This window comes from Phyllobacterium sp. 22552, from assembly GCF_052044585.1.
Taxonomy (GTDB): Bacteria; Pseudomonadota; Alphaproteobacteria; order Rhizobiales; family Rhizobiaceae; genus Phyllobacterium; species Phyllobacterium ifriqiyense.
This window is the reverse complement of record NZ_JBQENG010000010.1, coordinates 1-55,021: the sequence shown is the minus strand read 5'-3', so window position 1 is coordinate 55,021 and position 55,021 is coordinate 1. Positions and strand designations below refer to the sequence as shown.

61 protein-coding genes and 6 pseudogenes (1 of these 67 cut by a window edge) are annotated in these 55,021 nt (G+C 53.2%); 37 read left to right on the top strand and 30 right to left on the bottom strand.

The annotated features are described in order from the left end of the window. The 5 genes from ACTJI9_RS20770 to ACTJI9_RS20750 form a co-directional block, all read left to right on the top strand. Positions 1-1,017: the 3' portion of a sugar ABC transporter ATP-binding protein gene (locus tag ACTJI9_RS20770; RefSeq protein WP_440810643.1), read on the top strand. Its footprint begins 501 nt before the window's first position; only the last 1,017 of its 1,518 coding nucleotides appear in the window; the start codon falls outside the window, past its left edge; the stop codon is at positions 1,015-1,017. After that, positions 1,014-2,030 carry an ABC transporter permease subunit gene (locus ACTJI9_RS20765; RefSeq protein ID WP_115054004.1) on the top strand — a complete coding sequence of 339 codons (1,017 nt, stop codon included), beginning with the start codon at positions 1,014-1,016 and terminating at the stop codon, positions 2,028-2,030. Before ACTJI9_RS20770 ends, ACTJI9_RS20765 begins: the two co-directional genes overlap by 4 nt. After that, positions 2,027-3,004 (top strand): galactofuranose ABC transporter, permease protein YjfF, encoded by a 978-nt coding sequence (gene yjfF / locus ACTJI9_RS20760; RefSeq protein WP_440810640.1) that lies wholly within the window; start codon positions 2,027-2,029, stop codon positions 3,002-3,004. Before ACTJI9_RS20765 ends, yjfF begins: the two co-directional genes overlap by 4 nt. 146 nt (positions 3,005-3,150) lie before the next feature. Then, entirely contained in the window at positions 3,151-4,467 is a 1,317-nt protein-coding gene (locus ACTJI9_RS20755; protein ID WP_307277829.1) for an NAD(P)H-dependent oxidoreductase, read from the top strand. A gap of 191 nt (positions 4,468-4,658) precedes the next feature. Next, positions 4,659-5,018: a hypothetical protein gene (locus ACTJI9_RS20750; protein WP_162802565.1), complete on the top strand. Its 360-nt coding sequence runs from the start codon at positions 4,659-4,661 to the stop codon at positions 5,016-5,018. On the opposite strand, the gene kynA is transcribed toward ACTJI9_RS20750, so the two are convergent. From kynA to ACTJI9_RS20735, 3 genes are read right to left on the bottom strand one after another with little or no spacing between them, the layout of a single operon-like run. Continuing rightward, complete coding sequence (gene kynA / locus ACTJI9_RS20745; RefSeq protein ID WP_336441253.1) at positions 5,019-5,858, bottom strand: tryptophan 2,3-dioxygenase; 840 nt, start codon at positions 5,856-5,858, stop codon at positions 5,019-5,021. Then, on the bottom strand, positions 5,855-7,090 hold the full coding sequence (gene kynU, locus ACTJI9_RS20740; RefSeq protein ID WP_440810637.1) for a kynureninase: 1,236 nt from the start codon (positions 7,088-7,090) through the stop codon (positions 5,855-5,857). Before kynU ends, kynA begins: the two co-directional genes overlap by 4 nt. A gap of 16 nt (positions 7,091-7,106) precedes the next feature. Continuing rightward, the gene (locus ACTJI9_RS20735; RefSeq protein WP_336441252.1) at positions 7,107-7,844 is read right to left on the bottom strand and encodes a GntR family transcriptional regulator; all 738 of its coding nucleotides are present in this window, start codon (positions 7,842-7,844) and stop codon (positions 7,107-7,109) included. Between the two features lie 113 nt (positions 7,845-7,957). Between ACTJI9_RS20735 and ACTJI9_RS20730 the strand changes: the two genes are divergently transcribed. The 4 genes from ACTJI9_RS20730 to ACTJI9_RS20715 all read left to right on the top strand — a co-directional run bounded on the left by ACTJI9_RS20730 (position 7,958) and on the right by ACTJI9_RS20715 (position 11,573). Next, positions 7,958-8,932 (top strand): ABC transporter substrate-binding protein, encoded by a 975-nt coding sequence (locus ACTJI9_RS20730; RefSeq protein WP_440810635.1) that lies wholly within the window; start codon positions 7,958-7,960, stop codon positions 8,930-8,932. A gap of 95 nt (positions 8,933-9,027) precedes the next feature. Beyond that, on the top strand, positions 9,028-9,810 hold the full coding sequence (locus tag ACTJI9_RS20725; protein ID WP_307278977.1) for an ABC transporter ATP-binding protein: 783 nt from the start codon (positions 9,028-9,030) through the stop codon (positions 9,808-9,810). 1 nt (position 9,811) lies between these two features. Continuing rightward, the gene (locus ACTJI9_RS20720; protein ID WP_440810633.1) at positions 9,812-10,726 is read left to right on the top strand and encodes an ABC transporter permease; all 915 of its coding nucleotides are present in this window, start codon (positions 9,812-9,814) and stop codon (positions 10,724-10,726) included. Positions 10,727-10,745: 19 nt separating this feature from the next. Then, positions 10,746-11,573: an alpha/beta hydrolase gene (locus ACTJI9_RS20715; protein WP_440810631.1), complete on the top strand. Its 828-nt coding sequence runs from the start codon at positions 10,746-10,748 to the stop codon at positions 11,571-11,573. A 67-nt stretch (positions 11,574-11,640) separates the two neighbouring features. Here ACTJI9_RS20715 and ACTJI9_RS20710 read toward each other — a convergent pair whose 3' ends face one another. From ACTJI9_RS20710 to ACTJI9_RS20700, 3 genes are all read right to left on the bottom strand, one after another. After that, positions 11,641-11,907 carry a helix-turn-helix domain-containing protein gene (locus tag ACTJI9_RS20710; protein WP_115053994.1) on the bottom strand — a complete coding sequence of 89 codons (267 nt, stop codon included), beginning with the start codon at positions 11,905-11,907 and terminating at the stop codon, positions 11,641-11,643. A gap of 462 nt (positions 11,908-12,369) precedes the next feature. Next, positions 12,370-13,011 (bottom strand): 3-oxoacid CoA-transferase subunit B, encoded by a 642-nt coding sequence (locus ACTJI9_RS20705; RefSeq protein WP_115053993.1) that lies wholly within the window; start codon positions 13,009-13,011, stop codon positions 12,370-12,372. Position 13,012: 1 nt separating this feature from the next. Continuing rightward, positions 13,013-13,678 carry a CoA transferase subunit A gene (locus ACTJI9_RS20700; RefSeq protein ID WP_307278980.1) on the bottom strand — a complete coding sequence of 222 codons (666 nt, stop codon included), beginning with the start codon at positions 13,676-13,678 and terminating at the stop codon, positions 13,013-13,015. Between the two features lie 137 nt (positions 13,679-13,815). On the opposite strand from ACTJI9_RS20700, the gene ACTJI9_RS20695 reads away from it, so the two are divergent. Beyond that, entirely contained in the window at positions 13,816-14,403 is a 588-nt protein-coding gene (locus ACTJI9_RS20695) for a PAS and helix-turn-helix domain-containing protein (protein ID WP_307277856.1), read from the top strand. Here the strand turns inward: ACTJI9_RS20695 and ACTJI9_RS20690 are convergent, their stop codons facing one another. From ACTJI9_RS20690 to ACTJI9_RS20675, 4 genes are all read right to left on the bottom strand, one after another. Next, on the bottom strand, positions 14,404-15,189 hold the full coding sequence (locus ACTJI9_RS20690) for an ABC transporter permease (RefSeq protein ID WP_115053990.1): 786 nt from the start codon (positions 15,187-15,189) through the stop codon (positions 14,404-14,406). Continuing rightward, positions 15,189-16,019: an ABC transporter ATP-binding protein gene (locus ACTJI9_RS20685; protein WP_307277859.1), complete on the bottom strand. Its 831-nt coding sequence runs from the start codon at positions 16,017-16,019 to the stop codon at positions 15,189-15,191. The genes ACTJI9_RS20690 and ACTJI9_RS20685 overlap by 1 nt, the downstream gene beginning before the upstream one ends. Positions 16,020-16,028: 9 nt before the next feature. Next, positions 16,029-17,048 carry an ABC transporter substrate-binding protein gene (locus ACTJI9_RS20680; protein ID WP_307277862.1) on the bottom strand — a complete coding sequence of 340 codons (1,020 nt, stop codon included), beginning with the start codon at positions 17,046-17,048 and terminating at the stop codon, positions 16,029-16,031. 457 nt (positions 17,049-17,505) lie between these two features. After that, positions 17,506-17,784, bottom strand: coding sequence for a hypothetical protein (locus ACTJI9_RS20675; protein WP_307277865.1), 279 nt, complete (start codon positions 17,782-17,784; stop codon positions 17,506-17,508). Positions 17,785-17,967: 183 nt separating this feature from the next. Here ACTJI9_RS20675 and ACTJI9_RS20670 point away from each other — a divergent pair, with 183 nt between their 5' ends. The 3 genes and pseudogenes from ACTJI9_RS20670 to ACTJI9_RS20660 form a co-directional block, all read left to right on the top strand. Further along, positions 17,968-18,216: a type II toxin-antitoxin system VapB family antitoxin gene (locus ACTJI9_RS20670; RefSeq protein WP_307277867.1), complete on the top strand. Its 249-nt coding sequence runs from the start codon at positions 17,968-17,970 to the stop codon at positions 18,214-18,216. Then, a complete protein-coding gene (locus tag ACTJI9_RS20665) occupies positions 18,213-18,599 on the top strand; it encodes a type II toxin-antitoxin system VapC family toxin (RefSeq protein WP_440810627.1) in 387 nt (128 codons plus the stop codon). The genes ACTJI9_RS20670 and ACTJI9_RS20665 overlap by 4 nt, the downstream gene beginning before the upstream one ends. Then, a pseudogene (locus tag ACTJI9_RS20660) lies at positions 18,599-18,863 on the top strand (integrase); the annotation flags it as partial. The gene ACTJI9_RS20665 and the pseudogene ACTJI9_RS20660, both read left to right, overlap by 1 nt. A 43-nt stretch (positions 18,864-18,906) precedes the next feature. Here the strand turns inward: ACTJI9_RS20660 and ACTJI9_RS20655 are convergent. Both ACTJI9_RS20655 and ACTJI9_RS20650 read right to left on the bottom strand, forming a co-directional pair. Continuing rightward, the gene (locus ACTJI9_RS20655) at positions 18,907-19,149 is read right to left on the bottom strand and encodes an SDR family oxidoreductase (RefSeq protein ID WP_337352855.1); all 243 of its coding nucleotides are present in this window, start codon (positions 19,147-19,149) and stop codon (positions 18,907-18,909) included. 170 nt (positions 19,150-19,319) lie between these two features. After that, positions 19,320-19,496, bottom strand: a pseudogene (locus ACTJI9_RS20650) (mandelate racemase/muconate lactonizing enzyme family protein); the annotation flags it as partial. Positions 19,497-19,521: 25 nt separating this feature from the next. Here ACTJI9_RS20650 and ACTJI9_RS20645 point away from each other — a divergent pair. The 3 genes and pseudogenes from ACTJI9_RS20645 to ACTJI9_RS20635 form a co-directional block, all read left to right on the top strand. Then, a pseudogene (locus tag ACTJI9_RS20645) lies at positions 19,522-19,949 on the top strand (NnrS family protein); the annotation flags it as partial. Beyond that, a pseudogene (locus ACTJI9_RS20640) lies at positions 19,933-20,465 on the top strand (NnrS family protein); the annotation flags it as partial. The pseudogenes ACTJI9_RS20645 and ACTJI9_RS20640, both read left to right, overlap by 17 nt. A gap of 94 nt (positions 20,466-20,559) precedes the next feature. Then, positions 20,560-20,733: a hypothetical protein gene (locus ACTJI9_RS20635; protein ID WP_440810697.1), complete on the top strand. Its 174-nt coding sequence runs from the start codon at positions 20,560-20,562 to the stop codon at positions 20,731-20,733. 225 nt (positions 20,734-20,958) lie between these two features. On the opposite strand, the gene ACTJI9_RS20630 is transcribed toward ACTJI9_RS20635, so the two are convergent. After that, positions 20,959-22,173 carry an ROK family protein gene (locus tag ACTJI9_RS20630; protein ID WP_440810625.1) on the bottom strand — a complete coding sequence of 405 codons (1,215 nt, stop codon included), beginning with the start codon at positions 22,171-22,173 and terminating at the stop codon, positions 20,959-20,961. A 196-nt stretch (positions 22,174-22,369) separates the two neighbouring features. Between ACTJI9_RS20630 and ACTJI9_RS20625 the strand changes: the two genes are divergently transcribed. The 6 genes from ACTJI9_RS20625 (at position 22,370) to ACTJI9_RS20600 (ending at position 28,452) form a co-directional block, all read left to right on the top strand. Next, entirely contained in the window at positions 22,370-23,608 is a 1,239-nt protein-coding gene (locus tag ACTJI9_RS20625) for an extracellular solute-binding protein (protein WP_440810623.1), read from the top strand. Positions 23,609-23,690: 82 nt separating this feature from the next. Next, a complete protein-coding gene (locus ACTJI9_RS20620) occupies positions 23,691-24,572 on the top strand; it encodes a carbohydrate ABC transporter permease (protein WP_440810621.1) in 882 nt (293 codons plus the stop codon). Continuing rightward, entirely contained in the window at positions 24,572-25,417 is an 846-nt protein-coding gene (locus ACTJI9_RS20615; RefSeq protein WP_336441322.1) for a carbohydrate ABC transporter permease, read from the top strand. Before ACTJI9_RS20620 ends, ACTJI9_RS20615 begins: the two co-directional genes overlap by 1 nt. Beyond that, positions 25,414-26,436, top strand: coding sequence for an SIS domain-containing protein (locus ACTJI9_RS20610; protein WP_440810619.1), 1,023 nt, complete (start codon positions 25,414-25,416; stop codon positions 26,434-26,436). Before ACTJI9_RS20615 ends, ACTJI9_RS20610 begins: the two co-directional genes overlap by 4 nt. Before the next feature lies 1 nt (position 26,437). After that, entirely contained in the window at positions 26,438-27,379 is a 942-nt protein-coding gene (locus tag ACTJI9_RS20605) for a carbohydrate kinase family protein (protein WP_336441240.1), read from the top strand. Then, on the top strand, positions 27,376-28,452 hold the full coding sequence (locus ACTJI9_RS20600) for an ABC transporter ATP-binding protein (protein WP_440810617.1): 1,077 nt from the start codon (positions 27,376-27,378) through the stop codon (positions 28,450-28,452). Before ACTJI9_RS20605 ends, ACTJI9_RS20600 begins: the two co-directional genes overlap by 4 nt. Here the strand turns inward: ACTJI9_RS20600 and ACTJI9_RS20595 are convergent. The 4 genes from ACTJI9_RS20595 to ACTJI9_RS20580 form a co-directional block, all read right to left on the bottom strand. Further along, positions 28,449-28,817, bottom strand: coding sequence for a YbaN family protein (locus tag ACTJI9_RS20595; RefSeq protein ID WP_336441238.1), 369 nt, complete (start codon positions 28,815-28,817; stop codon positions 28,449-28,451). The genes ACTJI9_RS20600 and ACTJI9_RS20595 overlap by 4 nt on opposite strands. Positions 28,818-28,904: 87 nt before the next feature. Then, the gene (locus tag ACTJI9_RS20590; RefSeq protein WP_336441237.1) at positions 28,905-29,525 is read right to left on the bottom strand and encodes an ATP-dependent Clp protease proteolytic subunit; all 621 of its coding nucleotides are present in this window, start codon (positions 29,523-29,525) and stop codon (positions 28,905-28,907) included. Between the two features lie 39 nt (positions 29,526-29,564). Then, entirely contained in the window at positions 29,565-29,912 is a 348-nt protein-coding gene (locus tag ACTJI9_RS20585; RefSeq protein WP_336441236.1) for an SRPBCC family protein, read from the bottom strand. Continuing rightward, complete coding sequence (locus ACTJI9_RS20580) at positions 29,909-30,382, bottom strand: ArsR/SmtB family transcription factor (protein WP_440810614.1); 474 nt, start codon at positions 30,380-30,382, stop codon at positions 29,909-29,911. Before ACTJI9_RS20580 ends, ACTJI9_RS20585 begins: the two co-directional genes overlap by 4 nt. Before the next feature lie 50 nt (positions 30,383-30,432). On the opposite strand from ACTJI9_RS20580, the gene ACTJI9_RS20575 reads away from it, so the two are divergent. Continuing rightward, positions 30,433-30,846 carry a DUF2147 domain-containing protein gene (locus tag ACTJI9_RS20575; protein WP_307277901.1) on the top strand — a complete coding sequence of 138 codons (414 nt, stop codon included), beginning with the start codon at positions 30,433-30,435 and terminating at the stop codon, positions 30,844-30,846. A 336-nt stretch (positions 30,847-31,182) separates the two neighbouring features. Here the strand turns inward: ACTJI9_RS20575 and ACTJI9_RS20570 are convergent, their stop codons facing one another. The 3 genes and pseudogenes from ACTJI9_RS20570 to ACTJI9_RS20560 all read right to left on the bottom strand — a co-directional run. After that, a complete protein-coding gene (locus ACTJI9_RS20570; protein ID WP_440810612.1) occupies positions 31,183-31,989 on the bottom strand; it encodes a hypothetical protein in 807 nt (268 codons plus the stop codon). 1,031 nt (positions 31,990-33,020) lie between these two features. Then, positions 33,021-33,293, bottom strand: coding sequence for a hypothetical protein (locus ACTJI9_RS20565; RefSeq protein ID WP_440810610.1), 273 nt, complete (start codon positions 33,291-33,293; stop codon positions 33,021-33,023). Positions 33,294-35,399: 2,106 nt separating this feature from the next. After that, positions 35,400-35,510, bottom strand: a pseudogene (locus ACTJI9_RS20560) (TetR/AcrR family transcriptional regulator); the annotation flags it as partial. Here ACTJI9_RS20560 and ACTJI9_RS20555 point away from each other — a divergent pair. From ACTJI9_RS20555 to ACTJI9_RS20530, 6 genes are all read left to right on the top strand, one after another. Then, positions 35,511-36,599 (top strand): conjugal transfer protein TraB, encoded by a 1,089-nt coding sequence (locus ACTJI9_RS20555; RefSeq protein ID WP_440810608.1) that lies wholly within the window; start codon positions 35,511-35,513, stop codon positions 36,597-36,599. It abuts the pseudogene before it with no gap. A 14-nt stretch (positions 36,600-36,613) separates the two neighbouring features. Continuing rightward, a complete protein-coding gene (locus ACTJI9_RS20550) occupies positions 36,614-37,222 on the top strand; it encodes a TraH family protein (protein ID WP_440810606.1) in 609 nt (202 codons plus the stop codon). A 190-nt stretch (positions 37,223-37,412) separates the two neighbouring features. Next, the gene (locus tag ACTJI9_RS20545; protein WP_440810604.1) at positions 37,413-38,078 is read left to right on the top strand and encodes a helix-turn-helix transcriptional regulator; all 666 of its coding nucleotides are present in this window, start codon (positions 37,413-37,415) and stop codon (positions 38,076-38,078) included. A gap of 217 nt (positions 38,079-38,295) precedes the next feature. Further along, positions 38,296-39,345 carry a class I SAM-dependent methyltransferase gene (locus tag ACTJI9_RS20540; protein ID WP_336441207.1) on the top strand — a complete coding sequence of 350 codons (1,050 nt, stop codon included), beginning with the start codon at positions 38,296-38,298 and terminating at the stop codon, positions 39,343-39,345. 31 nt (positions 39,346-39,376) lie between these two features. Continuing rightward, positions 39,377-40,777 (top strand): hypothetical protein, encoded by a 1,401-nt coding sequence (locus ACTJI9_RS20535; RefSeq protein ID WP_440810694.1) that lies wholly within the window; start codon positions 39,377-39,379, stop codon positions 40,775-40,777. Between the two features lie 93 nt (positions 40,778-40,870). Next, positions 40,871-41,404, top strand: a complete 534-nt coding sequence (locus tag ACTJI9_RS20530; protein ID WP_440810602.1) for an N-acetyltransferase family protein — start codon at positions 40,871-40,873, stop codon at positions 41,402-41,404. Between the two features lie 173 nt (positions 41,405-41,577). Here the strand turns inward: ACTJI9_RS20530 and ACTJI9_RS20525 are convergent, their stop codons facing one another. Further along, entirely contained in the window at positions 41,578-41,808 is a 231-nt protein-coding gene (locus ACTJI9_RS20525) for a hypothetical protein (RefSeq protein WP_440810600.1), read from the bottom strand. 631 nt (positions 41,809-42,439) lie between these two features. Between ACTJI9_RS20525 and ACTJI9_RS20520 the strand changes: the two genes are divergently transcribed. After that, the gene (locus ACTJI9_RS20520) at positions 42,440-42,940 is read left to right on the top strand and encodes a lysozyme (protein WP_440810598.1); all 501 of its coding nucleotides are present in this window, start codon (positions 42,440-42,442) and stop codon (positions 42,938-42,940) included. Positions 42,941-43,167: 227 nt separating this feature from the next. On the opposite strand, the gene ACTJI9_RS20515 is transcribed toward ACTJI9_RS20520, so the two are convergent. From ACTJI9_RS20515 to ACTJI9_RS20505, 3 genes are all read right to left on the bottom strand, one after another. Beyond that, complete coding sequence (locus ACTJI9_RS20515) at positions 43,168-43,443, bottom strand: hypothetical protein (RefSeq protein WP_307277970.1); 276 nt, start codon at positions 43,441-43,443, stop codon at positions 43,168-43,170. Between the two features lie 167 nt (positions 43,444-43,610). After that, positions 43,611-43,820 (bottom strand): cold-shock protein, encoded by a 210-nt coding sequence (locus tag ACTJI9_RS20510; protein WP_307277973.1) that lies wholly within the window; start codon positions 43,818-43,820, stop codon positions 43,611-43,613. A 502-nt stretch (positions 43,821-44,322) separates the two neighbouring features. Further along, entirely contained in the window at positions 44,323-44,883 is a 561-nt protein-coding gene (locus ACTJI9_RS20505) for a hypothetical protein (RefSeq protein ID WP_336441203.1), read from the bottom strand. Positions 44,884-46,616: 1,733 nt separating this feature from the next. Between ACTJI9_RS20505 and ACTJI9_RS20500 the strand changes: the two genes are divergently transcribed. The 6 genes and pseudogenes from ACTJI9_RS20500 to ACTJI9_RS20475 form a co-directional block, all read left to right on the top strand. Beyond that, positions 46,617-47,093 (top strand): Hsp20 family protein, encoded by a 477-nt coding sequence (locus ACTJI9_RS20500; protein WP_336441201.1) that lies wholly within the window; start codon positions 46,617-46,619, stop codon positions 47,091-47,093. A 58-nt stretch (positions 47,094-47,151) separates the two neighbouring features. Then, the gene (locus ACTJI9_RS20495; RefSeq protein ID WP_440810595.1) at positions 47,152-47,448 is read left to right on the top strand and encodes a DUF982 domain-containing protein; all 297 of its coding nucleotides are present in this window, start codon (positions 47,152-47,154) and stop codon (positions 47,446-47,448) included. A 704-nt stretch (positions 47,449-48,152) separates the two neighbouring features. Beyond that, positions 48,153-48,602, top strand: a complete 450-nt coding sequence (locus ACTJI9_RS20490; protein ID WP_440810593.1) for a hypothetical protein — start codon at positions 48,153-48,155, stop codon at positions 48,600-48,602. A gap of 270 nt (positions 48,603-48,872) precedes the next feature. Next, positions 48,873-49,109, top strand: coding sequence for a hypothetical protein (locus ACTJI9_RS20485; RefSeq protein ID WP_440810591.1), 237 nt, complete (start codon positions 48,873-48,875; stop codon positions 49,107-49,109). A gap of 55 nt (positions 49,110-49,164) precedes the next feature. Beyond that, entirely contained in the window at positions 49,165-49,458 is a 294-nt protein-coding gene (locus tag ACTJI9_RS20480; protein ID WP_440810589.1) for a hypothetical protein, read from the top strand. Between the two features lie 150 nt (positions 49,459-49,608). Beyond that, positions 49,609-49,971: pseudogene (locus tag ACTJI9_RS20475) on the top strand (DNA adenine methylase); the annotation flags it as partial. 59 nt (positions 49,972-50,030) lie between these two features. Here the strand turns inward: ACTJI9_RS20475 and ACTJI9_RS20470 are convergent. Beyond that, positions 50,031-51,035: an NADP-dependent oxidoreductase gene (locus ACTJI9_RS20470; protein WP_440810587.1), complete on the bottom strand. Its 1,005-nt coding sequence runs from the start codon at positions 51,033-51,035 to the stop codon at positions 50,031-50,033. A 106-nt stretch (positions 51,036-51,141) separates the two neighbouring features. Between ACTJI9_RS20470 and ACTJI9_RS20465 the strand changes: the two genes are divergently transcribed. Further along, a complete protein-coding gene (locus ACTJI9_RS20465) occupies positions 51,142-52,038 on the top strand; it encodes a LysR family transcriptional regulator (RefSeq protein ID WP_440810585.1) in 897 nt (298 codons plus the stop codon). Between the two features lie 272 nt (positions 52,039-52,310). Here the strand turns inward: ACTJI9_RS20465 and ACTJI9_RS20460 are convergent, their stop codons facing one another. From ACTJI9_RS20460 to ACTJI9_RS20440, 5 genes are all read right to left on the bottom strand, one after another. Beyond that, positions 52,311-52,589: a DUF982 domain-containing protein gene (locus ACTJI9_RS20460; RefSeq protein WP_440810583.1), complete on the bottom strand. Its 279-nt coding sequence runs from the start codon at positions 52,587-52,589 to the stop codon at positions 52,311-52,313. 172 nt (positions 52,590-52,761) lie between these two features. Then, the gene (locus tag ACTJI9_RS20455) at positions 52,762-53,622 is read right to left on the bottom strand and encodes an FkbM family methyltransferase (RefSeq protein WP_307278022.1); all 861 of its coding nucleotides are present in this window, start codon (positions 53,620-53,622) and stop codon (positions 52,762-52,764) included. 130 nt (positions 53,623-53,752) lie between these two features. Further along, on the bottom strand, positions 53,753-53,929 hold the full coding sequence (locus tag ACTJI9_RS20450; protein ID WP_440808003.1) for a hypothetical protein: 177 nt from the start codon (positions 53,927-53,929) through the stop codon (positions 53,753-53,755). A 53-nt stretch (positions 53,930-53,982) separates the two neighbouring features. Beyond that, a complete protein-coding gene (locus tag ACTJI9_RS20445) occupies positions 53,983-54,435 on the bottom strand; it encodes a DUF7832 domain-containing protein (protein WP_440810581.1) in 453 nt (150 codons plus the stop codon). A gap of 60 nt (positions 54,436-54,495) precedes the next feature. Beyond that, positions 54,496-54,849 carry a hypothetical protein gene (locus ACTJI9_RS20440; RefSeq protein WP_440810579.1) on the bottom strand — a complete coding sequence of 118 codons (354 nt, stop codon included), beginning with the start codon at positions 54,847-54,849 and terminating at the stop codon, positions 54,496-54,498. Positions 54,850-55,021: the final 172 nt, after the last annotated feature.

The window sequence follows — 55,021 nt, the reverse complement described above, 5'->3', positions numbered from 1 at the left end:
GACGAGCCGACAGCCAGTCTCGACCGCCATGAGACCGAAATCCTGTTCGCAATTCTTCGTAAGTTGCGAAGCCGTGGCCTGGGGATTGTCTTCATTACCCATTTTCTCGATCAGGTTTATGAAATCTGCGACCGGGTGACGGTCCTGCGTAATGGCAAACTGGCCGGAAGCGCATTAACAACAGAGCTTCCAAAAATTGAGCTTGTTTCGCTTATGCTCGGGCGAACATTGGCTGTTGCCACACATAATACGCGCCGTGACCGGCCCGCTCCCGAAATCAGACAATTTTCTTTCAAAGGGCTCGGACGCAGTCGCAGCATCGCTCCATTTGATCTGGATATTGGCGAGGGCGAAGTTGTTGGCATGGCGGGACTATTGGGTTCTGGACGCACGGAAACCGCTAAAGTTCTGTTTGGTATTGATGCCGCAGACACAGGGCAGATTCACATTGATGGCGATCCGGTGCTTATCCGGACTCCACAGGACGCAGTGGCCTGTGGCTTTGGCTTATGTCCGGAAGATCGCAAGTCCGACGGTATAATCGGTGATCTTTCCGTGCGGGAGAATATCTGTCTTGCGCTGCAAGCGCATAGGGGCTGGTTCAATCGGCTCTCAACTCAGGAGCAGACTGTACTAGCTGATAAATTCGTCAAGGCTTTCGATATTCGAACGACCGACATCGAAAAGCCGGTGAAATTTCTCTCTGGCGGTAATCAGCAGAAAGTCATTCTTGCACGCTGGCTTGCCACCAATCCACGGCTTCTCATTTTGGACGAACCAACCCGCGGCATTGATGTGGGTGCTCATGCGGAGATTATTGCCTTGATTCATCAATTGTGTGATGACGGCATGGCCTTGCTTGTTATCTCATCGGAAATCGATGAGATCGTTGCCTATAGCAGCCGCGTTGTCGTTTTGCGTGACCGTGCCCATCGCGGTGAAATTTCCGGTGATGATATTGTTCCAGCTAATATCATGCAGATGATTGCTGCTGAACCCGAAAGGGCTTCGGCATGAGCGGTCCGCGTGTCACAGCACTGACGAAGGCCATGCCGCAGCTGCTTACGCTCGTGCTGATATTATTTCTCAACTATCTGGCTTTCCCCGGATTTTTCGACATACGCCTTCAAGACGGGCGGTTGTTCGGTAGCCTGATCGACGTGCTAAACCGGGGAGCGCCGGTGATTATCCTTGCAGTTGGCATGACTGCTGTCATCGCGAGTCGTGGTGTTGACCTTTCCGTTGGTGCAGTGATGGCGGTGTCCGGTGCGATAGCGGCAACGATGACCGTTGCCGGATATCCCCTGCCGATCGTCATTCTTGCCACGCTTGGGGTAGGTTTGTTGTGCGGATTGTGGAACGGTATTCTTGTCGCCTATTTCGACCTGCAACCCATCGTGGCAACGTTGATTTTGATGGTTGCCGGGCGGGGTATCGCGCAGCTGATTACGGAAGGTTCCATCGTCACCTTCAATGAACCTGGCCTGATATTTTTCGGAACCGGATCATTTGCCGGAGTTCCGATGCCTATCCTGATTGCGTTGCTGCTTCTCATCGTGGCGATTGCGGTTGTCCGGCGCACAGCACTTGGGCTGCTGATCGAATCCATTGGTATCAATCGCAGCGCCAGCAATTATGCAGGCCTGAACAGCAAGCTGCTGTTGCTTGTAATTTACGCTTTCTGCGGGTTCTGTGCGGCATTGGCGGGGATCATTATTGCAGCCGATATACGTGGAGCTGACGCCAACAATGCTGGTCTTTGGCTGGAACTGGACGCTATCCTTGCCGTCGTTGTGGGTGGCACGTCGCTCTTCGGGGGTCGGTTCTCCATTCTCATGTCGGCGCTGGGAGCGGTCATCATTCAGGCAATGAACACAGGAATACTGCTGTCCGGTTTTCCGCCAGAATATAATCTCATTTTGAAAGCGCTGGTCATAATCGTGATCTTGCTTGCGCAGTCATTTTCATCGGCTGGCGGCTGGGCATTCGTTAAGGCAGAATTCGGTACCAAAGGGCGGAAGAGCCAGTGAACACACGCCTTTTACCTCTTTATGCAACATTGCTGATCTGTATCATTGCTTATGCTGTCTGCGTCTTTCAGTTCCCCATGATGTTTTCAACGCGGGTCGCTGGAAATTTGCTGACTGACAACGCGTTTCTTGGAATTGCTGCCGTGGGTATGACCTTTGTCATTCTCTCAGGTGGCATCGACCTATCGGTCGGATCGGTGATTGCCTTCACCGGCGTATTGCTTGCGGTGCTGATCACGCATTACGGAATTCATCCCCTCATCGCTTTCGCCATTGCGCTCGTCATTACCACTGCTTTCGGGGCAAGCATGGGTACTGTCATACATTATCTGGAAGTCCCCGCCTTCATTGTTACGCTGGCAGGAATGTTTCTGGCGCGAGGCATGTGCTTTGTCATGACGACGGATTCAATACCGGTCAATCATCAATTCTATACATATCTGCAGGGATTATATTATCTGCTGCCGGGTGGCGGAAGACTGACTTTCATTGGCTGCCTGATGCTGCTGATCTTTGCAGTTGGCATTGTAATGGCCCATTTCAGCAAATTTGGCTCATATATTTATGCCGTCGGAGGAAATCGTACTTCTGCCGAGCTTATGGGAGTGCCCGTTGCCAAAACAACTATCGGCATCTATGCGATGTCGGGCTTTCTGTCAGGGCTCGCGGGTATCGTCTTCTCTCTTTATACTTCGGCCGGATATTCTCTTGCAGCAGTTGGCGTCGAACTTGATACAATTGCGGCCGTTGTTATTGGCGGAACCCTGCTGACCGGTGGCGTTGGCTATGTTGCGGGCACTTTCATCGGCGTAATTATTCAGGGCATTATCCAGACATACATCGTTTTCGATGGAACTTTGTCGAGCTGGTGGACAAAGATCGTTGTGGGAATACTTCTCTTCTCATTCATTGCCTTGCAACGTCTGCTGGTGTTGCTGTCATCGAAAAGAACGGCGACCCTTACCAATCCATAACTGCCGAATAGGTTTTTCGACCCTTTAGCGCCAGCGTTTCGCAGGCCAAGGTCATAACAAATCCTGGATTTTCGCTACAAAGCGGCATAGTCAGTTGCCAATCACGCGTTCTCGTCCTATTCCAGTTATAGAACATTGGAGGAATTATGAATACAAATGTTGCATTGACAGGCTTGGCGCGGGATATGCAGGCGCGCGCTGATACGGGACGCCCAATCCGCATTGGCCTGATCGGCTCCGGGGAGATGGGAACCGACATCGTTACACGCGTAGCGCACATGCCGGGTATCGAAATCGGCGCTATTTCAGAGCTCAATACGCCCAATGCGCTTAAGGCGGTGGATATCGCCTATCGCGAGGAGGGGCATTCGCGTGAAGTATCGAATGCTTCCGCTCTTACACAAGCCATGGAAGCCGGTAAGATTGCTGTCACCAATGATGCGAATCTCATTCTGGAAAACGGACTGATAGATGTCGTCATCGATGCGACAGGCGTGCCGGCGGTTGGAGCCGAGATCGGTCTGCGGGCCATGGAGCACGGCAAACATCTGGTCATGATGAATGTTGAAGCTGACGTCACTATTGGTGCCTATCTCAAAAGCGAGGCTGATCGGCTCGGCGTCACCTATTCCCTTGGTGCGGGTGATGAACCTTCCTCTTGCATGGAGTTGATCGAGTTTGTCTCTGCCATGGGCCACCCGATCGTTGCTGCGGGCAAGGGCAAGAACAATCCTCTCAATATTGATGCCATTCCTGACGATTACGAGGAAGAAGCAGCGCGCCGGCACATGAATGTCCGCATGCTCGTCGAGTTTGTGGACGGTTCCAAGACCATGGTGGAAATGGCGGCAATTGCAAATGCCACAGGGCTTGTCCCGGACAAGCCAGGCATGCACGGTCCTGCCGCAACTCTTGATCAGCTTTCCAAGGTACTGGTACCGGAAAAAGATGGTGGTGTACTGTCGAGAGTTGGCGTCGTTGACTATTCCATTGGCAAGGGAGTGGCTCCCGGCGTGTTCGTTATTGCCGATATGTCGCATCCTCGCATATCAGAGCGGATGGAAGATCTGAAAATGGGCAAAGGTCCCTATTTCACATTTCATCGTCCCTATCATCTCACCTCTCTTGAAGTGCCGCTAACATGCGCGCGCGTCGTTCTGTACGGTAAGGCGGATATGGTTCCTTTGGCCACGCCGGTTGCAGAAGTGTGCGCTGTTGCCAAAAAAGATATGAAACCGGGCGACAAGCTCGATGCTATCGGGGAATATTGCTATCGGGCTTGGATCATGACTGCGCCTGAAGCGCGGTCAGCTGGTGCAATTCCTTGCGGACTTTTGCAAGGCGGCTTGGTTACGGCCCCGATAAAAAAAGGCGAGCTCATCACCCATGCCAACGCCGCCACAGCTCCGGGATCCAAAATTGTCGAGCTTCGCGCACGGCAAGACAAGTTGGTCTACGGTTGATTGATCAAACTATATTTCGTTGTCGTAACGAACGAAAATTGTGAATATTTAACAGCAAGTTAGACAGAGCTCACGCTTCTGCCTAACTTGCGTTCCGTGTGTATAAAGCTGGTTCTAGCCTTGCAAAAAGCCTGTCAAGTACCAATATTAATAATTGGTTAACGACTGAGTCTTTGATGCAGGAGTGCTCCGTGCCAGCTTATCAAATAAAGTTTGCCTATCTGACGAAGTATAAGCAGTCGCGCCATCTGTTTCACCAGCTGGTGATTGCAGACGATGAAGCAAGTGCGCTGGCGCAAGGACGGCAGCTCATGAGTAAACGTTCACCCCAGGCTAGAATCATCCACGAATCCTGCACACTTCGTCCCGATAGCTCCGAAGTCGAAAGCGCAACAGCCCATGGGTGGACGCTTAACGACAATTGGTGGTCCCGCCCGATTAAACCGGATGACGATCTTGCAGCGATTGCAAAACATGGCTTTACCCATAGCAATCATATTCACGCCAAATCGGCGATGGACTGTGTTGCCATAGATAAATATGCCGCGTGATCATAGATCGGTCCGAACAGCCCAAAGCTCCGGGAACAAAACGACGTCGAGCATTTTTCTCAAGTAGTTGACACCTGAAGTCCCGCCTGTCCCGGTTTTAAAGCCGATAATGCGCTCGACAGTCGTGACGTGGTTAAACCGCCAGCGCCTGAAATAATCCTCAAAATCCACCAGTTTTTCGGCAAGCTCATAAAGCGACCAATGTGCTTCCGGATCGCTATAAATAACCAGCCAGGCGGCACGGACGCTTTCATTGGCCTCATAGGCCTGCGAACAATCGCGTGTCAAAATAGACTGATCAATGGGAAACCCTTGCCGGGCTAAAAGACGGATCGACTGGTCATAAATGCTTGGTGCCTGCAAAATCCTTTCAAGCCATGCGTGAATATCGGCTTTATGTGCATGCGGGCGCATCATCGCCGCGTTCTTATTGCCCGCCAAAAATTCAATTGCACGATACTGAAATGACTGAAAGCCGGAAGACATGCCAAGCGCCTTGCGAAATGTCGTATACTCGCTGGGCGTCATGGTTCTCAGCACGTCCCATGCGGAATTCAACTGGTCAAGAATGCGCGAAACCCGAGCAAGCATTTTGAACGAGGGTGCAAGATCATCTTTGGCAATGTGATCGCACACGGATGTCAATTCGTGAATGACCAGCCGCATCCAGATTTCGGAAGCTTGATGTTGCACGATGAAAAGCATTTCGTCATGCGCATCGGAAAGCGGGGCTTGCGCAGTCAAAATTGTATCCAGCCGCAGATAATCGCCGTAAGACATCCGTCCGTCGAAGGACATCTGTGCGCCCTCGCCGGAGGGATCGTAAGGTGTGCGCGTCATGTGACCGCCCCGAGTACACGATATTCGTGTGCATCCCAGCTGCGTGTTACCAGGACTTCCTTGAGTATAGAAACGGCGTTTTCGACATCAGCAAAACTCAGATAAAGAGGCGTAAATCCAAAGCGGATAATGTCGGGTGCCCGGAAATCGCCAATCACACCCCGGGCGATCAGCGCCTGCATGATGGCGTAGCCATTTTCGCATGAATAAGAAACCTGGCTCCCCCGCTTATCGGCGTCTCTCGGCGTGACCAGCTTTAGGTGATATTCCGCTGCAAAGTCTTCAACGCCTTCGATGAAGCTGTCGCACAGCGCCGTCGACTTCATCCGCAAAGCTTCCATGTCGACATCATTCCAAACTGACAAAGCTTCATCCAGAGCGATCATGCCCAGAACTTGCGGGGTACCGCAGAGATATTGTTCGATGTTTCTGGACGGAGCATAGACAGTTTCGAAGTTAAAAGGCGCACGATGGCCAAACCAACCCGATAGTGGCTGGTTGAATTCTCCCTGATGAGCCGGATTGACATATAGAAAAGCCGGAGCGCCGGGACCCCCATTCAAATATTTATAGCCGCAACCTATAGCGAAATCGGCATTTGCGCTGGTTAGATCCACGGGCATTGCGCCCGCTGAGTGAGCCAGATCCCACACAACAAGGACACCTTTGTCGTGGGCGGCCTGCGTTATTGCCGCCATATCGTGACGGTAGCCGGTACGATAATTGACATGGGTAAGCATGAGAACGGCTACATCATCGTCAAGCGCGTCAGCAATGTCGGCCGGTTTGTCAACCAGCACAAGCCTGTGGCCTTTTCCTATCTGCTTTGCCACGCCTTCTGCTACGTAAAGATCTGTTGGAAAGTTTTCTCTTTCCGAAACAATCTTGCTGCGTCCGGCATTGAGCCCGAGAGCGGCTGACAGCACCTTGAAAAGGTTGATCGATGTGCTGTCGGCGGCAACGACGGTTCCTGCAGGCGCGCCGATCAAGCCGGCAATTTTATTTCCCACGCGTTGAGGCAGATGGACCCAGTCGGCAGTGTTCCAGCTTCGAATGAGTTGTTCGCCCCATTCTTCACTTATGGTTTTTGCAACCCGCTGCCTCACGGTTTTCGGCAGCGCGCCCAATGAATTACCATCAAGGTAAATTACATTATCGGGCAGCTCGAATCTGTCGCGAAAGGACCTTAGTGGATCAGATTGGTCGGCTAAAATGGCTTTGGTGCTCGTCATGGGTTTCATTGTTCCATCAGGCCGCTGTGTCGACAGAAGGTATGCCACCAGCGCGGGCCAGTTTCAAAAATGCCTCTTTGGCGAGGCGGACGTGATCAATCAGCAAGGCCTCGGCCTTCAATTTGTCTCGTGCGAGTGCTGCTTCGAGCAGGGCTGTATGCGCTTCGATGCCAAGCGCTTCACGGGATAAGACAGCATTCCCGGCTGCTCCTTCCGCAGCACGGTTCAGGTGATCTATGCGCAGGATTATATGTCGCCTATATCGCTGCAGCTGCGCCGTGGTCTGCTGGGCAAAGCTCATCAGCCATTTTGAGGATGTTCCCGCTATCAGCGCCAGATGGAATTCGGCATGAGCGATATCCCATGCATCTATTGCCTCTGATTGTGAAAAAGAATTGGGTGTGATGCAAGTGGCAAGGCGGTAATGCGCGCTGACCAAATTAGCCTCCCAGTTGCGGTCACCTTCGTCGATGGAACGCGCAAGCAATTCAGTTTCAATCACGGACCGGGCGGTCTCAAGATCTTCCAGTTCTTCGAGCGTCATAGTGGCTACACGAAAACCTTTGTTGGCTTCGGTCGTGACGAAGTTTTCAGCATGAAGGCGATTGAGTGCTTCACGTATGGGAGTAGCGCTGGTGCCAAGCTCGTGCGCCATCGTTCGCAACCGCAATGATTGTCCAGGCCGCAACTCTCCATTGAGGATGCGGGATCGAAGCACGGTATAGAGGCCATCAGATTTGACGCTATCGGCCATTTGGTCCCTTTGTCACGTCACGTTGGTGCTTAATTCCATATTGTATATCATTTCACGTTTGTTATACTATTTTCAAGCTTTACAGAGCGGAACATATAAAAAGGGAGAATCGGATGGTTTTGGCACACAAATTGGCCCGTCTAACAATAGGTACGGCGCTCGGACTTGCTTTGGGTTTGAGTGCCGCGGCCGCAGAAACCCGCATTGGCATTGCGCAGTTTGGCAAACATCCCCAGTTGGATGAGACGGTTACTGCTTTCAAGGCGGAGATGACCAAGCTCGGTGTTACTGATGCCGTCTATGATGAGCTCCAGGTTAACTTTGATGCCACGCTGATCCCGCAAATGGTAACCAAGCTGGCCTCCAACAGTCCGAAGCTTATTTTGGCTGTCACGACACCCGTTGCACAAGGCGCGCGGCAGATCGTCGGAAATACCAATACGCCAGTTGTTTTTGCTGCCGTTACGGATCCGGTTGCAGCCAAGCTGACACCATCCTGGGAGGCTGGCGATAAGGCGATGACCGGAGCCTCCGATCTGCAGGATGTTGCCTCCGTAATTACCTTCATCAAGAAGCTGCTGCCAGATGCAAAGCGCATCGCATATCTTTACAATCCCGGCGAAGACAATGACGTTGCTGTACTCAAATTGATGCAGGAAGTCACCAAGGCGCAGGGTCTGGAACTCGTTGAAGTCGGCCTCGACAACACGAACGACATTCCAATTCGTGTCGGTTCACTGGCAGGAAAAGCCGACGTGATTTACGTGCCGGGCTCCAATCTTGTACAACCAGCCGTTCCGGCTGTTGCGGCGGCGGCCTTGAGCATCAACATTCCCGTTGTCAATGCCTCTGCGCAAGCGGTACGCGATGGGCTTGTGGCAGCGGCTTTCGAAGTTTCCTACACCAAAGTTGGTCAGAACGCGGCAAAACTTGCCTCTGAAATTCTGGCCGGAAAATCGACGGAAAGCCTGGCGCCCATCAAACCGGCTTATGAAGACCATGCTGCAGCCATAAATGAAGCCGTTCTGGCAAAAACCGGACAAAAAGTGCCGGATAGCCTCAAAGATTGCGGTTGTTTCGTCAAATAAGCCTTCTCTTACAAGCCATAAGCATATAGTTCCCGCCTGTAGCGCGGGAACTATCATATTATAGCGGCTCAGCTTAAGGGGCTCACATGACCGACATGCTCTCCGTCAAGGGCGGCACCAAAATCTTCTATCGCGGCACGCAGGATGAACGACGTGCTCTCGATGGATTGGATGTAACACTTAAATCCGGTGATTTTTGCATCGTGATTGGTAGTAATGGTGCTGGAAAGTCTAGCTTTCTCAACGCTGTTTCCGGTAAACTGCCGCTGGATTCCGGCAAAATATTCATTGACGGTCAAGACGTCACAAAGCTAAGCGCCCATCGCCGTGCCCAGTTCATTGCCAGAGTCTTTCAAGATCCGATGATAGGCACTGCTCCGACCATGACAATCGGCGAAAACATGCTGCTTGCCGAACTGCGGGGAAAACAGCGCAGCTTTGCCTATGGGCTGACAACATCCCGCCGCGCTCGATATAGCGAGCAATTGGCTGAACTCAATCTTGGATTGGAAAACCGCCTCGATATGCAAGTCGGGCTGCTATCCGGTGGGCAGCGTCAGTCACTTTCGCTGGTCATGGCCGTTTCAACACATCCAAAACTGCTGCTCCTGGATGAACACACTGCTGCCCTTGATCCCCGCACTGCCAAACTTGTCATGGACACGACAGTGCGCGCCGTCGATGAGCTCAAGCTCACGACAATGATGGTCACGCATAATATGGAACATGCCATCAATTACGGTAACCGGATTATCATGATGGATGCTGGCAAGGTTCTTGTAGATATTGGGCCCGAAGAGAAGCGCGGCATCACAGTGATGGACCTTATTGACCGGTTCCATACAAAATCTGACGCGATCGCGTTGCAGGGGGCCTAAGATGCTGGATGTTTTTAACAGTTTCTACGGGCTCATCCCGGTCACAATTGCGCAAAGCCTCATTGTTTCCTTTGTTGTTCTTGGCGTTATGTTGCCATTCCGCATCCTGAATTTCCCGGATCTGACATCTGAAGGTGCGTTTCCGCTCGGCGGCTGTGTTTGCGGAACCCTGATAGCGGCCGGGGTAAATCCTTTTCTCGCCGTTTTTATTGCTCTGCTTTGCGGATTTGCGGCGGGTTGCACAACGGCGTTTATCCACCTCCGGTTCAAGATCAACACGCTCCTTGCCGGTATATTGGTGATGACGATGCTCTACAGCATCAATTTGCGTATTATGGGCCGCACAAATATTCCGCTTTTTACCTATGACACGACCTTTACTTTATTGGCCGGACCGGCTGCCAATTTCGCATGGGTGAAAATTGCGATCGTAGGGGTACTGGTCGCGCTTGTTGTTGCCGCGATGTTGTACTTCTTCATGTCGGAGAAAGGCACATCAATGCGTGCGGTCGGGGCGAGCCCGGATATGGCTGAAGCGCAAGGCATCAATGTCAGCACTGCGACGATCATTGGGGTTGGTGTCGCCAGTGCGCTTTCTGCCACAGGTGGAAGCATCATGGTTCAAACTCAAGGGTTTGCCGACGTCAATATGGGTTTTGGCATTCTTATCAATGGACTTGCTGCTCTTATTATCGGTGAAGCGATTACCGGTCGTCAGACGATCTTGCGGCAAATCCTTGCCCCCATTGTCGGGTCGTTGGTCTATTACCAGTTGATCTCATTCTGCTTGACGCTGGGACTTGCTCCAGCAGACCTTAAATTTGCCACTGGTGCCTTTGTGCTCCTGATGCTGGCTCTGCCGAATCTGCGCAAGTCCGGCGGAGGAAACCAGATGCGTGAGAAAATAAGGGAATAATCACAATCGGGAGATAATCATGACGAATGCTATCGATTGGGATGATGCCTATTCCAACTTCGCCTATATTCCGGACGGAGCCAGTTATCCGCAAAAATGGCGTACAGAGGCAGCCCAGTTCCGGTCGGAAATGGATGATAAAGGTCTGCTGAAGGCAGATATCGCCTATGGCCCAGATACGCGAAACCGGCTCGACCTTTTCATGCCTTGGGGCGATCTAAAGGGCCTTATGATATTTGTCCATGGGGGCTATTGGAAAGAAGATTTCGACAAAAGCGTGTGGTCACATTTGGCAAGGGGTGCGCATGCTCATGGATTTGCTGTTGCCGTTCCATCATATGTGCTCTGCCCGCATGTTCGCATCAGCGATATTACGGTTCAGATCGGTCTTGCTATCACCAAAGCCGCAGGAGAAGTTGTAGGTCCGATTCATTTGACCGGGCATTCAGCAGGTGGCCATCTCGTGGCACGCATGGTTACAGTCACATCGCCATTGTCGCAAACGATCCGTCAGCGCATTCGCAAGACCGTTCCGATATCTGCTATCACGGATCTTCGGCCTTTAATGAAAACAAAAATGAACGAGACGCTTCATCTTGATGCCATAGAAGCGAGGTTGGAGAGCCCGGCTTTGCTCGAACCGCAAGAAGGGATCGACCTTACTGCCTGGGTTGGTGCCGATGAGCGTCCGGAGTTTATCAGGCAGAATGCATTGCTTGCCAATATATGGGCTGGCTTTGATTGCAGTATTACGGCTGTTGAAGAGCCGACAAAGCACCACGCCAATATTATCGAAGGCCTGACGAAGGCGGATCATCCGCTGACGCGTACATTGCTGGGACTGTAGCAAAAAGGCTGCCAGGATTGGGATATCACCCTGGCAGCCTTTTTACCGATTTGTTGTTATCGAAGTGTCAGGCGCTAAGGCGCTTTGAATCCTCAATGATCATTGCATTGCTCGGCAAACCGAGTGCATGAGCAATACGTTCTAGCTTGCTCGGGTCCGAATTTTGACCGCTTTCAATAGTCTCGATTTCGAGAGATGTCAGACCGCATGACACGGCCAGATCTTCAATTGAATATCCGAATTGTTCGCGAAATGCCCTGACAATATTAATACCATTGGCTAAAGCTGTTGTAATCGATTCTGGCAATGAATAGTTATCGATGGTTTTGTTCATCGCTTTGCTCCTAACGTGAATGGTTTGGTTAACAAATCGGAAGGCAGAACTTATACGTCCGTCGGTTTGGATCAACCCTTTTATGCCTGTTCACATAAAACGTGATCGAAAACTATGTGGAGCGCTTGCCTTAAAGTAGCACCAAATCTCGGTAAAATGACAAATATGCCGATCGTTGACTTGACCAATTGCTGAAGAATATCAGTGGATTGTAACGCCGCTGTGTCACTTGCAGCTCGACATATATAGGTATGCCATCATGAAAAAGAAGGCTTCTGGCTGGATTTATTTCACGAGTCTCGTTTTGGGGTTTGTAACATTGGTTTGCCTGCCTTCAGGCTGTGCTCAGGTCTACTACGGAACGTTCCGCTATGAGGCTCAATGCCTGGAGCGCCCGCAACGTGGTGAAACACTCTGCACAGTCGAGAAGATTAAATAGCCCGGTTTCCCGGGCCATTTAGTTCAAACGGCCACATCAAAAGCGGCTTGGGTTTTTGCTTTGATTTCTGCAACGGTCACACCGGGGGCGATTTCTATCAAGGTCATTTTGGCCTCACCACGTCTCTCGATAGTGAAAACGCCAAGATCAGTTATGACAAGGTCTGTCACCCGCTGGCCGGTTAGTGGCAACGTGCATTCTTCGAGCAGTTTGGCTTCCCCTTTTGCTTCATGCTCCATCACAACAACGACCTTCTTGACGCCTGCGACCAGATCCATTGCGCCACCCATGCCTTTGACCATTTTGCCGGGCACCATCCAGTTGGCAAGATCACCATTTTTTGCAACCTGCATGGCTCCCAGGATGGAAAGGTCGATATGGCCGCCTCGGATCATTCCAAAGCTATCGGCACCGTTGAAATAACTCGTTGTCGGCAACTGCGTGATTGTTTGCTTGCCGGCATTGATGAGATCAGCATCCTCTTCGCCTTCATATGGAAATGGCCCCATACCAAGCATTCCGTTTTCACTCTGGAGCTGTACACTCATGCCGGTTGGGATGTAGTTGGCGACGAGAGTGGGGATGCCAATTCCCAGATTGACGTAGAAACCATCTTCAAGTTCCTTTGCAGCCCGCTCGGCCATTTGATCACGTGTCCACGCCATATCAGTGCGCTCCGTTTTCAGCGACAAGTCTCGGTCGCGTTGTCCGTTGTTCAATATGTTTTGTCGGATTTGGAACGTGTACAATCCGCTTCACAAAAATACCGGGTGTATGAACATGGTCACCATCAATCATGCCTGCCTCGACCAGGTGTTCCACCTCCGCCACAGTGAACTTTGAGGCAGTCGCCATGATCGGATTGAAGTTGCGGGCCGTTTTACGATAAACGAGGTTACCCTCCGTATCACCCTTATAGGCATGGACTATGGATAGATCGGCGAAAAGCCCGCGCTCCATGACATAAGACTCGCCATCGAATTCCCGCACATCCTTGCCTTCTGCTATGATGGTGCCGACACCGGTCTTGGTGAAAAAGGCGGGAATTCCGGCTCCTCCTGCCCGAATGCGCTCGGCAAGCGTGCCTTGCGGATTGAACTCCAGTTCCAGTTCCCCCGATAGATATTGCTGCGCAAAAAGTTTGTTCTCGCCAACATAAGACGAGATCATTTTGCGGATTTGCTTGGTTTCGAGCAATACGCCAAGACCAATGCCGTCAACACCGGCATTGTTGGATATTACGGTCAGATCTCTAACACCGGAATCGCGGATTGCATAAATCAGCGCTTCGGGAATACCACAAAGGCCAAATCCACCGGCCATGATCGTCATGCCGTCGAACAGAACACCTTCCAGTGCGTCAGCCACGCTTGATTGAACTTTTTTCAAGAATAGTCTCCCATTTCTTTCGTCCTCCTTATCAACGGTAAAGCTTGTGCCGGTGCCACAGATAGTCGTATTAATACTGCATGACAGTACCGGAGCTTTCCAGTTTAGACATTGTGAATTCTGCGAGCGAAAAACGCTTTCAGTTGACGGACCTGCCAGTGCCGATGGTCTATGCAACGCACCGTATCATAAGGGATTGCAATTCCGAATTTGCTGAAACCTTTGGCTATGAGCGGCTGGAGTTGATCAATCAGAGTTTCAGCCGGCTCTATCCCAAGATCAGAGATTTCGTTCGCACCGGCGAGATGTGGAGAAGCAATCTTGGAGGCGGTAAGGTCTATTACGATGAACGTTTGATGAGGCGCAGGGACGGAACCAGCTTCTGGTGCCGGGTGCGCGGTCGCAGCCGCAATAACGCCGATCCGTTTGCAGAGGCACTTTATTGTTTCGAGCCGACAAACCGGGCCGTGACAGGAAATATGAGCCTCATCTCCGATCGACAGAAACAAGTTCTGACCCTGGTGTCTCAAGGCAAGACCAATGCCCAGATTGCGGCGGAAATAGGCTTGTCGAAACGCACTGTCGAAGCGCACAGGGCACGCCTTATGCGGGCCCATTCTTTGCACAATAGCGCGGAACTTATTGCGTGGTTTTCAAGTTTGCGCTGATCAGAAGGAAGCAGCGCTCTTTGGCCTCCAGACAAGCAGACGGTTTTCAACAAGTGTCACCAGCCAGTCGACAAGAATAACGAAAAAAGTCAAAACAAACATTCCTGCAAAAACGCCGGTAACATCGAAGACGCTTTCAGCCTCGTGAATAAGATATCCCAGGCCCGCTGCTGAGCCCAGATATTCACCGACTACTGCTCCCACTACCGCAAAACCTACCGACGTATGCAAAGATGAGAACATCCAGGACAACGCGGACGGCATATAGACATGGCGCAGCAACTGTCTTCCGTTCATGCCAAGCATGCGCGCATTGGATAGCACAGCTGGGCTTACTTCCTTGACACCTTGATAGACGTTGAAGAACACAATGAAAAAAACCAGAGTAACGCCCAAGGCCACTTTCGACCAGATGCCAAGCCCGAGCCACAATGCAAATATTGGTGCAAGAACAACGCGCGGCAAAGCATTGGCTGCTTTCACATAAGGATCGAAAACGGCAGCAAGGAGTGGTTTGCGCGCAAACCAGAACCCGACAATCACGCCCCCGAGCGAACCGATGATGAAGGCAAGTGCGGCCTCAGTGAGTGTTATGCCGAGATGATACCAAATCGAACCATCGGCAAACCAGTCGATAATGCGGTTGCCAACGGCCAATGGCTCGGCGAAGAAAAAACTGATTGTTTTAGGATCACCGATAAGGGTTGTGGTTGAGGCAACGTGCCAGGCTACCAGAACGACGACAGCCACTAAAATTTGCAGGAGAAGTAAAAGTCCCCGGTTCATCATGCTTTTTCCGCCTGCCGATAACCTTTGAGCACTTCTTCCTTTAACGCATTCCAGATTTCCCGGTGCACTTCATGGAATTGCGGCTCGGATTTGATGTCAGCCATATTGCGTGGTCTGGTTAGTGGAATTGTGTAATCGCCAATAATGCGCGACGACGGTCCGGCAGACATAATGACCACCCGGTCAGCAAGACCGATTGCCTCATCAAGATCGTGCGTAACAAACATGACTGCCTTGCGATCTGCTGTCCACAAATCAAGCAGCAGATCACCCATAATAAGGCGGGTCTGTGCATCCAACGGCCCAAAAGGCTCGTCCATTAATATGATCTTCGGGTCGCGGATAAGGACCTGTGCCAATCCCACACGTTTGCGCTGACCGCCGGAAAGCATGTGCGGATAACGGTCGCAAAAGGCGGAAAGTCCGACTTTCCCCAGCCATGTGCGAGCGCGCTCAAGTGCTTCACGACGCGGAATTCCGGCTACTTCCAGCCCTATCGCAACATTATCAAGCGATGTCTTCCACGGCATGAGCGAATCTTGCTGAAAGAGATATCCGGCATGGCCATTGATCCCGGTATGTGTCTTGCCGAAGATTTTGATCTGGCCCCGTGCTGGTTTGAGCAAACCAGCGGTCGCATTTAAAAGGGTGGACTTTCCGCAGCCCGTTGGTCCGACAATTGCAACGAACTCACGATCACGAACACTCAGATTTGTTTCGCCAACGGCCTCATATGTCTTTTCATGGGCAACCGGAAAAGCGATGGTAATGCCTTGCAACTCGACGGCGTCTGCACGGGTGCCCGCCTCGGATAGGGGTACTGTCATTGATGCTGCCTATCCCTTGATGAACCGGTCATCAAACGTTGCAGCAAGATCGATATCGGCTTTTGCAAATTCTGGATCGAGGATTTTTAATGTATTGAGAACCGACTGCATGCCCTCCATTGTCAGGACGCCGTTAAGCGAATAGGTGGGCAATGAATTGGCTACTGCTTTCAAATAAAGCGATTTATCGCCCAATTGATATTCCGCTGGAACGCTGTCTGCAATTTCTTCTGGCGAAGCACCATGCAACCATTTCAACGATTTGACGAAGGCATTGACCAAGGCTTTTGAAGTGTTGGGATTTGCGTCGGCAAACTCTTTCTTGACATAGAGCACTGCCGCTGGATTTGATCCGCCAAATAGTGCCTTTGTTCCCTCTTCGGTACGGGTATCGATGATGACAGTGATGTCGCCATCTGCTTCAAGCTTGGCAATGACCGGGTCCAGATGTGAAATTACATCCACCTGTCCTTGTTTGATTGCAGCCACGGCGCTGGCGCCACCGCCAATACCAATCAAGGGCGCCGCATTGGCTTTGAGTCCGGCTTTGACCATCGCATATTGCGCAGTCAGCGCAGTTGACGATCCAGGTGCTGTCACGCCGATCTTCAATCCGGCAAAATCGGCGGGAGACTTGATTTTATCAGCGAGTTCCTTGCGGACAGCGATCACAATGGCCGGGAACCGGCCAAGCTCGCACAAGGCTCGCACATCCTGTCCTTTTGCCTGCATCCGGATCGTGTGCTCATACGCGCCGGTTACAACATCGACAGACCCGCCGATCAGGGCCTGCAAGGATTTTGCTCCGCCGCCAAAGTCATTGACGGTGACATCAAGACCCTCTTCCTTGAAAAACCCCCGGCGCTCGGCAATTGTCAGCGGCAGATAATAAAGAAGGGGTTTGCCGCCGACACCCAGTGTAACGCTGGTTTTTTCCAGGGCCCCTGCTGTTTGAGCCCCCGCCCTTGAGCTGGAAGTACCAAGCAAGGATAGTGCTGCCGCACCAGCAAGAAATTGACGGCGTTCCATATTGCTTCCTCCGCTATGGATTGCACAACTTGTTCCGATGGCTGGCGATACCAGCTGGCTGTGCATTTGTTTTCTGATTTTGAGAAAAGTTAGCATCAGGATTCTGGCAAGACAAGCAGTTCCGCGGAAATACACAAAGAGGGAGATCTCCATAACCAAGGCTGCATCAAGCGAACGTGATGGCACTCATCAAGACGTCGCAGTCACCCATTATCGATCCACGCGCACAAACAGGCCCACGGCTACAAAAGCGAACGCAGATTATTGTCCAGGACGTGCTCGTGGTGCGGAATCGGTTGGCAGGGCGTCGAAAATGCACCCGAACCCTTCATCCATACGACATGGGAATGATCCACGCTTCAACCGGGCCGGCATTTGCTACCAGGTCGGTAATCGGCATCAAGGTGTCTTTCTGCCCTCCGCTATTTCAAGGGCAGGCTCGAAATCGCCGAGCCCTTCAATTGTTGCGGCTATTATCATTTGGTTTCACCACACTGTAACGCTGCGCCGTCTTGTATCGCGTATTCCTCACCTCGATAATGCCGCCCTCCAGTACGATGTATACGACCTCCCCATTTTGGGAAGTCGCCATGTCTCCGACTTTACCCTCACCTCGTATGATTTGATTGACGGTGATACGCGCCACCTGATCATCTTCTGCAGCTGCGACCAGGCCGGGATATGAGCAGGCGAAAATCGTAAAAGCCGAAAACAGCGCTATTTTTTTGTTTGCCACTTCACAGTCTCCCATTCACATGAATGTCGATTCCAACCATTCTCGATAAATGGCCGCGACTCAATGTTTGAATGATATCGAGCCCGCCATCGTTACGCCAATGTTTGGCAGGCTTGAAAGCAGCAACAATTCCGTGTAGAAATCTAGAAATAACGCTATTTTTCTAGATGGAATGCACCATAGATGAGCCTAAGCATCAAAGATCCGGAAGCCCACCGCCTGGCGCAGGCGATTTCTCACGCCACGGGGGAAAGCATGACCCGCGTCGTCACCGAGGCGCTACGCGAGCGGTTCGCCAAGATCGAACGGCAAAAGGGCCGGGCCAGCGTCGAGGAGCTCCTAGCGATCGCCGATCGTGCCGCAGCGCACGTCAAGCGCCCCTATGTCGATCATGCCGAATTCCTTTATGACAAGAACGGCCTGCCGAAATGATCGTCGATACCTCGGCTCTGGTCGCAATCCTCTATCTTGAGCCCGAGGCGGCGAGCTTCATTAAGATCATCCATGACGCTGAAGTCACCCGGATCAGCGTCACCAATTACGTCGAGTTGGCTATGGTGGTGGAGGGCCAACTCGGGGCCGATGGCATGCGTCAGGCCGAGGCCTTCTTCCGGCGCGCCGGCATCATCGTCGAGCCTGTGACACTGGAGCATGGCGAACTGGCCCGACAGGCTTTCCTTGATTTCGGCAAGGGCCGTCACAAGGCCGGCCTCAACTTCGGCGACTGCTTCGCCTATGCTCTGGCGAAAGCCTCGGGCGAACCGCTGCTGTTCAAAGGCAACGACTTCTCGCAAACCGACGTTCACGCGGCCTGATGGCCGACGATTCACAACCAACCGACTACAATTCGCTAACCCCTTCTGCTCCAAGTGCGCCTCCTCCCCTGCCGACCCATTTGCAGAATCTGACCGAGCGTGCCCGTGATTATGTCGAGGCGCGAGCTCCGCCAATACTCGCAAGGTTTATGCGTCCGACTGGAAACACTTCTCGGCTTGTGCCGGCGTTCGAACCTGCGTCCCCTCCTGGCTGATCCCCAAGTCGTTGGGCTCTACATTACGGCATGCGCGACCGGCACTGCATGAAACCGTAGTCGGTGTCGAACCATCGAGCGGCGCGTCTCTCTTAGCGGCCATCGAACGTCAATACCGTGCCGGTGATATAGACGGGCGTCGGCCGGAAAGAGAACGGCATTGGCGATCTCGCTGGGCTCGCCCAACCTCCTATAGGCGTCATGCGCATCCAGGTTCCGAACCATTCCTCCTTGCTGCGCCCCTTGAGCGTCAGTTCGGTGCCGACATAGCCGGGCGCGACAGCGTTGACGCGCACGCCCTGTTTGGCCGCCAGCGGTTCGGTCAAAAGGTTCACGCTGGCCTTCGCGGCATTGTAGAAACCTGCGGTTGCGGATAGACGATCACTTCACCGCAAATGGACGAGATATTGACGATTGCGCCGCGCCCGTCCAAAAGCCCCAATTGGCACCGTCGGAAAGGATGCTCCTGACTTGCTAGCTTCAGTTCCGCTACGATCACCCACTGCTAGGGGAAGGCATAAGAGCCGTCCGGCCGTTTCGGCACACGTCGTTGCCAGTGAATGTAGCCTTCCTCCGTCATTGCCTGCTCGTCCATCTCGACACCCCAGCCTGGCCTGTCCGGGCGCAGCTCCAGATAGCCTTCCTTAGGTAGATAGGGGTCGACGACATAGCGGTTTTCGTCCGTTTTTTCTTGGCACGTCCATGTGATGTTGTTTGGATTTGCGCCAGCCGTGCTTGCCGGATTTCTATTGACAGCAGTCCCCAACTCAACCGGAGGGTGTCCGGGTGTCCGCTGGTGGCCCTGCTTTCGATTTGGGCAGTTGGACGTGCCGCAATGATGCTGACCCGGACGATCGGTGTTCTGCCCGCCGTTGCAATTGACGCGTCATTTCTTCTTTCGCTTCTTTTCATTTGCGCTCGAGAGGTGATCGCCGGCCGCAAATGGAAAGATCTGAAAGTCGTCGGCGGATTGACCGCACTGTCGATCGCGAACATATTCTTTCATTATTCCGTCATAAGCGGAGGCACTGCCGGAAGCGCGACCCGATTGGCTGTCGGAGTCTATTCAATGCTGATGATAATTGTGGTGGCGGCATTCTTCCAAGTTTCACCCGTAACTGGCTCAATCGCTTTGGTCGAACCGACTTCCCGGTTTCCTACAACGCGTTCGATGTCACTGCTATTTTCGGTGCACTGGGGACTTTCGCCTCTGGACTTTCTGGCCGGAGAGCAGGTTAACCGGAATAGCTGCGCTTGTCGCGGCGACCCTGCATGGTGTTCGGTTGGCGCGTTGGCGCGATTGGACGACACACCCGGAAAAGCTGCTTCTGGTTTTGCACGTCGCCTATCTGTTCGTTCCACTGGGATTCATTGGTATCGCCACAGGAACAACAGGATTGATCGATCAGATCTCCGTGCTGCATCTTCTGACTATCGGTTCGATTGCATGCATGATGCTTGCCGTCATGACACGGGTAAGCCGCGGCCACACCGGACGCTCGCTGACATCGTCGGCCAAGACCCCCACCGACCTTAAGGCGCGCTGCTGACGACAAACATCGACTTGGACGAAGGCACTTGCTCGCTTGCCCTGCTTGAGGCGACCTCAGAGTTCTTCGGCTTCACACTGCAGCAGACCCGCGCAATCATATCGACCAGGTGTCGCTCCAGCCTTGGCAGGTACGCGTGATTTCGTTCTGGAACCGTAAGGAGGTTGATCACGGTGAAGCTGAAGCTTTGGCGCGATTGTCGATGAAAAGCCGATCAAGGCGATGATTGAGTTACCCGTGCCACTACACAGGAATCTCGTTGCTTATACCTCACGCAGGTCGCCCGGGTTCCTGATCTCTCGCTTCAACGTGGAAAATCAGCCTGCCCTGGCGCATTATGCAGTGGGGCAGCGACCGGCCCAAGCCTGAACTGTTGGTCACGTGCCTCCAATGTCACAAAGCGCTTTTCTCTGCCGCGAGACATTGGTGGCCTCGTCGCAAAATCCGTTGCAAAGTGTCAACTGGTCCCGCGCGAGGCAACCGTAAGCTTACCCGACATATCTGCCTGAGGTTGCTCGCGATCATCGATTGAAGATTTGGAGGCAGAGTGTGTGACGAGATGGCAGGGAATAACCAGCCTCCTTGGCGTATTGTTCACGCGTTCTTCAGGATTGCCGAGAATCGGGGGTCGAAAGCGCGTGCGATAGGTTCGGCTGCAGCGCCAAGTGCAGCAGACCAGGGATCGGCAAGTCCAGCTTGCAGTCGCGGCTGCGGATGGCGGTTTGTCCGATCAGCAATGGATGGTAGTAAGGGCTCGATTTTTTCAACAAGCCGGTCAATCAGAATTCGGGGAGCGCCACCGCACAGGATAACTGTTTGTGGATCGAAGGCGAGTTCAAGTATCTGGACCGCGCGCCGCAACCGCTCTGCCACGTCATCCATCCACTGTTCGAGCCTTGACCCGCCCTGCTGCACTGCGTCGGTCACCATTGCAAACAGATCAGGCGCAGATGGATCAAGTTCCAGTAATTTGCACAATGCCGCCATCGAAGCATAGTGCTCCAGTGGCTCGACATCGGCACCATCTCCCGGCACCAAGGTCAGCATCATGCCGATCTCTCCGGCGTTGGAATGGGCGCCTCCGTAAAGCTCGCCGTTGAGAATGAGACCCGTACCCAAGCCATAACCGAAATAAATGCAGATGGCATGGTCAAGTCCATGTGCTGCGCCGAGTAACCGCTCCGCTGTCGCCGCCGCCGAAGCGTCATTTTGTAACGCAACCTCAAGCCCCGTACCTTCGGCGATACGTTCTACAAGTGGAAAGTTCTGCCAGGCGGTCATCATCCATGGATCGTCATAGAGCGTGTTAATGCCAAAAGGTCCGGGCATGGCAATCCCAAGCCCGACAAGGCGATCTTCACCGCCGGAAACCTGTTGGGCTAACATTGTTCTTGCCCGTGCTACAAGATCAAGCACCACGACGACACCTACCTCCGGTCCCCCTGACGGGAGCATTGCCTCGATTTGAACCAGCACATCACCAACCAGGTTGACGATAACAGTGCGCGTTACATGTCGGTCAATCTGGAGGCCGATTGCAAAGGCTCCTTCGGGTACCAGTTGATAGGGTGTTGCCGGCTGCCCTCTGCCCTTTCGGATACTGGCTTGCGAGCGTACCAGACCCTCACCGGCAAGCTCTTCGATAATGTTGGACACTGTCTGGGGTGTCAGCCCGGTCGCCCTCGCCAAGTCGGCACGAGACAAGGCTCCGTTAATCCGTAGCGCATCAATCATGATACGTCGATTATGTGCGCTTGCTCCACCAAGATTGGTGCCGCTTTTGGCTCTTATCGTTGGTCTGTCATCCATGTCCAAGCCCTCTTGACAGCAGCAAAATATTGATCGACTAATAAGTCAAGAGAATTGATTTAATAGTCGACCGAAAGAGTCGCCGAAAAATCGTCTCCAGGGGAACGTGAGCAAAAGCTCTCGATCTGTAGCGATCACCGAGCACTGTCCATACCGGTCAGCGTTCAGAACTGCCAGAGCTAAACAGGAGGTAAGAATGTTGAAATCCGTCACGACCGCGCTTTTAGGCGCAACGCTGCTGGCGGCGGCGCTGTCCGCACCCGCTCACGCTCAAACCAAGATCAATGCTTTGTTCATGGCACAGGCCGCTTACAGCGAAGCTGATGTGCGCGCCATGACAGAGTCTTTCACAAAGGCGAATCCGGATATATCGGTCAATCTTGAATTCGTTCCATACGAGGGCTTGCATGACAAGACTGTCCTCGCACAGGGATCGGGTGGCGGCTATGACGTTGTATTGTTCGACGTTATCTGGCCTGCTGAATATGCAACGAACAAAGTATTGCTCGATGTGTCGGACAAGATCACTCCCGAGATGAAATCAGGCGTTCTTCCCGGTGCATGGACGACTGTCGAATATGAAGGCAAGCGCTATGGTCTGCCATGGATACTCGACACCAAATATCTGTTCTACAACAAGGAAATTCTACAAAAAGCCGGTATCGCGAACCCGCCCAGGACTTGGGCCGAGCTTTCCGAGCAGGCCAAGATCATCAAGGATAAGGGTCTGCTCTCAACGCCGATAGCCTGGAGTTGGTCTCAGGCCGAGGCGGCGATTTGTGATTACACGACGCTGGTCAGCGCCTATGGCGGCAGTTTTATCAAAGATGGCAAACCGGTATTCCAGACAGGTGGCGGCCTTGATGCGCTCAACTATATGGTCGAAAGCTACAAGTCAGGCCTGACAAACCCCAACTCGAAGGAATTTCTCGAAGAAGATGTCCGGCGCGTGTTCCAGAATGGCGAAGCTGCCTTCGCCTTGAACTGGACTTATATGTACAACATGGCCAACAATCCAAAGGACAGCAAGGTTGCAGGCAAGGTGGGAGTCGTTCCGGCTCCCGGCGTAGAAGGAAAAAGCACGGTCTCGGCAGTTAATGGCTCGATGGGCCTCGGGATTACCTCGACCAGCAAACAGCCTGATGAGGCGTGGAAGTACATTACTTTCATGACTTCCCAGGCGACGCAAAACCAATATGCCAAGCTCAGCTTGCCAATTTGGACATCGTCTTATGACGACCCGGCTGTTTCGAAAGGCCAGGAAGAACTGATCGCGGCCGCCAAGACCGGTTTGGCTGCCATGTATCCGCGCCCGACAACACCAAAATATCAGGAACTGTCGACGGCATTGCAGCAAGCAGTTCAAGAATCACTGTTGGGCCAAGAAGCGCCGGAAGCAGCGCTGAAAACGGCGGCTGAAAACAGCGGATTATGATTTGATTGGAAAGGCGGCCGCGTTGTCTGCCGCCGTTCCCTCATTCATTATAATATATTGATGATGTGACGGGCAATATTTCATGACGAACAATTGGATTACGACCCGGGCATGGCTGCTTATGCTGCCGCTGCTTGTCGTCATGATAGCGGTTATTGGCTGGCCGCTGATCGATACGATCCGGCTCTCCTTTACCGATGCAAAGCTGGTAGGAACCCAGGGCAGTTTCGTTGGGCTGGACAATTATGTGAAGGTCCTTTCCGGTTCAAATTTCCAGCGTTCACTCTTGACGACTTTTTGGTTTGCGGCTCTTTCCGTCTCCGCAGAGATGGTGATCGGGGTCTTGGCGGCATTGCTTCTCAATCAACGTTTCTACGGCCGCTCGGTCTTGCGTGCACTGATGATTTTACCCTGGGCCTTGCCAACTGTTGTCAACGCCACCTTGTGGCGCCTGATATACAACCCCGAATATGGAGCACTAAATGCACTCCTCGTGCAAATAGGGATGCTTGATTCCTATCGCTCATGGCTCGGCGAACCCGGGACTGCACTGGCATCGCTGATCCTTGCCGATTGCTGGAAAAACTTCCCGCTGGTTGCCCTAATTGCTCTTGCCGCTCTTCAGGCTGTGCCCCGCGATATTACGGCAGCTTCCATGGTCGATGGCGCAGGAGTCTGGTCACGCTTCCGTTTTGTTACCCTGCCCTATCTGGCCGGGCCGCTCATGGTGGCATTGGTCCTGCGAACAATCGAAGCTTTCAAGGTTTTTGATATTATCTGGGTCATGACTCGCGGCGGTCCTGCTAACAGCACCCGCACCCTGTCCATCCTCGTCTATCAGGAAGCATTCTCGTTCCAGCGAGCCGGATCAGGCGCATCATTGGCATTAATTGTCACCTTGCTGGTGACGGTGCTTGCCGTCGCCTATGCAGCTCTTATTCGCAAAACCGCAGGAGCGTCATGATGGAGCGTCAAAGCCTCACCCTGACCATTTTCGTTCATATTGCGGCATTGGTTTTGGCTATCGTCATTCTTGCGCCAGTCGCTTGGTTGTTTGTTATGAGCATTTCCTCAACACCTGACCTGCTCGCAAAACCATTGCATTGGTGGCCGGATACGGTGGACCTTTCGCGCTATGGTGTGCTTCTGTCTTCAGTTGCAAACAGTGCGGGTGAGGCTTTTGTCGCTTCGCTTTTCAACAGTCTCAAGGTTGCCGGCATGGCAACTGTCGCAGCGCTTGCCGTTGCCATTCCATCGGCATGGGCAGTTTCAAGGACGCCTTCCGTTGGCTGGTCGCTCTATGCTGTTATTGCGACCTATATGCTTCCCCCGGTCGCCCTTGCTGTTCCGCTTTACATGTCACTCGCATGGTTCGGTTTGCTCAATAATGTCTTTGGTCTTGCCCTCGTGTATCTGACGATCCTTGCTCCATTTACCACATGGTTGTTGAAGTCAGGGTTTGACTCAATTCCGCGGGAGATCGAAAGCGCTGCCGTCATGGATGGTGCGCGACTGGATCAAATATTACGTCTCATCACACTCCCCCTTGCAGCCCCGGTTATGGCAACCGCTGCTCTATTTGCATTTTTGCTTGCGTGGGATGAGTTTTTTTATGCGCTGCTTTTCACCTCCGATCAGCGCGCAAAGACATTGACCGTAGCAATTGCCGATCTGGCTGGCGGTCGTGTGTCGGATTACGGTTTGATTGCAACTGCGGGCGTATTGGCTGCCCTCCCCCCGCTGTTGATCGGTCTGTTCATGCAGCGTGCTCTAATTTCGGGCCTCACAAGTGGCGGCGTTAAAGGATGAATATGCTCTCTGAAACTACAAAGCCCGCCGGACTTGTCGCTATTGAAAAAGAAATGGCACGGCAGAATGCAGACGCCCTTGCTTCCTTTGAGACCGCTTCGACTTTGGCGGCAACAATTGCACAGTCATTGCGCAAGACCCGGCAGTTGCTGCTGCTCGGCATGGGCGGTTCGCATGCGGTCGGTCGCGCAGTTGAGCCATTTTACCGAAGCCTCGGTATTGATGCCATTGCGGTTCCTTTGTCCGAACAACTGGGTCAGCCACTGTCGACGGACGGCAAAACAATTATTGTGACGTCACAGTCAGGTGAAAGTGCCGAAGTTTTGCGTTGGTTCGGTGAGACAGGTATTCGAGCTGATACGTTCGGTCTGACGCTGGAAGAAGGGTCGACGCTGGCGCGTACAATTCCTTCCCTCATAGGTGCTGGCGGAACTGAAAAGGCATTTGCTGCGACGCGCAGTCTGACCATCAGCTTTGCGTTGCACCTCGCGATCATCAATGCATTGGGAGAAAACACGGCGGAAGCCTTGCGGATCCTGGGATCGTCTGACGTTACCCAAGTCAAAGAAGCGATTTCCGTTTTTTCCAATGTGAGGGCGATCGTCACATCTGGGCGGCGAATGCAGGGTGTGGCCGAAGCCATAGCGCTGGGTCTTACCGAGTTGTCGCGCATTCCTTGTTTCTCGCTGGAAGGCGGTCAATTGCGGCACGGGCCAATGGAGATGCTCGGACCAGATGTTGGCGTTGTTCTGTTTCGAGCCAAGGATGGAACGGCGGAACTCGTCAGCCGCATGGCGCTCTCGGCGCTCGGGGCCGGATCGCCGGTTATTGTGTTTGATGCATCGGATGAAGAGCCGATCAAAGAGGCGGTAATGATTGATGTCGGTGCCGCATCAGGTATTGCCGCTGTGTTTGCACTTCTGCCCGCTGCGCAACATTTCATGCTTGGCTTTGCCGGTTCGCGCGTAAAGGACCTTGGAACGCCTGTACGTTCCACCAAAATTACGCGGAGTGAATAACATGGCGCTGCGGCCTCTTGCCATTATCGGTAATGTCAATGTTGACCTCATACTGGGGCCTGCCGAACCTTGGCCACAGCCAGGTACGGAGATCATGGTCGATCATGATGAGCTTCGGGTCGGCGGATCGGCTGGCAATGCGGCTTTGGCTTTGCTGGGTTTGGGCGTTGAGTGCCAGATCGCCGCCAATGTTGGCGATGATCAGTTCGGCGAATGGTTGCGGCAGGCATTCAACGACCATGCCGTGCATTGGCCCGTGTGCCGGACCGGAACAACTCTTTCCGTCGGGATCACTCATCCCAATGGCGAACGCACATTCTTCACAACCAAAGGCCACATTGCGCACTTGTCGTGGACAGACGTGCACAAAATGCTTGATCCGAAGCTTCTGGAAGGTGGCACTGCAATCCTGTGCGGCTCGTTCCTGACCGGCATACTTGCAAATGATTATGATGCCCTGTTTGACTGGGCAGAAACGCATAATATCAAGATCGCTCTTGATACCGGCTGGCCTATAGACGGATGGACAGAGGAAAATCGTTCGCGCACACGACATTGGCTAAGCCGCTGTCATATCGCCTTGTTTAATGAGGTGGAAACCATCTCCCTTACCCACGCGACCGACGCAATTGAAGCTGCGCACAAGCTGAAGGCATTGATGCCGGACGATGCAATTGTTGTGGTCAAACGTGGCCCGGAAGGGGCGCTTGCCATAGGACCGGACAATATTGTTGTCTCGGCGCAAGCCCCTTCTGTCGCCGTCGTCGACACGATCGGTGCCGGGGATGTTTTCAATGCTGGCTTCGTGGCCGCACAAGCCAGCGGCCAAAGCATTGAAGAAAGCCTGCGCGCTGGTGTGCGTATCGCAACCATGGCCATATCCACTGTGCCTCGCCGTTATGATGGTGAAGATCTTCAAATCGTTTCGGGGAAAGAGTCATGAGCGCGCTTGAACTAGTTGATATTCGCAAACGCTATGGGAACATCGAAACTTTAAAAGGGATTGATCTGTCACTTGCCGATGGCGAGTTTCTCGTGCTGCTGGGTTCTTCAGGTTGTGGCAAGTCCACGCTGCTCAATATTATCGCTGGACTGGCCGAGGCTACGGGCGGTGATGTGCGCATTGGTGACCGCTCTGTAACCGGGATTCATCCGAAGAACCGGGATATAGCGATGGTGTTCCAGTCTTATGCGCTTTACCCGAATATGTCGGTGGCCCGAAATATTGGCTTTGGTCTGGAAATGCGCAAAGTTTCCGAAGCCGACCGCAATGTCGCGGTGCAAAAAACGGCAAGGATACTTCAGATTGAGAATTTGCTGGCGCGCAAACCGTCCGAACTGTCCGGTGGTCAGCGCCAGCGTGTTGCCATTGGGCGTGCGCTTGTGCGCGATCCGCAAATATTCCTGTTTGACGAGCCGCTTTCAAATCTCGATGCGAAATTGCGGATGGAAATGCGAACCGAACTGAAGCGTTTGCATCAGATGCTTGGAACCACGATTGTCTATGTGACGCACGATCAGATTGAGGCCATGACATTGGCAACGCGCATCGCGGTTATGCGCGATGGTCAAATCGAACAGCTGGCCACGCCGGATGAAATTTATAATCGCCCCGCTACGCGTTATGTGGCAAGTTTCGTCGGCTCTCCACCAATGAATATGCTGGATTCCACTTTCTCCGATGGATTTGCTCATATTGACGGGACACTGAGCAGTATTCCCCTCCCCGCGCATCTTCACAAGGCCGCCGCTGAAGCGCGGAACATTACAGTTGGCGTCCGTCCCGAAAGTCTGACGTTTGCGCAGGTAGGGGTCACGAATTTTGGCATAGATGCAAAGATTGAAGTGGTCGAACTGACAGGGCCGGAACTTGTTGTCACTGCCACTATTGGCACGCAACGCCTTACTGCCAGTCTGTCCCCTCGATCGCAGGTGACAGTGGGGGCCATGCAACGCTTTGCCATTGATCCCGACGCTCTGCATGTGTTCGACAAATTGACAGAGAAGCGAATTTAAATGCTTGGTCGACTGAGAACATATGCAGCGCTGGCAATAAAAAATATAGCCACGAACCCTGCCAATAATGGTGACGGCCGGGCGAAATAATAAAATGAAGCATAGCCAAAGGCCATGCCGCCGCAGGCAATCCATTTAATACGCATTGGTATGGCCCCATGCTCTCGCCATTTGACCAATGTCGGCCCAAAGACGGGATGCTCAAGCAGCCATTTCTCAAAACGCGGCGATGATTGCCCAAAACACCAGGCGGCCAAAATCAGGAAGATTGTTGTGGGCATTACTGGGAGAAGCAGACCTATGAAACCGAGCGCGACCATTAGCCAGCCGAGCGCGAAATAAATTGTTCGCTTCGCCATGTTCATACCGCCTGCTTTCCACGTGCTGTTTATTGTAGACAAGTATCTACATGTTTTCGCATATGAAGTCAGCGGGTTTGCAGGTGCCAAAACTCACGCAGGCAGCAATTGCTGCGGCCCTTCCCTCTTTGACAGAACCGTATCAATCAATCCCCACTCTTTTGCCTCGTCGGCGGTCATGAAATGATCGCGATCCAATGTCCGCTCCACTTCATCAAACGAGCGTCCGCAGTGTTGGGCATAAAGCCTTGTCACACGTTGTTTCGTTTGCCGCATCTCTTCAGCCTGGATAAAAATATCCGAGGCCTGACCCTGGAATCCACCAAGTGGCTGATGCACATGGATACTGGAATTGACCAAGGCCGTTCGGTGACCGGGTTCGCCAGCCATTAATAGAAATGAACCCATTGATCGAGCGGTACCCATGCACAATGTTGCAACGGGGCATGTGATGAATTGCATTGTGTCGTATATTGCAAGACCACTGGTTATCACGCCGCCAGGCGAATTGATGTACATGGAGACAGGCTTGGTGGGGCTTTCGGATTCAAGAAACAACAGTTGTGCGCAAATCAACGCAGCCATTCCGTCCTCCACCTGACCGTTGAGAAAAACGATACGTTCGCGCAGCAGTCGTGAATATATATCAAAAGACCGTTCCCCTCGGCTGGACTGTTCCACGACCATAGGGACAAGCTGCATCATGTCGCGCATAGGCGAACTCCTCTCCGTCAAATTGAAAGTTTGTTGTGGTCAGGCGGCCAAGCGTTGCCTTGGAAAATTGCAGTTGGCAGCAATCATGGATTGCTCATGCACGATATGAAAAGTGGTTCCACCTTTGTCATTCGCGTTGATCTGGAACGTCACGGTACTGACCGCTTCATTATCTTTGATGCTATAGCGCACATGCGTGCCCGGTTCCATGGAGATCAGGCGCAGCTCGATGCGGTCCAGTGCGGCTTCATCGTCCATATCGGAGCACGCGGGGCTGCCAAGCCACCGCGAGACATATTCGGGGACGGTTAACGCGCGCCACACCTTCGTTGGTTCAGCATCCAGTTCGTAAGTGAGCCTGATCGGCGCTTCGCTTTTCGGTGTCATTGATCCATCTCCTTGAGAAGCCGTTTCAGCTCGTCCACCCGCTTCGGCCAGAATGCGTGATATCGGCTTAGCCATTGGTGCATTCGCGCGATCCCATCCGGGTTTATTCGATACATCACGTTGCGACCGAGCTTTTGTTCGGCAATCAAACCGGCGCTACGCAAGACAGCAAGATGTTGCGAGATGGCCGGCTGCGACATTGCAAACCCCTGCCGCAACTGCGTGGCGTTCATTTCACCGTCGGCCAGACGTTCAAAAACTGCGCGTCGCGTTGGATCGGCCAGTGCCTTGAAAAACTCTGTCTCATTCATGAGAATACATAAGCATAGACTTATGTGATTCGCAAGGGCTGTTTTCGGGCAGGGGCTGGTGACCGAGCCGGCCAGGACGAGCCGATCAGCACCATCGAAATTTGCTCTTTTTTTACCCCTAATCTCGTCAGATTTACGGTCTATATCGTTAATCAGCAAATCATTAGCCCGCTTATAGCCGGGCTCGACTGTCCTTTGGAGATCATGCCTTGTTCACATATCAAAAATTTGGCCTTGCCCTTGTCCTGTCCTCGGCACTTGTAACCGGTGCTGCCGCCGATACGCAGCAGGTAACCGGCACTTATGTCAATCAGTCCGGGGGCACCAAGGTCCGGCTAAGCGACTGCGGCACCGGTCTGTGCGGTACGGTCATATGGATGAAAAACCCGGTCAATGATGTCAACAATCCGGATGTTTCCAAACGGAACCGGTCCGTGGTCGGCATTCAGGCGGTGAGCCTGAAATCAACAGGGCCTGCCACATATGCCGGCTCTCTTTACGATACAGAAAGCGGCAAGACCTATTCAGGCAAGGCGCAATTCTCTGACAATGAGGTCACGCTATCTGGATGTGTTCTGGGCGGATTGATATGCAAATCGTCCGTCTGGCGACGCGCAGAATAACCGGCTTTGTCCGCAAGTGGTTGCAGCACTGCGGCTGTGGTCTCGCCGCACGGATAGGTAGGCGTGCCGTTACGGCAGGTAGTGGACATGCCGGCGCAGATGGTGTCTGGACATTCCCACACGTGCCTCGACGCAGAAGGCGTCACGTAACAGATCCTATGTTGATGCTCCTGCGCGCCGGAAGCAACGGGCCTGGTCCGCTGCATGCTCCTTGACGAGCCGGACCAATCATCTTGACGCCCACATCCATCAGCATCCTGCGGCTCGTGGCTTTGGTGATTGTGCCGGTAGGCGCGCGTTATGAGTAAGCTGCTCCTCGGCGTCCGAAAGGCTTTGTCAGCGATCATTGCGCTTTTCTGCCATCCTGGCACGATAAAAGGCGTCCGGTGCCGCCGCATTGTGGGTACGGGACCATCCGAAGACATCGAGCGGTGCGGAAAACGTCCGAGTTCGACGACAGCAAGGGCTGCGAGCTTGGCATTGATCGTCGCATGTTGCCTTGCAGGCGGATTGCACAACAGTGACTGCATGATCGCGCCGGGAAGGAAAATTCCTGCACCGCAGAAAATCCGCCATCAATGCCCGCTTCAAACAATAATTCCGGATCATCTTCTGGATCCGGTTGATTTCCACTGCTGTCCGCTCCATGCGGTTGACCCGTCCAAAGAACGTCGTCGACAGCGGAATGGACAGGTCACCGATTCCCACGCTGACCGCAACTACAAGGGCGATGGCGGCAAGCGATGCCAGCAGCAACGTAGCGACAAGAGGGAGATGCCGGGCAAGGTGGCCTGTCTCATTTACTATCCCAGACCAAGAGCCATCGCTGCCTCGCCACCTTTCCAGCCCCGTAGAGGATGTTTTCGGATTCAAGGCCGGCCCGTCCATGATCAGATGGCCTGTTCGTTGCAGCGGATCAACGGCCGGATCGCCAGTCAGGATTTTGATTTCGCTTTGCATCTGTCGTCGTTGATTGCCACACGATCGGCTAAATTTCAGGTAGGCAAGCCTTATGCACTTGATAAAGGTAGGGCGATAGTGCAAGATATTGACAGGCGCTATCCATCGGCGGCTGTGCCCTTTTGGCCAGAAACCCTCCGCTGCAAGCTTTGATAAGCAGTTGGTCAACGCCTTGATTATCATTGCAAAATCAGTCGTAACGGCAGTTAAATCGCCGTTAGTTGCTCTTCCTCAGAGGGGATGGATTTCCCGACGGGCAAAATACAACCGGGAGTGCAATCCGCGTCATTATAGTCATCCGGTCAGCGGCCTGCGGCAGACGGGTTGGAGTCTCCATAGGTATTAACGAGGCTTTCAAAAAGTTCTCAGCTGAGAACTTTTGCACAGATTTTGGTGGCCGCGATTTGCAAGAGTTCTCAGCTGAGAACTTCCCGGGAATGCGATATGGGTTTTGAAGGCGGCCGAGGCGCGGTTTGCGACGTCTTCCTAAGTTATGCTTGCCCCACCTGTTTGTTGACGGTTCCGGGGGCTCTGCCACGTACATCACCGATCTCGCGATTGATTGGTCTTTGCAATCCAACCAACAGAGCCACGCTGTCCGGATGGTTGAGGCAAAAGCCCACCTAATCCTTTAGGGGCGCCAGCCTGGTTTGCGGGCGTCAGCGGAACATATATTCACTGATGCCGAGTAGATAACCCAGTGGTGATTTGCCTGGCGCGCTCGGTCTGGGTAATGAGCTGGCCCATATCGGCCTGGTTGACTGATCAACCATTGTGCAACGCGGGCCGTGAGGGGCTCGACCCGCCCTTCCCGCAAGCCATAGGTCAGTTCGATCAACTGGTTCCCGCGGGATAAACCAGCGCGGCGCGTCCGTCATTGCCAATGGCAAGAGGATGACGAACGGCAGAGCATCCAGCTCTATATGTCCGCCTTGGACAGGGCGCCTTAGGTAAGGTGATCCGCATGGGGCCTGCATCAATCAATGTGGGTCGGCTTGGTCATCTGTCCGCCCGTCTGGTCTCAAGCGCATGGACAATGTCCCGGTTTCCAAAACACAGCGCCCCAGCAGTAAGCTCGGACCAGCCTGACCCTGCAGTTCTGACTCATGATCCTGTCTGCGGAGCATGAGTAGATCGCTCATCTGGAGAAAGGCAGGCGCCGTTCGCGGGACCGGACCTGACTGAACTTCTGAATTTCCTCGGCAGCAGAGGCTTCAATCGCTACAGGAGGAATTGCTGGCTTCGATCACCTGAAACATTGCCGGGCTGCATGGCGCGCGCAGGGCGATCCGGCGCCACGGCCAGTTGACCAACTGATCAATCATGGTGATATCGTTTACATCCGAGGTATTGAGACAAAGTTCGCCGATCCGGCGCAGACGGAAAAGAACCGTGTGTTTACCGAGGCAGCCGGGCAGTTCGCCCGGAAGTTTGATCGCGCCGGACAGAGGCGCCGGCCCGAGATGAGTGAGCCGCTCAATCCTCACGATATTGTCCTCATCGATGTCCTCTCCCGGGGCACCTGGTGACCGATGCACTCGAACAATCGGGTTTTCCGTGCTGACCGCAACCCCGGATCATTCTGCCTAACGATGTTCGGCACATCATGCCCGATATCATTTGACGCATGGCGATCCTGCTGCAGATGGACGGAATTGAAAAATGTGCGCATAGCAAAACCCGGCAGCGGTCACGCGGGTTCCGGTTATTTCCATGACGGGCCCGATGCCCGAGTTGGTCTTTCCCGATGATGTCTTACTTCGAAGAGCGGCGCGTTGGTCGGCCGGCACGGCAATGCGCCCGTTCGTCCTGATTGCTCCGGTACCAGCGCGGGACAAGTGTCCCATTTGCAGGGGCAGGTTCCAGGCGTTGCCCGCCCGCCATCATATCAGCAGCCCGGAAATAAGCCTAAACTCCGCGCACCGGAGATACCGCAGAACCCGGGGCAAAACATAGCCGGGAGGGTAAGCCTGCCGTCCCTTGCTGCAAAGAATTCAGCTCGACAGAAATCCCGCATCGGTCCGTCAAGCCGGTAAAATGGCGAATGCAAGACCCTTGTGGGCGCATGGTGCGGCAGGTCAAAGCCGGCGACCACGGCATCATTTGATCAATCCCCAGGGTGTAAATGCAACCAGTCGGGTGTCGATGCTACCAGGAACTTCCAGCAAGGGTTCATGCAAAGGCCGGCTAGGGGATGGGCAGGCATAAAGGATCTTCTGAATCGAATATCGATCCAGCACACAGCGCCATCCCGATCTTCGCCTGGCTTATTGGTTGCGGCGCCTTTTCCTGCGACGCGCCCGTCAATCAGGTGCAAAGCTGGCTTGCCGCAGGGGAGGGCGAACCTGTCAGTTCGTGTCGCAGGTGCCCCTGCCGAAATGCCAGCGATTTTCCAGGACACAATCCCATTCACACCGGCGCCGGCGATAGAAGGGCAGAAGGGGTGCAAGCGCCCAATCACGCCCCACATTGTGATAAGGCCATCGTTCGTGCTCTGCCCCACCGGAGACCGACCAGCCGTCAGCGCCATGTCCCCAGAGCAAGGTAACAGATGCTGGGAAAGGCGCACGCAAAATGCTGTAGCTTGCGATTTTGTGATACAGCGCCATTCCCGGCGCGGGATCATCACGAGGGTGAGGCAGGCGCGACGGTCCTCCACCGACCCATACCTCTGGTCACGGCCGGTTGCATGATCGCTGCTGGGCAATTGTTGTCATTGTGCGTTGACAGGATCGTTGCAGCAACACTTCCGACTGGCAAAAAGTACGGCATGGCACCTGCTGTAACTGGACGCGAAATGCCCTCTTCACGTGCCCGGTTTAAGCGAATGCCCGGGGGCATCACAACGAGCCTGTAGCCGAAGACATCATGGCAGGAAAGCTGGTTTGCGTCACCGTGCAACGGGCAGATCCGGTTGAACGGTGGCAACTAACGGGCGCCAGTTCTCTGGTCTCAACGCGCGCCGATCAGGGGGCGTTGAGCATACGAGATTTTTTGCGTCCGGGAAGTATCGTGCAGTGCTGCTGCGCTTTGCATCCCTCGCTGCAAGAAGGGCCTTACGTGTCGTCCTTGGTTCCGGCGACCGGTATTAATCCCCTGGGCTCGTGCTTGAAGCCCAGCAAGCCTCTCGAAAGAGCAGGAAGATACTCATGCATAAAGGGATGTAGCCTAAAACCACGCGCCCCGCGAGAGGAAGTGAAATGGTCTTTAGCTGCGGGATGAGCGAAAATTCTCATTTAAAACGGGTACTAGGCACAGCCAAGCGCCGGCAAAACCAAATCCGAATTTTACTGGCGAGCGTTTGTGTCAAACCAGCCTAGTGACTGTCAGCACAAACAGTTCTGATTTGCTTTCATCAGCGTCAAACGGAACCGGACTTCAGTTATTTTGCAGCCCGTGCTGGTTCACTTCCAGTGCTTTAGCAATGCCAGAAGGTCTGGACACTTCGAACAGCGCCGTTGGTCAAGTCCGGCGCTGGTGCTAGGCGCATACGGCGCCTGCTGTCAACAAATCAGGTTCTCAGGAGAAAGCTCCCGCCGCACTCTCTGGCGGCCCAGCCGGGGTTCAGTTGCGGTATTTGGCAAGCATGAAAATCATGTCACGGTCTGGTTGACTGCGTTATCAATCCACGCACGTGTCTGTTCCAAAATTTCGTCCGACAGAACGGGATCGTCGATCGCGCGGGCGATGATCACCGCCCCTATGTGCTTGCGCTTCCGGCAGTCCTCCTCTTCCCGGCGCTTTGGGCGCATGCGCGATCGCGCTGGATCGCAGCCCTCGTGTCGGCGGGATATTTTCTGGCAGCCACCCGGGGCCTGCCGCAGGGTGTTGCCAATTTCTATGCCACTGATCTGTGGCCTGGATTTCTGCTCTGGATCGGAGCCTCGCTGTCTTTTGTTGCCGTGCATGCTGCACTGTGGACCAGGCATCCAGGAAGAGGAAGGGCGGTGCGGTATTTGATAGCGGCCACGTTGATGGCCGTACCACCCTTGGGGATTGCCGGCTGGGCTCATCCGATAACTGCCGCGGGCATGGTGTTGCCAGGCTGGGGGTGGTGGGGCCTGGCGATCACTACAGCTGGCCTCGCCATCATGACAACGCGGTGGTGGCCGCACGCCGCTCTTGTATTCGCAGGGTTTTGGCTCTGGTCCGCTGCGACGTGGACACCGGCAGATCAAGCCGCAGGCTGGAAGGGGATTGATCTGCGAGAGGGCAAATCGCTCGGCCGCGATATCGCGCTTGGCCAGCACCGGGAGCTGATCGCATTGGTTCACGTCGCAGCAGGTCATGGCGCTCGCGTTGTCGTGTTGCCTGAGAGCGCACTCGGCTTTTGGACTCCGACCGTCCAAAGACTCTGGCAGGACGGGCTGCGCGGGTCAAAAATCACAGTGTTGGCAGGTGCCGCGGTCGTCGACAAGGCAGGCTACGACAATGTTCTGGTCGCGGTTTCGGATAATGAGGCAGAGATTGTGTACCGCGAACGCATGCCGGTACCGGTTTCAATGTGGCAGCCATGGCTTGGCTGGATGGGGCGGCCCGGCGGCGCCCGCGCTCACTTCTTTGCCAATCCGGTCGCGCAGTTCCAGAACAGGAAAATAGCGCCTCTCGTCTGCTACGAGCAGCTCATCGTCTGGCCCATCATACAGTCGATGCTGCACGTGCCCGACCTTATTGTGGCAACCGGAAATGTGTGGTGGACCTCTGGCACCTCCATCGCTGCCATCCAGCGAACCAGTGCAAGTGCCTGGGCGCGGCTGTTCGCCATTCCAATCGTCGTCGCATTCAACATGTAGGAGGAATTATCGCAATGCTCGACGCAGCCCTTATTCAGCAGTGTGCTGATCCGTCGCTTGAAACCTCGCTCGTCCAACATTTTATCGCGCGGGCGGGCTCTTCCGATCCGCTTGCCGTGACCGTCCGCTCCGGAAACCGCGTCATTCTCGTTGAAAAACCCGCCACTCCTGATGAGGCAGTGGAACTGATCCGCCGGAACGTTGCCCGCAATATTGTGCGCGTCGGAATTACCCAATATCCGGCGGGTCTTGGCATCGTTGAGGCTGCCCAGATCAAACCCGACCTGGTCGACAGCTGTGCGAATATCCGCATGGGGACGGCTTTGTTTGCCAAGGTCTATCGCATCGTCCTGAAATGGTACGGCGCTCCGGCGAACGAGGCGTTTGAGGATGCCATCATCGCATGGCAGACCGGCTATTTCGAAGGGAATGCGGTTTTTGGAGCGGCCGATACGGGCGGCAACGGGCCTGTCCTGCCGGTACAAGAACAGACGGCTGCGACACCGGAAAAGGATGAAAATGAGCGGCCGCAGCATGAGGCCCGCCCGGGCACAGGGGCCGAAGGCGACCCGAACAGGGCGGCATTGCGCGTCGATCTCTCCGCAATTGGTGGCATCAAATGATGTGCATCCGGTCAGGTTCCGGCGCACCGCGTTTCGTCAACAAGAAATATCTCATCGCCTGCGCCGGATCCTCGACTGGATGGAAACCTGCAATTTCAGTGCACTGTAGAGGAGCATGATGGAAAATCACCAACCGTCGCCGTTGCCATGGTCGTTGGCTGTGTTGCAAAAAGTGGGCAGCAAAAGGGATATGGATCTAGCCCTTGCCAAAATAAGGGACCGTTTCCGGTTTGCTCACCTGACCTTCCTCGTGGTCCGCTCCGCAAACCGGACAGACAGCTACCCCTTCTGTTCCACGACCTATCCAGAGGAATGGACCTCCCTTTATCTGCGCAACAACTATTTCGAGATCGATCCGGTGATCGAGCTCAGCCGCACAGGTTTTCTCATGCTCGATTGGTCAAAGCTTGACCGGCGCTCCTCGGGGGTGAGGGACTTTTTTGCTCAGGCCAATGCATTCAATATCGGAAGGCATGGTGCTACCCTCCCGATCAGAGGACCGGGCGGCGAACGCTCTCTCTTTTCCGCCACATCCAACCTGCCGAGGCTCGAATGGCGGCAATTGCGTATCGCGAGCAATCACAACATCCAGATTCTGTCCCACTACCTGCACGAGAAAGTGCTTTCCCTGACGGAGCTGCGGGAAAGCAGCAACTACCGGACGCTCTCCAGACGCGAGCAGGAGTGTCTTCAACTTCTGGCGCAAGGTCTCGTCCCCAAACGCATTGCTCCCAGATTGCATATTTCGGAAAGTGCCGTGCGCCTTTATCTTGGTTCCGCCAGACGCAAACTCAATGCCGCGACGATCTATCAGGCTATCGGAAGGGCAAGCTTTCTTGAGCTAATCCGGACCTGACCGCCTCTGCATGTGGTCTCTCCCGAATGCCTCCGGCGTGTTTTTTCCAACTGCAATCCGCTCGTCAATCTGTCGAAATCAACAGGTTGCGCTGACGCTTCTCATCCATCAGTTCTACCCGATCACGGATAGCCGCAGGAACCCCTGTAGCGGGCCGGTTTCCAAAGCCTGGACTGGAGCGGCACCTGTCGTTTGGCATGATAGCGAGGATTACGCCATGGTGGACACAAGGACGATAGATGTCTGGCGGAGGGCTCCGCGCATCAATTCGTTTGCCGCCTTCTTTGAAAGAACCGCAAGCGGACTGGACGGGGCTCCGGACCTGGGCAAGCCGGAGCCTGCGATGGACCTGCTTTCGTTCGATCTCGACTGCATGTTATTCTGGGACACGCATCGGCGTTTGTGGGGGCATTTCGACAGCCATTATTTTGCAAGCATTCCCTTTCGCCTGGAAGAGGAATGCCGCCTGGGCGCGGCGATCCTCTTGTTTGGCCAGACGGTATGGGCGCGAAGTGGCCGGCCGGCCACGATCTATACTCTGGGGGCAGGCGCCGGCACACTTGCAAGGGCATTGGCAAAGCTCGGGGACGGGCGTCTGAAAACGCTCAACTGCAGTCCAACAACGGGAAACCGGGTCTGTTTTTTTGCGCAAAGAGGCAGCGACGATGCTCACTTTTACCATGGACCATTCTTCCAATTGGACGATGAACGTTACGAGACAGATCAAACGCTTGAACCGTTCAGGGACGGATATGATGTGTTGCTGGAAGATACGACCTTTCAGATGTATGGCCCGGACCGGGACAACCAGACAGCTTTCATAGCGCCTAGGGTAAAGCCGGGCGGCGTCCTGGTGCAGGTGCAGAAACTGAACCAACCTAACCTTCAGGTCTATCTTGAGCGGGAACGTCAGAAAGACAGGGAGTTCAAGTCGAGGTTTTTTTCTACGGAGCAGATAACGGAAAAGAAGCGCGCTGTTCTGGATACGATGAAAGATCTCCAGGTTGATCTCGAGCGAACACAATCGGCACTTCAACAGCATTTCCGCTACGCCGTCGTCACGTGGAACAGTGGAAATTTCTACACCATCGTCTCCTCCAATTGCCTGGGATCGGTCCGTGATTTCGTCACATCAATGGTAAAGCCGGCGCTGCCGTCAGAGTTTTGCTACGAACAATTGCCGCGCATTTTCGTAAATGATGAAAATGATCCGTTACCCTCGGACTGGACATGGCGCGCACCCTGGCCGATCGGCGGTGAAATGTGAACGGCAGTTTCTCAAGCAAAGGTAGATGGAAATGAGCAGAGAGCTGCGAGATTCGGGTTTCGATAACGCTGTAGAGGAGGTCAGAAGAGCATTGTCTTTTCTTCTGCCCGATCTTGACGGGTTCTGGAGGCGTTCGCTCAAGGATTATGCCTGTGCAGTTTATGACAAAGGTGCAGGCGGCCAATGTCAAGTTCGCGACGAGGCAATGATCAGGCTGCAAAAGTTTGTCGCGCGCATCGCGACAAGGTCAGGAGCCAGTCTAGCCGATGCAGAGCGCGCAAGTGGGCAAATTGCGGCTTTGCCGATCATACAAAGCGGTCCTCACTGTCATTTGCTGATCGAGACGGATGCCTTCTATACGCACCTGTTCAGCGCACTCGGCCTGGTGGCCCACCATTGCTCATGGCATATCTGCTACAGTTCTTCGACGGTGAAGTTCGTAGAAAAATCCAAAAAGGGCCCCGGATGGCTTTCGCTCGGCAGCGAGGCGGTAAATATTTTCGGTCTGTCGCGAAGCCGGATGGATCCTTTCAGTATTTGCGGCTTCAACGGGCGCTATCGATTTACCCTGTCCGGGCAAAAGGGTGAGCCAGCAAATGCTGCTGTCGCTAAGCTTAAAGTTATTTTGCCGGACCGAGACTTTCCGTCAGCAGCCGAGGCGATCAAAGCTGCCAATCAGATTCTGTGGCGCAGATCATTTCCTGCGTCCCTCGGATTGTTGCAATTCGACGATATCGACGTTGCGGACCTCGTGGCGGAACATTTTGAGGATAAAGCATCCTGGCTGTCGGCCAGTTTTGCCGGCGCCGGTCTCTTCGCGAAAAACATACTAGGCGTGTCGAGGCAGCTCAATGTAGGACCATGGGCGGGATGGGTGCGTCAAACAACGGATTTTTTCTGGGGCCTGGAGGGCGGCAGGATATATCCCCTGCGTTTGAACGACGGATTCCTCTCGGGCGGATCCGATACGAGCTTGAAGATAAGGTTTGAACCCGAAAGCATTGCAATCTCATTGCGCCAACGCAAACTGGTGCCCAATCTCCTGGTGACGTTTCTGGTGACGTCCATTCTTCCCGGGGTTCGTGTCCTCGGGGGCTGCCGGCAGGTCATATATTATCCCCTCATGCGCTATCTTGTTGCCACCGCACTCGCGGCTTCAGATGATCGCGATCTGCTTGACGCAATGCGTGCTGACGAGCGTCCGGGCATGTGGGGACACCGCGTCTTGAGGCCACAGGACGGCTGCCCCTTTCTGGAGATCGAGGAAAGCGGCGATGCGTTGGAGGTGGCTGCAAGATATGGCGGCAGACCGCTTGAAGGGGCCTGCGGTAACCTTGCCAGTTTTACCGATGATCCCCTTTGGGCAGAATTGTCCACGCATATCCGCCGGCGTGCAATTCATCCTGCTTCCCCGGAGTGGCAATGGGCATAGTTCTCATGGGTTCCGGCGCGAATGCGACTGGAGGACTCTCGAACACCGTCGCTGACCCGTACCGAAAGGAACCTTCATTTATGGGAGTTGTCCATGGATACAACGGAAATATTGATCAGGCGGATTTTCCCTGATGAGATCGAGATCTTCCGGCGCATTCGCCTCGAAGCCCTTCGTTGCGAACCGGCTTCATTTGCAAGCCGCTTCGAGGATTGGGCCGCACTTTCCCATGAAGAATGGCGTCAACGACTGCATGATCCCGTCTTTGTCGTTTTCAACGCGGACGAACCTGTCGGTATCATGGGTTTATTGCGCCAGCGCCCGGCAAAAATGGCTCATCGCGCCACGCTCGTCATGGTGTATGTGCGGGCAAGTTTCCGCGGTACAAATTTGGCCGTATCGCTTCTGGACGTGGTCATCGATTTTGCAAAAGGAGAGGGGATCTGCCAGCTTGAACTCGCAGTCAGCGCAGAAAATTCCGCGGCGTTGCGCTTCTACAATCGCTACGGATTTATTGAGGTTGGCCGGATTCCCGGCGGGCTGCTGGATCGTGACAGGGAAGTTGATGAGGTCCTTATGATCCGGCGGTTGAGAGCTGTACAGCCGTGCGACGCTGAGACAGTTTGAAGTGTGTGGTTATCGTGAACGCTGCTGCAGTACTCCCTCGCGTTGCAGATTTAGTGGAGCTGGCAAGCACTGGTGGAAGCACAATCAGTTCGAAATGGCTTGGAGACGGTGTCCGAAGGTCGGGCGCGTAACATGGCAGGATGATAGGTGCTGAATGGATAACGGTAGGCGGCTTACAAGCCTTGGAACCGGAATTGTCCTCGAGGAGCGTCAATCGCGATCCGGTATTGTTTGCCCGATGGCACTTCCAGCGTGGTCGATCCCTCCAGTAATGCGGCAGCCAACACTTGGGGCTCGCCGTCAAGATGGCCTTTCGGGAGTGTCTGACCGTTGATGACCTCGAACTGCAACGTCGCGTGAACTTCGTGCCGCGCACCGTCTGCCAAAATTAAAATATAAGGCATTCCAGGTTCTCCTTAGGTGGACCCGAGACGCTCGGTTGCAGAAGTTTATCGGGACCGCGTCGAGTGCCCCCGGCAAGAGCGAAATCGGTTCCATTCATTAAAGTTCCAAAAGAAGCCAGCACCAAGGCTGAGCAAATTAAGTTCGTCACAAATGGCGCTCGAAAGGCGTGGCTGAGCACCATAGGTCATAACTCGCAGGATTGAATTTAGCTACACCGTACCCAAGCGAGGCCTGATCCCTATGGGACACTTCGGAGTGGCGGCATCAGGCCTCTAGCCGACTTACGATCAGCATTACCAACAATAGCACTTTTCAAAGTTGACCACTACTAACACGATATCCCGGTGCATGTTCAACCGAACAATGCCGGCCCAGAGCAATCGACACCGCAGCCATAATTACGATGGCCAGAATATAGGGCCACGTTCGACTGAGATAAGGTTTGTCTTCCGGATCCATGTTCTGTGATCTCTGGGCTGACCAATTCTGCATCACTACATCTGATTCAGCAATAATCAAATTGTTCCTATTCAACTCAGGACATCACCATGAAAACCAATCAGCGGGCGGGAGGCTATTGCTGCGCGTGAAGAAAATGTACTGACCGCATACGTGGCAGTCTGACCATAGGTGTGGGCCATACTTCAGCCGCAGGCCGCCGATCGTCAAGGCGGGCATGAAAATAACCACTGCCGAGTCCGATGCGTACTTTTCCGCGAACTGGCAACTTTCGAATCCTTTGTGCTGAACGCCGTCAAGCTCGATATGAACCAGAATGAACTTGACGTTCTGGTATCGCTCGCCTTCAACATTGGCAGCGGGACATTCTCAAATTTCCACATTGATAAAAAGCTCAATGCGGGAGATCGGTCGCGCAGCCGATCAGTTCCTTGTCTGGTGCAAGGCAGGCGGGAAGTCCTCAATGGGCTCGTCACCCGCCGAGCAGCGGAACGCAAGCTGTTCCTCACGCTGGGTAAGCCGCCAAGCCGCCAGCAACTCCGGAGCCTGAAGCACATGCATCGCTGCGGGTGGCGCTTGTCGCGATCTTCCACGCTGAGCATAATCATGGACATCGCTCTTTTATTCCGATCAGTGAGCGGAAATTATGCAACAGTCGATGCGGGAGGCTAATATAATACATCCATCAAAGAAGGCGATCCCTTGCAGGTATTGCAGAACGCCGACAGGGATGGCAAATGGTTTGAAGTAGCGGTCATATCAGGCTCTGAGGCGGCCTTTACTGTGAAACTTGCAGATAATATTCAAGAGGTGGTGCCTTGGAATTCAGGACATAATCAGGAATCTGGAGGGGTGCGAGACGAAACATTTCCGTATACGCAGGCCAATGATGGATTAACCTATGCACGATCAAACGTGAAAGAAGTCAACAAGGTCGTAACGAAATTGCTGGCTTTTTCTTTCACAAGTGTTTCCGTCCATTGATCGGATCCCCGAAGCATCAAGCCGCTGTAGATGCTGTCCACCGCAGCTTCTTCAATACGTTTGATATGGGATTTGAAGACGGCTTCATCGCCGGTTTTGTAGATATCACGCACGACCATCCGCAAAATCTCCTGCATGGCAATTTGCCAAGCCGTATTGATCGCCTGCAATTCATTCGCTGGATCTGGCATCGAAAGCTCCGTTGGGCTTAACTGTTTCTGGAATTGCCAGAAGCCTCTTGGCCCCGTTATAAATGCTTTGAAAATAAAAAAGGCCAGACACATGCCTGACCTTCCCATTTAGTTTGCTTTCAACAGTGCCGGTACATCCGTGGTCAAAGGAAAGCAGGTACCAATTTTTAGATCGCCTGTAGATTGCAAGCTGACATTTTGCCGGACTTGTTGTCGCGTTCAAGGTCATATCCGACCTTCTGGCCCTCAACGATCTCACGCAGACCTGCGCGTTCGACAGCGGAAATATGGACAAACGCGTCCGTGCCCCCATTGTCTGGTTGGATGAAGCCGAAGCCTTTAGTGGAATTAAACCATTTAACTGTGCCAGTGGTCATAACGAACCCTTTCATAGCAATTATAGATACCGCAACGCAAAAAAGCACTGTGGATGATGATTTCGATTTTGAAGGGGAAGTTCGTCCAGGGCACGTTGCTATCGTGCAATAACAAAAGTCTGACAAGCAATATCGACAATAGACAAATACGCCCAGAGTCTGGCAATGTCAAATTAACGTTCTCTTCTATCCTCAACTTGAAAAGCTCTGGCTTGCGACCGCTCGCATAACCGAACCCGATAGCCAGCGCGGCATGACGGAGGTTGCGACTCACCCATTTGGTGGGTCACTATTCCCTTGAAGGGTCTGTCTTGCATGAGTTGTTGGACCGGCCTGTTTATCAGTTCCTAATCAGTCCGGTCTATCTGACCGTCATGTCTAAACGCGCCAGCGTTCGTGTGTTGACCGCGATACCAGTTGATTTCGCAACGCTCCGCAAGCCCACAGGGCGGCCCGGTGCGACCGCGTTGTGGGTTCTCATGCTGATAACTTCGTTCCTTGGTCATAACAACCGGGCGATGAGCCCCAGCTCACGTGCTTCATCCGAGCTCAGGTAGTAATTTTCCTTGGCTCGCTCATAAAGGGTCTCGGCATCGATCAGACTGCCTTTGGCCAAGTCCTCGAAGCCTTCCCATTCAAGCCGGTGCGCCGTTTCAAGAAGCGCTACCTGCTCTTTGGCAATTTGTATCATTGCACGCATTGGACCATCGAAGTTCACGGATTTTGTTATACGGCGTTCATGAACCAGGAAGGTTGTATCTTTGGTTGCAAAACGATTAGGGGCCGGGAAAGCACCCATAATCGTCATTCCCGCTGAGTACACGATCGTTTTCCCAATAAAGTAGGCGGCCCTTCCGGAGTCGCGTATGAAGAGCGATATTTCGAGAGCGATACGACGAGCGATGTCGGCATCCCCACCTTCCGTCATTACTTCGAGAACCAGATCTTCATTTGTGAGGCGAATTTGTGCGAGGGCATTAAGTACATCCCACAAGGTACCGCTTGAAATATTGCCAGCTATGCGAATGTTAGGTTGATAGAGCAGGGTAGTGTCCGCGAGCATAATGTTTGTCCTATAGTGGTCAGGGCAACACAGAACACGCCATTTTTGTATAAGTTCCCAAAACTCATATTGCTCACGGAACACGTGGCGGGAATTCAAAGTTATGAGTTTATGACTGAGCAATCATACCCAACCAAAAGCAGCCGGTTCGACGATGAAGAATTGACGCAATATCGAACTGATATTGCGTCATGCTTTAAAACCCTTTGGTCGCGATCCAGCCAATCATCCTCGTACGCAAGAGAGGTCATTTATTGCCGATCTTTTGATCGGGGTCACCATGATTTTGAACTACGAGAAAGGCCTGGCTAAAAACATTGAAGTGGCGTCTCCTGAAATCGAGGGTGTCACAACAAACTCTACTTGAAGCCTGCCTCAGTACACAATCGCCAGGTTCTATCTCGGCGAAATTAGAAATTGACCTTGCGCGCGGTAAGGACATTCGTCGCGAGATCGTGACCGTAGAGACGGTGATGATTTGGACAAATCGCTAACCGCTCCATTTGTGAGGACATGTTGGTCGGGATGATCACGGGGGCTAAGGTCCATAGAAGTTCAAGGGCCTGGTACTGATGAGCGACTGGTTCCAGGTGCGGCGATAGGTAGTGGGAGTAGAGATACTCTTAAGCGTTTGATGATTCGTCGCACGATTAAGCAACATCTCGATAAGGAAATTCGGCTCGCTGCAGTCAAACATCATCCCACACATTGGTATTTGCTGCTCATTGGCATTAGTTAAAAGCCTTTCCCATTATGTAGAACAACGTTTGGAACAAGTGGTTAATGCAAGCATTAAGTCTGGGGTGACTTTTCTACGGTTGCCCGCTTGATAACAGTCTGTTGGTTTGCCGACTGTCGAAAGCCCCACAGATGAACTGGAGAAAGCTGGACGTTCGGCCATGGCATGATGCCGTGCTCCAAGATAATTCAGCCTCTAAGTATCAGGAAACAGCTAGCAATGAGGCCACCGCTGTTGCGCCGATCGATGCAATTTGAGCAAATTTCTCGGCAACCGCTTTTTGTCCTGCGTTGTGCTGCGTGTCGCCGAAAATTACGATACATGTTGCCGCCAAACCGCTCACTGCCGTTAGTAAAATAGTGGCGAAAAAACGAGATTGAGAGAAATCATTGTAACCTCCAATTGATCATTGCGACCATTATCGCTCAGTTCTGGGAGGCGTGGATAAGTTTTAGATTATTTGGAAATATCCTGTTTCGGGCATTGTTGACGCAGTTTGGTTCGGCGGCCTCGGCGGAGATGGCCAGAGAGAACGAAAGGCATAGCCGAACTGATTGGCCGCTGACCGGATTTCAGAAATGGATCCGAAGTGGCAAAATAAATGAAGGGTTCAACCTTCGGTTTGGTTGTTACATCGGCCGCGACAGCAGCGTTAAACGGTATCAATATAAGCGTTGAAATATGTACGCGATTTGCTTGAACGCTTTGAAGTTCATCTGCTGAGCCCCAAGATGGCAATCATGCTCGCGAATGAATCACTATTCTACATTTCCGCGATTATGCCCTCGTGTGCAACTCTGCGTTAAAATTGTACAAAAAAGGCCAATAGAGTAGTTCCAGGTGAGGCGGTTTTCCCGAATTTTTTTCCTGAATCCTTGAATTCAATTTGGCCAAAACTAAATCATTTTGCGTCGGTCGCATAAGTAGGATCGACACCGCTGGAGGCCTCAACTTCGGCGTCTCAGCGTCATGTTGCTTCAAGGAGGATATGGCAATGACAGCAAATTCTAATTTCGCTCCACTGTTCCGGTCCAGTGTTGGTTTTGACCGAGTGTTCAATCTCCTGGAGAACGCTCAGCGTGCACGGTCGGTCAGCGACTGGCCTCCGTATGATATCGCGAAGACCGGTGAAGATACGTACAGGATCACAGTCGCTGTCGCAGGCTTCTCACAAGACGATCTGGATCTGACGTATCAATCCAATCTCCTCACGATCATCGGGAAGAAAGAAGAGGCGCAACAGTCTGAGTATCTTCACCGAGGCATTGCCGGGCGACCGTTTGAGCACAGGTTCGAGCTCGCCGATCACGTGCGTGTGGTAGGCGCGGGGCTTGAGAATGGTCTGCTTTCAATTGAATTGATCCGAGAGGTCCCGGAAGCCATGAAACCACGCAAGATTTCAATTGGCACGGAAAAAACCGTCTCGGTATCGAAGGAGTTAGAAAAGCCCAAACATCAAGAAGCGGCCTAGCATAAGCAACCGGGGAGGGTGCTAAGAGCCTTCCCCTTATATAAAGGGAACAACTGTCATGATGGAGAAGTATTTCACGAGGCCCGTTTCCATCCTTGTTGGCCTCGGCGTGCCGACAGATATCCACTCTGTTATGGAAGCATACCAGCTGTTGAATGACTGGCCAGCCCATAGCCGGGATAATGCGCATAGCCTTGCTTTGAATGCTTGCAAAGGCGTGCTGACAGGTACGATTGAAGCGGAAACAGCTCGTGGACTATTTATAGCTTTCGCGAAAAAGCACGACTTACTCGCACCTGAGATTGGCCCCGTGTTAGGCCATCGGCACGGCGGAGGAAATCTGCGCGTCCTGTAATTGTGCAGCCCGGTGTCCATTGTGGATGCCGGGCTTTCTTTGGTCTGTTCATTTGCAACCATCCCTGCACATTGGTGCGCTTGCGGCAGTCTTCGGACCTCTGATTATTCTCTAATAAGATCCGCAAGCTGCACAATGCTTTGCCGTTCCAAGGAGACCCAAACAGTCGTGTCTCCGCCGGATACCTTCAGAACATGATATGTAGTGCCATCCTTTCTCTGGCGGAGTTGGCAGTCAAGAAATCCTTCACCCAGTGAGGTATCGATCGCCAACTGCTTGATAATCGGATCGCTAACGAGCCCTTTAATAAGTGCAGCAGATTTCGTGATTCTCGAAAACATCATCACACTCCAGTCAACCTTGTTATGGCGAGAGATTATCATGAGATGGACCAAACGCGAGCCAAAGCCAGAACACCTGACAATAGGCGTGGTGCACAAAGACCATGGCCCGATGCTCGCAACATGGCAGCCCCATCGTGGCGCCTTCATCGGGGTTAAGCCAACCGGCGATACACCATTATCAGGTTGCGCCACTCCAACCGGCGGCAACCATTGTTTATCACAAGATGTTTGTAAGGTCGTGACTGCAATCCAACGTCTAATAGATTTGTTTAATGTTCTGTTTTAGGCTCACAAAGTCATGAACCGGAGATCGACACCGCAATGCGCAGTTCTCTACTTTGCACTTTGTGCAGTCTCTTTTTGACCGTGGAAAGTGCCTTCGCGTTGCCAAAAACTCTGACCGCGACACAACTGGTTGATATTTGCAGCTCATCAACAGTTTCAGACGCGGCAGCAAAAGGTGACCAATTAAGTTGGCAAAGAATGAGCGATGCGGATTTCAATGAGTGGCACACCGGCTTTCTTGCTTACAACGGCGGGTCAGTCGATATCGTTGGATGGCAGCACGGACAAGGCGAGCACGTCGTGAGTTTGTCGTTCTGGATTGCGCAGGGCCCCAACAGCCACAAGGCATGCAACTACAGTCTGGGCAGTGATGCCGGTTTGTTGGGTGGGTTGACAGAAATTTTGGGCGCACCGGAGACGGTTGAGGGAATGGCTGGAAACGCTTATTGGAATACAGGGCTGATGGAGGTGTACTATACACAGGTTGGGGCAAGTACTTTGGTAAACATCAGCTATAAAAAATAGCAGAGATTTAGCGATGATCGCGGAATGCTGCTATTGAAAGCTATTCGTGAGGGTTAGTCTCTGCCCCGGTAAATGAATAAGCCAAGGGTAATAAGGCCCAGCACTGCAACAGCATAAATCAAGATTTCATCGGTCAAACAATCTCTCCCGTCCGGACAATCGGACAGGTTAGCATAAAAAGATTGGACTTGGTCAATCGCCATTCAGCCCGCACTCTGTTAGCTATTCGTCCTCTTCGTCTTCAGCGTCAGACTCACCAGGAGCGAGGCTTTGCTGGCGGCAAGAGCAAAACCCGCTTTGGGCAATCTGCACAACTATGTTCCGGCCATCGCCTTTGATTTGTTTCCGGCGCCCTATGACTGGAATAACACCAAAGCCTTCAACGACCTTGCCGATGTCGTCATGCGCATTGCCAAGGCCAAAGGCACGCCGCTCCGCTGGGGCGGCGATTGGAACATGGATGGCAACAAAACCACCTCCGATGCATGGGACAAGCCCCATTTCTAACTCACGCCGTGGCGGGAGTGGGCAAAGAAATCAAAGCTATTCGAGGGTTAGTCAAATGGAAGGGACAGGACCAGTTGATGCAGTTGTTAATCTGCTGATCGGTCTCGGTCTGCCTGGGGTGATTATAATTGCCCTCGGGTTTGCAGTGCACCGTCTTTACAACCGCAATCAAGAACTACTCGACACGATGGTCGAAACCGGCCGCGAAACCGTCAAAGCCCAAGAAGCTGCAACAGCGTCGATCAACAGGCTGTCCGATCTGCTTCTTCGCGGAAGTTCGCTGAAGATTTGTACGGCTCAAATTGACGGCATTCGCCAGTGGCGAGCGGAGCCACCTGCACCAAAATAGACCGCTTTGCGAAGGGCGGCTACTTCGCTTTCGACGAAGTAACAGAGGGCCAAGTTTGGCGACCGACCCGCTCAGCAATCCATCAGGATTATCGCTGCACCCAACGCCCTCGCGGGCGGCTGCAATGTGGCTGATCTCAGGTTAACAAAGATGCAAGAGGAATTTAAACTATCGGTCGTCACTCCGGTGACGCCGCCCGCAGCCTATATTGGTGGCAAGAAACAACTGGCGCAGCGCTTGGCATCCATCATCGAGCAAATCCCGCATGCTCTTTATGCCGAGCCTTTTGTTGGAATGGGCGGTGTGTTCTTTCGCCGCCAGCTCGTGCCCCGGGGTGAAGTCATCAATGACCGCTCCGGTGATGTAGTGACGCTGTTTCGGATACTACAACGTCACTATCAGCAATTCATGGATGTCATGAAGTTTCAGGTAACATCGCGCCGCGAGTTTGACAGACTGTCGAAAACTGACCCGGTGACACTCACCGATCTGGAGCGCGCCGCGCGGCGCTTGAGCAACTCGTGCACAAAAACCGCAGTTGGGCCGAAGCGGATAAATCCTAGTTCAGAGCATCATAGCTTGACCAGTTGCTTGCCGAAGTTCTCTCCCCTCAACATCCGAACGAAAGCGTGCGGCACGGTCTCAATCCCTTCCGCAACATCTTCCCGTGTCTGAAGCAGTCCCTGTTTGTACCATGACAGCAGATCGGCAATCGCGATCTCGTATTCTCCCTCGTGGTCGTCGAGCAGGAACCCTTCTATCCGCGCACGGGTAATCAGTGTCCTTCTGAGATGCCTGAGACCGATATCGGGCTGGTCAAACCGGTCGGCCAAGGCAATGGTCCCCACCACCACCACCCTGCCAAAGGTGTTGAGGTTTAACATGGCTGCATCGTGAATCGGCCCAGCAGTGTTGTCGATAAAGACATCGACTCCGCTAGGGCATGCGGTTGCGACATCTGCCACGAGATCGGCCGAGCGTCGATGATTGACGCCGGTCCGATATCCAAGCTCCCTGCACCATTCCAGCTTCTCGTCTGAGCCCGCGACAGCGACTGCGTCGAACCCTTTGATCCGCGCGATCTGTCCCGCAATCTGCCCCACAGCTCCTGACGCGGCCGATATCAACACCGTTTCCCCCACCTTCGGTGTTGCTGTTCTGAGGAGGGCAAAATAGGCGGTGAGACCGGGCATGCCGAGATAGCTCAGCGCGGACTGAATCGGTGCGTCGGTACTCACCACTGACTTGGCTGACGCAACCGGAATTACGCTGAACGGCTGCCACCCAAAATGATCGCTCATGACGACATCGCCTGGCTTGAAGTCTGGGGACTCAGACGTAATTACCTCGCCAATTCCGCCGCCGCACATCAGATCGCCAATTTTAAAACCAGTAGCATAGTTCTTCGCGGGGCTAATCCGACCGCGCATATAGGGGTCGACGGAGAGCCACAGAGTTTTCACAAGCAGCTCACCATCCGCAGCCTCGGGAATTGGACTTTCCTCCAGGCTCCAGTTCTCAACGGAAGGCATTGCGGAAGGGTAGCTCCGAAGTATCCAGCTAGGATTCGTGGACATGTCGATCTCCTCAATTGAGCGTTCGTCACATTGATGCATGAGTCCGATTTCCGTGTTAATGGGCAATGGGTAAGAGACATTGTTTTGAATTTCGGAAGAATGGCGCATGGATATGATCGAAGCAATGAAGGTGGCAGTGGCAGTCGCCAGGCATAACAGCTTCTCTTCTGCGAGCCGGGAGTTGCGCCTTTCCGCTGCCTCGGTAAGCCGAATTGTGGCAAACCTTGAGGTCGATCTCGGCGTACGTCTCTTTAACCGCACCACCAGGCAGATCAATCTGACGGATGCCGGGATGGAGTTCGTGCAAAAGAGTACATGCCTTTTGGAGGAACTTGATCTGATGCGGAGTGCGGTTCGCGAACGCCACGAAACCCCTCGCGGCCAGCTCCACGTCTCCTGCGTAACGGCCTTTGGCAATGAGTGCTTGGCTCCAGCGATTCCCGAGTTCGTGAGACGGTTCCCGCAGCTCGACGTCTCAGTCGACCTTGGCAATCGGTTGGTCGATCTTATTGGAGAGCGCTTCGATGTCGCCATCCGGGTAGGGCCATTGAACGATTCATCCTTGATTGCGCAAAGGATTTTCACGCAGAGGATCGTGTTCGTCGCTACACCCCAGTTTTGCGAGCAGTATGGGACACCCAGAACCTTGGACGAGATCAGAGCTTGTCCATCCGTTACTCAGGTCAGCGGAGAATGGGGGCGCGTTCATAGATTTTCGCATCAAGGAAAGGTCATTGACTTTGAAGTGCCGCAGCATCTGACAATGAACTCAGCGCGAGCGGTGAGAAACGCCTGCCTAGCGGGAGGGGGCTACTCCCTCTTGGGCGATTTCATGGTCGCCCAAGATATAGCGCAGAACCGCCTAGTGCGGCTGCTGCCGGATTATGAACCCATCGAGCAACCGATCTTCGCATTCTACGCTCAGCGACGTCACACACCACGTAAAGTCAGGGTGTTTATTGACTACTTGGCGGAGGCCTTCAGCGGCAAAAGCACCAGGTGAGATATCATGCCATTTTTTCCAGGTTACTTTTGTCCGCCCCAATTACAAGAATTCTTGTCTAGGTGTCGATGGCACAACGCTTACGCTCTTGCTAGAAAAGGCAAATAAGTCGGGGGAAGACTTGCCCTGCTAGGTTCAACATGAGGGAGGCTTGGCGCTATGGTGAGTTTTCAAACGGGGAAGCGCCAAGCCAGTTGCCGGTCGGGTGGGCCTTCGGCAACCGCATAAAAATGCAGTGTCTACCAAAAAGTTCCGAATTCGCGGACAGCTGTTTAAGCCCGCCGCTGCGTCTTTCCCTTGCGCCACTTTTCAACCTTGCCGGTTGATGGCGGGCGGCCAACAGCCTCGACGTAAATGTCAGCTTCCTTGGCGGCCTCGATGAAAGCCATACGCGCAACGCCGGCCGACAGCTTCCCGTCATAACATTCCAGCAACGCATGCTTGGCTATATCAAGCCTTTCGCTATCCGTGCCAGGCCATTCGTTCACAATGAACTCTGCCGCCTGCATGATGGAGGTGATTACCTTCATCTTGCCGAGCTGGCGGGTCAACACAGTTACTTCTTTGAAGGGTTTATCTTCCATGAGTCGGTGAACGACTTTGCGGCGAGTCAGTTCCCGCTATTGGCCAGGACGTAAAGTGGTTATGGTCAAGTAAACCATCGGGGGATATAATAAGAAAGTGTACAATTGCGGTCTGTCTTGTGGACCATGAAATCGAGGTTTATCCCTTACCGCTGTCCCTAACCTCTTTCGAATCAATCCTGCCCCGCCTGTTTAACACCTCACGAAGCCAGTGCGGCAAGACGATATCAAACTTACGTCGCAGAAATTTTTCCAACCGGGTGCGCGCCTTAGGCTTCGCCATCAGATGCGGGTTAGGCAGCGAACAGAGATAGTACATATTGATTTCATGTGCCTCACACCAATGGGCGCTTTCATCTATTGAGAATAAGTATCCATCAACCGGCAAAGCGTCTAGCAGCGCAAAGCAATGGTCTTTGGCGCTCGGAAAAAGAAAATTATGGATCTCGATATCCAGCACAGGCAACTGTCTGAGCAGTCGACGCGCGCCGTGCAGCGCCGCGACTTCGTGGCCTTCTACGTCGATCTTGAGAAAATCAACATCCCCTAACAACGCATCGTCTAGAGCAATAACCTCTACCGTGAAGTCGCCGTCTGGGGCGTGGATCATCTCGTCGTTCAGTATCACATTGCTGGTGTCGGCTAATACTTTATGGGTGCCGGTTTTGTCGCCTATTGCCTTGCCGTGGGCCGTTATGTTCGGCATTCTATTTAAGACTGCGTTCTCTCGAACGACTTGGGCGTTACTCTCCAGTGCATCAAAGGCCGTCACTTTCCCCTTCGGTCCAGTCTTTTGCGCAAACAGCACGGTCATGAGGCCGTGATGCGCGCCACAATCAACGACGTGAGATCCGGGCTTGACGAAGTGCAAGCATTTTTCACGTAGTAAATTATGGTTATCGTCAACGGTAATATACCATTCGTACCCCACTGCATCGGCGATGGAGAACGGGATTGTTCTATCCCGATATTTGATATCCGCCACGAAGGGATAGTTCATTCCGTTGCCCCATCATATGCCCCTCGATCGAGATTAGATTGAAGTTATCGTTGAATCAATCCGATCGCTCCAATGAACGAATGGTCCGGTGCAAGGTATTCAGGCTTAGGCGAGGGCGGTGTTTCGGACATCAGAACTTTTTCGATAAGATTGGGTCATATTCCAAGGCAAGGATGACCATGACCAACAGGACCATTGCGACGCAAATAAACCCAAGTTGATAGTAGCCGTTCGGCCAAACCACCTTGGACTCTTGAGATTTATCAGCCCACACCGCCTCAATCTCTTCGTCTTGCTTTTCAGACATCAGGTTTCTTCATTAATTTCGACATATGTATTTTGACCGACGCGGCCAAGGTTTCATGATGGCTTCTTAATCCAAGCCAAACTCACAATGTGCTTGATAGTCTTTGTCCTGCGCCAAATTGAAAAGCGTCTTTTTATAACCGGCGCGAGCTTATCATAGGTATCCCAAGTATCAGGTACCTTGTACATTATGTCTGAGGAAAACGTATTCCCATAATCGGCAAAGTAGGTGTAGGGAGCCTCATAATAGTGTGCTGCAAACTCATTGCCCTCGACAGTCAAATCCTCGTCTGTAAACTTCTCATCGCAAGCCGAAATAAACCAATTCCCGGGCGTTATTGTGCGAGTCGTAAGAGCTAAAAGTTCCTCATCAGTATGGATTCCACTTCCTAATCCATTGAGCGTTGCCCAAGCAACAAACATGCCGATGTGCGTTGATGCGGCTGAGGGAGCCAAGGTTAAGGGAAATTCTCCTCCATAATGCCATGAAGCGTCATCGTACTTCATTAGAAATCCATTCGACTACACGCTCCGGAAAAGGCCCGGTTCCCTCGGAAACTACGACAATCATGTGCCATCGCCCGCAAATGCTGTCTCGTTGTAAGCGGGTTCGTTTGCAGCCGCATTAGTATAGAGAACGTGCAGCTCACCCTCGGTTTCATCCGGCACGCCCTTGAAAATGTAGATCTCGCCCAGTTCAGGATGATTGGCACGGACAGCGTCAAATGGAAATTCGTGGGGATCGGCGGATTCGGCAATGGTGATATTCTCTACAATTTCCTCGCCGTGCGATACGACGTTGAATGAACCCGGCAGTTCTTCGACATCGGTCATGTCCGCCTCGACTTCTGCCATGTAATCTTCATCGAAATAGCTCTCGAGGCTGTAGGTTTTCCCGCGAAATCTGACTTTCCAAGGCATGGCCATTCCTCCTAAAGCAAAAGCGGCTCTTCTTCGATTTTCTTTGGTGGCGCTAGAACAACCAAATCGTTGTCGGGTAGCGGGCGCTGTAGCTGTAGCGCTTGCTCGGCCGGCGCATTCATCCAGATATCAAGCTCTTCGCGTGTGCGCAGTATGACGGGCATTGCCTTGG

Excerpts from the sequence above, each read along its gene's own strand:
- ACTJI9_RS20545 (WP_440810604.1), top strand. The coding sequence starts at position 37,413 with ATGGATCTAGCCCTTGCCAAAATAAGGGACCGTTTCCGGTTTGCTCAC.
- ACTJI9_RS20715 (WP_440810631.1), top strand. The coding sequence starts at position 10,746 with ATGACGAATGCTATCGATTGGGATGATGCCTATTCCAACTTCGCCTAT.
- ACTJI9_RS20470 (WP_440810587.1), bottom strand. The coding sequence starts at position 51,035 with ATGTCCACGAATCCTAGCTGGATACTTCGGAGCTACCCTTCCGCAATG.
- ACTJI9_RS20605 (WP_336441240.1), top strand. The coding sequence starts at position 26,438 with ATGGCGCTGCGGCCTCTTGCCATTATCGGTAATGTCAATGTTGACCTC.
- ACTJI9_RS20690 (WP_115053990.1), bottom strand. The coding sequence starts at position 15,189 with ATGAACCGGGGACTTTTACTTCTCCTGCAAATTTTAGTGGCTGTCGTC.
- ACTJI9_RS20620 (WP_440810621.1), top strand. The coding sequence starts at position 23,691 with ATGACGAACAATTGGATTACGACCCGGGCATGGCTGCTTATGCTGCCG.
- ACTJI9_RS20590 (WP_336441237.1), bottom strand. The coding sequence starts at position 29,525 with ATGCGCGACATGATGCAGCTTGTCCCTATGGTCGTGGAACAGTCCAGC.
- ACTJI9_RS20505 (WP_336441203.1), bottom strand. The coding sequence starts at position 44,883 with ATGCTCGCGGACACTACCCTGCTCTATCAACCTAACATTCGCATAGCT.
- ACTJI9_RS20755 (WP_307277829.1), top strand. The coding sequence starts at position 3,151 with ATGAATACAAATGTTGCATTGACAGGCTTGGCGCGGGATATGCAGGCG.
- ACTJI9_RS20525 (WP_440810600.1), bottom strand. The coding sequence starts at position 41,808 with ATGCCTTATATTTTAATTTTGGCAGACGGTGCGCGGCACGAAGTTCAC.
- ACTJI9_RS20540 (WP_336441207.1), top strand. The coding sequence starts at position 38,296 with ATGGTGGACACAAGGACGATAGATGTCTGGCGGAGGGCTCCGCGCATC.
- ACTJI9_RS20500 (WP_336441201.1), top strand. The coding sequence starts at position 46,617 with ATGACAGCAAATTCTAATTTCGCTCCACTGTTCCGGTCCAGTGTTGGT.
- ACTJI9_RS20625 (WP_440810623.1), top strand. The coding sequence starts at position 22,370 with ATGTTGAAATCCGTCACGACCGCGCTTTTAGGCGCAACGCTGCTGGCG.
- ACTJI9_RS20440 (WP_440810579.1), bottom strand. The coding sequence starts at position 54,849 with ATGCCTTGGAAAGTCAGATTTCGCGGGAAAACCTACAGCCTCGAGAGC.
- ACTJI9_RS20695 (WP_307277856.1), top strand. The coding sequence starts at position 13,816 with ATGACAGTACCGGAGCTTTCCAGTTTAGACATTGTGAATTCTGCGAGC.
- ACTJI9_RS20615 (WP_336441322.1), top strand. The coding sequence starts at position 24,572 with ATGGAGCGTCAAAGCCTCACCCTGACCATTTTCGTTCATATTGCGGCA.
- ACTJI9_RS20685 (WP_307277859.1), bottom strand. The coding sequence starts at position 16,019 with ATGACAGTACCCCTATCCGAGGCGGGCACCCGTGCAGACGCCGTCGAG.
- ACTJI9_RS20610 (WP_440810619.1), top strand. The coding sequence starts at position 25,414 with ATGAATATGCTCTCTGAAACTACAAAGCCCGCCGGACTTGTCGCTATT.
- ACTJI9_RS20680 (WP_307277862.1), bottom strand. The coding sequence starts at position 17,048 with ATGGAACGCCGTCAATTTCTTGCTGGTGCGGCAGCACTATCCTTGCTT.
- ACTJI9_RS20480 (WP_440810589.1), top strand. The coding sequence starts at position 49,165 with ATGGAAGGGACAGGACCAGTTGATGCAGTTGTTAATCTGCTGATCGGT.
- kynA (WP_336441253.1), bottom strand. The coding sequence starts at position 5,858 with ATGACGCGCACACCTTACGATCCCTCCGGCGAGGGCGCACAGATGTCC.
- ACTJI9_RS20730 (WP_440810635.1), top strand. The coding sequence starts at position 7,958 with ATGGTTTTGGCACACAAATTGGCCCGTCTAACAATAGGTACGGCGCTC.
- ACTJI9_RS20515 (WP_307277970.1), bottom strand. The coding sequence starts at position 43,443 with ATGCCAGATCCAGCGAATGAATTGCAGGCGATCAATACGGCTTGGCAA.
- ACTJI9_RS20725 (WP_307278977.1), top strand. The coding sequence starts at position 9,028 with ATGCTCTCCGTCAAGGGCGGCACCAAAATCTTCTATCGCGGCACGCAG.
- ACTJI9_RS20585 (WP_336441236.1), bottom strand. The coding sequence starts at position 29,912 with ATGACACCGAAAAGCGAAGCGCCGATCAGGCTCACTTACGAACTGGAT.
- kynU (WP_440810637.1), bottom strand. The coding sequence starts at position 7,090 with ATGACGAGCACCAAAGCCATTTTAGCCGACCAATCTGATCCACTAAGG.
- ACTJI9_RS20530 (WP_440810602.1), top strand. The coding sequence starts at position 40,871 with ATGGATACAACGGAAATATTGATCAGGCGGATTTTCCCTGATGAGATC.
- ACTJI9_RS20550 (WP_440810606.1), top strand. The coding sequence starts at position 36,614 with ATGCTCGACGCAGCCCTTATTCAGCAGTGTGCTGATCCGTCGCTTGAA.
- ACTJI9_RS20600 (WP_440810617.1), top strand. The coding sequence starts at position 27,376 with ATGAGCGCGCTTGAACTAGTTGATATTCGCAAACGCTATGGGAACATC.
- ACTJI9_RS20700 (WP_307278980.1), bottom strand. The coding sequence starts at position 13,678 with ATGACGATCATGGCCGGTGGATTTGGCCTTTGTGGTATTCCCGAAGCG.
- ACTJI9_RS20735 (WP_336441252.1), bottom strand. The coding sequence starts at position 7,844 with ATGGCCGATAGCGTCAAATCTGATGGCCTCTATACCGTGCTTCGATCC.
- ACTJI9_RS20630 (WP_440810625.1), bottom strand. The coding sequence starts at position 22,173 with ATGGATGACAGACCAACGATAAGAGCCAAAAGCGGCACCAATCTTGGT.
- ACTJI9_RS20465 (WP_440810585.1), top strand. The coding sequence starts at position 51,142 with ATGGATATGATCGAAGCAATGAAGGTGGCAGTGGCAGTCGCCAGGCAT.
- ACTJI9_RS20445 (WP_440810581.1), bottom strand. The coding sequence starts at position 54,435 with ATGAAGTACGATGACGCTTCATGGCATTATGGAGGAGAATTTCCCTTA.
- ACTJI9_RS20720 (WP_440810633.1), top strand. The coding sequence starts at position 9,812 with ATGCTGGATGTTTTTAACAGTTTCTACGGGCTCATCCCGGTCACAATT.
- ACTJI9_RS20705 (WP_115053993.1), bottom strand. The coding sequence starts at position 13,011 with ATGGCGTGGACACGTGATCAAATGGCCGAGCGGGCTGCAAAGGAACTT.
- ACTJI9_RS20455 (WP_307278022.1), bottom strand. The coding sequence starts at position 53,622 with ATGAACTATCCCTTCGTGGCGGATATCAAATATCGGGATAGAACAATC.
- ACTJI9_RS20570 (WP_440810612.1), bottom strand. The coding sequence starts at position 31,989 with ATGATAATCAAGGCGTTGACCAACTGCTTATCAAAGCTTGCAGCGGAG.
- ACTJI9_RS20535 (WP_440810694.1), top strand. The coding sequence starts at position 39,377 with ATGAGCAGAGAGCTGCGAGATTCGGGTTTCGATAACGCTGTAGAGGAG.
- ACTJI9_RS20510 (WP_307277973.1), bottom strand. The coding sequence starts at position 43,820 with ATGACCACTGGCACAGTTAAATGGTTTAATTCCACTAAAGGCTTCGGC.
- ACTJI9_RS20495 (WP_440810595.1), top strand. The coding sequence starts at position 47,152 with ATGATGGAGAAGTATTTCACGAGGCCCGTTTCCATCCTTGTTGGCCTC.
- ACTJI9_RS20765 (WP_115054004.1), top strand. The coding sequence starts at position 1,014 with ATGAGCGGTCCGCGTGTCACAGCACTGACGAAGGCCATGCCGCAGCTG.
- ACTJI9_RS20450 (WP_440808003.1), bottom strand. The coding sequence starts at position 53,929 with ATGTCTGAAAAGCAAGACGAAGAGATTGAGGCGGTGTGGGCTGATAAA.
- ACTJI9_RS20665 (WP_440810627.1), top strand. The coding sequence starts at position 18,213 with ATGATCGTCGATACCTCGGCTCTGGTCGCAATCCTCTATCTTGAGCCC.
- ACTJI9_RS20595 (WP_336441238.1), bottom strand. The coding sequence starts at position 28,817 with ATGAACATGGCGAAGCGAACAATTTATTTCGCGCTCGGCTGGCTAATG.
- ACTJI9_RS20710 (WP_115053994.1), bottom strand. The coding sequence starts at position 11,907 with ATGAACAAAACCATCGATAACTATTCATTGCCAGAATCGATTACAACA.
- ACTJI9_RS20670 (WP_307277867.1), top strand. The coding sequence starts at position 17,968 with ATGAGCCTAAGCATCAAAGATCCGGAAGCCCACCGCCTGGCGCAGGCG.